Origin of the sequence: Bacillus sp. FSL K6-0268 (genome assembly GCF_038005425.1) — a bacterium.
Taxonomy (GTDB): Bacteria; Bacillota; Bacilli; order Bacillales; family Bacillaceae_G; genus Bacillus_A; species Bacillus_A thuringiensis_S.
Map to the genome: position 1 here is coordinate 2,306,862 of NZ_JBBOTF010000001.1, position 57,671 is coordinate 2,364,532.

Below are 57,671 nucleotides of genomic sequence, written 5' to 3' on the forward strand. Positions count from 1 at the left end.
CTCTTTATTTAAATAGCTTTCCTTCTTTACAAAAACACCGTGCTTTACATGTAACATATTATTCTCAATCCAGTACACTTTAAAATACCATTTAATTGCTGAAAAAATAGCCATGATGAATAAAACAACCAGAAGGAAAAGATAAAATAAATACCAAGGTTCCACTTGTTCATCAGGTTTAAATAAAACAAGAATAATAAGTGGCAACAAACTCGCAACCCTAATACCTAACAATATCGTGATCGGATGTTGCCTCTTATACATCCTCATCACTCACTTTCGCAAGTTCTCCAATTTGTCTTTTCAGCTGTTCTGCTTCTTCTTTCGTTAAACCTGGGATACTATGAGAAGTTGCGGCTGTTGAAATGTGTAATTCTGCTAAATTATACTTTCTCATAATCGGCCCTTGCTCAATCGTTACGTGCTGCACACGGATCATCGGAATAAGTACGCGTTCTACAACAAACATTCCCTTTTGAATCTCAATCTCTTCTTCATTTAATCTGTAACTATAATAGCGCTGACGTAAATTTGGAAATACAAAATAATCAAGTGGAATAAATATAATGGCTCCTGTTACTAATAGTCCAAACAACCAGCCCCACCAGTTAAAGTTAATCATAAAAAAGAAATACGCAATTACGACTGTTAGTATAACTGCCGCCCCAATTAAAGCGTGAATCCTCCACACTTTCAGCATATTAGAATGAATCTCCCTTTCTAACGGCTGCATCTCATCACTCCAATTCTATGAATTTATTACTTATATATTATCAAAAAATAAGGTTTTATATACATTTTTGTAAATTTATAGTCAAATAAATATAAGTGAATCAAAAGCATGTTAAAAAACATATATTATAAATATGAATTATATTAGACCAAATAAACCCTGCATGATTCATGCAAGGTTTATCGTTTTATACACAATATATTTCATTATTGTTGAGATATACTAGCATCGCTTTCAATTCGCTTTTCTTTTTGGCTCAGTTTTTTATCTTTAGATTTTTTTAATGTTAAAGTCATGCCAATAAAAATAAATAGAATTCCTGTTATTTGCATTAAAGTTGGACGGAATCCAGTAAGTACAGTATCTAATAATATTGCCACTGCCGGATCTAAAAAAACTAATATTGAGATTGTTTTTGTAGACAAATGGCGTAAACTATCAAAAAACAGATAATACACTATCCCTGTGTGAATAAAACCAGTAGCTATAATATATGTCCAATTACTTTGAGTGAGGCCACTAAAAGCATCTAAATCTATAAATGGTATTAAAAGAAATATCCCCAAGAATGTTTGTAAAAATGTCATTGCATACGCACTCATTTTGTTAATCCCTTTACCAAATAAAGTTGTAAATGCATAAAAGAGAGCTGCAAGAAATCCCCATATCATACCTGAAGACATTAATGAGCCTACAGAGAAGCTTCCATCGATACCAGCAATTAATAAAGCTCCCACAAAACACACAACTATTGAAATGATAGATATTAATGTTAATTTTTCTTTAAAGACGATACTTCCAATTAACAATACAATTACTGGTGCAAGATGATAAACTGAGATAGCAATTGTAACTGACATATTTTCAAAGGCTTTAAATAAGAAAACCCAATTAAATACTAAGAAAAACCCACATATTAAAACTTGAATAACTTCTTTTCGTTCCCATTTATCTTGTTTATATTGCCCTGTAAGCAACCAGCATACACTTAAAAATATTGTCGCAAAAATACACCTTACAAACACTAATTCAAACGAAGGTAAGTTTGTTTGAACAGAAAAAAATCCAACTGATCCAAAGATAACCATTGATGCTATCATCTTTAAGGCCGGTACCGTTTTCTCTTGCTTAAAACTTTTTTGAAGCAAATTAATCCCCCTCCAATAAAAAAATCTGTTTATAGTGAGAAAAACACCAGCCTAAAAAAGGACAGGTGCTTTTCCTCAAAAACACTCAACTACAAGTTTTTCCCAGCAGTCCAACCACCATCAATTACAAAATTAGAACCAGTAATAAAGCGGGCCTGATCAGAAACCAAGTACTCAATACATGAAACAATATCCTGGGGCAACCCCCAAGTATCTAAAGATTGATTACTTTTTATCATAGACATCAAGGCTTTATTACTAAAGTATTCTTCTGTAAGTTCAGTTCTAATAACACCAGGAGAAATGCTATTTACCCTTATATTTTGCTTCCCAAATTCCATAGCCATCTGTTTAGTCAATCCGATTAAGGCATGCTTTGATGCCACATAAGCAGCTCGCTCTGGTTCAGCCATTAATCCAGAAACCGATGCTATATTCACAATACAACCTTTTATTTTCGATTCACACCATCGCTTCGCTACTTCCCTAGAAAGTATAAATGGGGCTACTAAATTTACATCAATTACTTTTTTAAACATATCATCGGATAAATTTAAAACAGGTGTTATCTCTCGAATACCAGCAGCATTTATTAATATATCAGGAGAAAGCTTTTCTAAATCTAATTGAGTAAAAAGATTATGAATCGCTTCACTATTACTTAAATCAATTTGCACTACTTTCAAAGGCATATCTGTTTTCATATAATCTATTAAGTTATTATTATTAATATCAAGAGCTATTACATGAAAGGATTTTTCTAAAAAGTATTTTATACAAGCATGACCTATACCACTATTGGCTCCAGAAATCATAATTATTTTATTCTCTCTCATTTTGTCTCCTTATAAGAAAATGTTACTAATAAAATATCACGAAAAGCTTCAGTACTACATTCTGTTCCAAGTGGCGTTACGGCATGGAAAACCTTTTGTCCAAATACTAAAGTTTCTAAAGGCTCCTTCAAACTTATAAACTGATTAATTTCCCTTGGAGAATTAGCTATTAAATTATCTCCGCCAATAGCTGTATTACTTAAATTCATAAGGTGTAAAAACACTACTGGTTCATCATCTTTATGTAACCAAATAGGTGAACTAAAAGATGGTCTTTCTTTAGTAGCTTTATATCTTACTTGATGTAAACCTATAATTAAATCTTTACTTGTATCTATTATATTTGTTTTAAATGCAAATTCAGTATCGAAACGCACGATATTTTGAATTAAAGGATTATATAAAAAACTATCATTTATGCTATGGAACTGTCTAACTTTACCGCCATCATCATAGTTATATTCTTTAGATTGGAAGTAATCATTACTATTATCTAAAATATAATCTGGTGAATCAACATACTTTATATACCTTGAATAAGATCTAGCACGGCATTCACCGTACGCATCATCTTCCAAATTATAATAATCTAACTGTGCTTGTGTTAATAAACGATGATTCTCTTCCTCTTGTAAAAAGATTTCATTTGAGATTTCAAGGAATCCCTTAGATTCAAATTCATGTACCTTTTCTTCTATGCTAAAGCCACTCATTTTACTAAGAACAAACGTCATTATAAAAACCTCCACACTATTGTATTTTTCTTTCTCACCCTATGTTAGAAATGCAATAAGTAACCGAGATTCTTGCTTAATAAAATTAAAAATTATGATATTCAATTAATACACCAAATGAAATATATGTAATCCATTAAAACTATTTCTTAAGCAATATTATATATCCTTTTGGTTATTTTTTCTAATTATCTGAAGATTTTTCAACATTAGTCTTAATATTCAAAATTAAAGAAATGTATTTTTCAGAAAGAGAAAACTGCGAGTATTGCAATTATTTATGTATATAACTTTTTTTAAAATTATATTTTAAATATAACTAGTTTTTTATAATTTTTTTGATATAATTACATACGGGAAACGGGAAGAATTTTGTCTTCCCAAGTGTTTTTATTTGCATCTAGTTCTTTTGCTAGATGCCTTTTTTTATGTTAAAAAAGGTATCCTCAAATACTTTGAGGATACCTTTTCACTTTTATTATCTCTGCTGTTTTCTACCTAATACGAGTAATCCAAAACTCATCATTACAAGAAGTGCTCCCATATATGGTTCCACAGGCATTTTCTGCCCTGTCTTTGGTAATTCTTTTTCCGGTTTTTCTGGACCCGGTGTTCCAGGCTTTTCTGGATCTGGTGTTCCAGGTTTTTCTGGATTCGGTGTTCCAGGTTTCTCTGGATCTGGTGTGCCAGGTTTTTCTGGATTCGGTGTTCCAGGTTTCTCTGGATCTGGTGTTCCAGGTTTCTCTGGATCTGGTGTTCCAGGCTTTTCTGGATCTGGTGTTTCTGGAACTGGTGTTTCTGGAACTGGTGGTGCTAAATGATTCAATTTGTTTAATACTTCTAATTGAACTGCATTTATCATTCCATTTGTAATTTCAAATGGAATTGGATTAGTTAATTTTTCATATCCTTTTGGTGCTTCTACTTCTACTAGTGTGTAGTTACCTACAGATAAATCTGCGATTTTTGCCTTTCCATCTTTATCTGTTGTTACTTTCACTACTACTTTTCCCGCTTCATCATGAACTTCAAACACAGCTCCTGATAAGACTTCCTTGCTTTCAGCAGCCATTTTTGTAATCTCCACTGAACCTTTGTCTAACTGTTCATTCTCTACTTTCAATGATAAGACTTTCGTCATACCTTTTTTAATTTCGAATGATACTGGTTCCGTTAACTTCTTATAACCTGGTAAGCTCTTCGGCTCTACTAATTTATATTTTCCTACTGATAGATCTGAAACGTTTGCTTTTCCTTCTTCATCTGTCGTTATTTCAGTTACTATTTTGCCTTGCTCATCTTGTACTTCGAAGACTACGGCTTCTAATGCTTTTTGGCTATCTTTATCTACTTTTGTTACTTCTACATTTCCCTTGTCTAACATTTCATTTTCTACTGTTAAAGCAAGAGATTTTGTCATACCCTTTTCAATTTGGAAAGTAATTGGATCTACTAATTGTTTATATCCTTTTGGTGCTTTTACTTCTACTAACTTGTATGTGCCAACTGATAAATTAGTGACTTGTGCTTGTCCTTTTTTATCTGTCGTTATTTTAGCGACTACTTGTCCTGCTGCATCTTGAATCTCAAATACTGCATCAGCTAAAGCATCTTTATTTTCTTTATCTACTTTTGTAATTTCTACATTTCCTACATCCACTAATTCATTTTCTACAGTCAATTGTAATGCTGTAACTCTACCTTTTTCAATTTCGAATGAAACTGGCTTTTCTAGTGGTTTGTATCCTACCGGTGTTTCTACTTCTACTAACTCATACTTTCCAATAGATAAATCTGAAACTGTTGCTGTTCCTTCTTTATCTGTCGTTACTTTCGCAACTACTTTTCCTTTTGAGTCACGTACTTCAAATACAACATTTTCTAATGGTGCTTTACTGTCTTTATCTATTTTTGTGATTTCTACATTCCCCGTATCTACCATTTCATTTTCTACAGTGAACGTTAAAGATTTTGTCATACCTTTTGTAATTTCAAATGGTACAGGCTTTTCTAATTTTTTGTAGCCTGGTAAACTATCTACTTCTACTAGCTTGTACTTTCCTACTGATAAATCTGAAACTGTTGCTTTTCCAGCTTTATCTGTCGTTACTTTCGTTACTACCTTGCCTTTGTCGTCTTGAACTTCAAAGACTACCCCTGCTAACGGTGCCTTATTATCTTTATCTATTTTTGTAATTTCTACATTTCCCGTATCTACCATTTCATTTTCTATTTTTAATGATAGAACTTCTGTCATTCCTTTTTTGATTTCAAACGATACTGGTTCTGTTAATTGTTTGTAACCTGGTAAGCTTTCTTTCTCTACTAATTTGTACTTTCCTACAGATAAGTCTGAGATTTTTGCTTTACCATTTTTATCTGTTTTTACTTCCGTTACTACTTTGCCTTTTTCATCTTGCACTTCGAAGACTACATCTTCTAATACTTTTTTACTATCTTTATCTACTTTTGTAATTTCTACTGAACCTTTATCTACTAGTTCATTCTCTACTTTTAATGATAAGACTTCTGTCATACCCTTTTTAATTTCGAATGATACTGGCTCTGTTAGCTTTTTGTAGCCTGGTAAGCTTTCTACTTCTACTAGTTTGTAATTTCCTACAGATAGATTTGAAATTTTCGCTTTTCCTTCTTTATCTGTTTTTACTTTCGTTACTACTTTGCCTTTTTCATCTTGCACTTCGAATGTTACGCCTTCTAATAACGCGCCACTTTCTTTGTCCACTTTTGTAATTTCTACTGAGCCTTTATCTAACTGTTCATTCTCTACTTTTAATGATAAGACTTCTATCATACCTTTTTTGATTTCGAATGATACTGGCTTCGCTAGTTTTTTATATCCTGGTAAGCTTTCTACTTCTACTAGCTTATATTTTCCTACTGATAAATCTGAAATTGTTGCTTTTCCATCTTTATCTGTTTTTACTTTCGTTACTACTTTGCCTTTTTCATCTTGCACTTCGAATGTTACGCCTTCTAATAACGCGCCACTTTCTTTGTCTACTTTTGTAATCTCTACTGAACCTTTATCTAACAGTTCGTTCTCTACTTTCAATGATAAAACTTTCGTCATACCTTTTTTGATTTCGAATAATACTGGTTCTGTTAATTTTTTGTAACCTGGTAAGCTTTCTTTTTCTACTAATTTATACTTTCCTACTGATAAATCTGAAATTGTTGCTTTTCCTTCTTTATCTGTCGTTACTTCTGTTACTACTTTGCCTTTGTCGTCTTGAACTTCGAAGACTACGCCTTCTAATAATTTTTGACTATCTTTATCTACCTTTGTAATTTCTACATTTCCCTTGTCTAACATTTCGTTTTCTACTGTTAAAGCAAGAGATTTTGTCATGCCTTTTTCAATTTGGAAAATAATCGAATCTACTAATTGTTTATATCCTTTTGGTGCTTTTACTTCTACTAACTTGTATGTGCCGACTGATAAATTAGTAACTTGTGCTTGTCCTTTTTTATCTGTCGTTATTTTAGCGACTACTTGTCCTGCTTCATCTTGAATTTCAAAGACTGCATCAGCTAAAACATCTTTATTTTCTTTATCTACTTTTGTAATTTCTACATTTCCTGTATCTACTAATTCATTTTCTACTGTTAGCTTTAATGCTGTTACTCTACCCTTTTCAATGTCGAATGAAATTGGCTTTTCTAGTGGTTTGTATCCTGCCGGTGTTTCTACTTCCACCAACTCATACTTCCCAATAGGTAAATCTGAAACGTTTGCTTTTCCTTCTTTATCCGTCGTTACTTTCGTAACTACTTTTCCTTTTGAATCACGTACTTCAAATACAACATTTTCTAATGGAGCTTTACTATCTTTATCTATTTTTGTTATCTCTACATTCCCTGTATCCACCATTTCATTTTCTACTTTTAATGATAGAACCTCGGTCATGCCTTTTTTGATTTCAAATGATACTGGTTTTTCTAGCTTTTTATAACCAGGTAAACTTTCTACCTCTACTAATTCATACTTTCCTACAGGTAAATCTGAAACATTTGCTTTTCCATCTTTATCTGTCGTTACTTTTGTAACTTCATTCCCCTTTTCATCTTGGACGATGAATGTTACTCCCGCTAACGGTGCTTTATTAACTTTATCTATCTTTGTTATCTCTACATTTCCCGTATCTACCATTTCATTTTCTATTTTTAATGATAGAACTTCAGTCATGCCTTTTTTGATTTCAAATAATACTGGATCTGTTAGTTTCTTATAGCCTGGTAAACTTTCTTTCTCTACTAATTTGTACTTTCCTACTGATAGATCTGAGATTTTTGCTTTACCATCTTTATCTGTTTTTACTTCCTTTACTACTGTTCCAGCTTCATCTTGCACTTCAAAGACTACGCCTTTTAATGCTTTTTTGTTGTCTTTATCTACTTTTGTAATTTCTACTGAACCTTTATCTAACTGTTCATTTTCTACTTTCAATGATAGGACTGTTGTCATACCTTTTGTAATTTCGAATGATACTGGTTCTGTTAGCTTTTTGTAGCCAGGTAAACTTTTCGTCTCTACTAATTTGTACTTTCCTACTGATAAATCTGAGATTTTTGCTTTACCATCTTTATCTGTTTTTACTTCTGTTACTACTTTTCCTTGCTCATCTTGCACTTCGAAGACTACGCCTTCTAATACTTTTTGACTATCTTTATCTATTTTTGTAATTTCTACTGAGCCTTTGTCTAACTGCTCATTTTCTACTTTTATTGATAAAGCTTTTGTCATACCTTTTGTAATTTCAAATAGTACTGGTTCTGCTAGATTTTTGTAACCTGGTAAGCTTTTCGTCTCTACTAATTTGTACTTTCCTACTGATAGATCTGAAACGTTTGCTTTTCCATCTTTATCTGTTACTACTTTTCTTACTACGCCATCTTTCTCATCTTGGACTTCAAATTCGACACCGGCTAATACTGCCCCGTTTTCTTTGTCCACTTTTGTAATTTCTATATTCCCTTTGTCTACCATTGCATTTTCCACTTGTATTGGGAATATGCCGTCCCCTGTTACATTTACTTCCAACTCTGTTTCTTTTAATTGGTAGCCTTCAGGTGCTTTTGTTTCTTTTAAAATATATTTTCCTGGTGCTAACGGTTTAGAGATTGCCTTACCATCTTTATCTGTAACAATATGTTCGACTACTACACCGTCTTTTACTATATCAAACTCTGCATTTTCCAATGGTTTTTCACCATTTTCCGAATCAATTTTCTTTACTTCAATTTGACCCTTTTGCATAGTATTTTTAATTTCAATTGTTTTTGTTTCTCCAGCTTGAAGTGTAACCTCTACTGGGCTTGTTAATTTTTGATATCCTTCTGGTGCTACTGTTTCATAAACTTTATACGTCCCAGGAGCTAAAGTTTGAGGTACTGAAAAACCTTTTTCGTCCGTTTTTAGTTTTGCAACAACTTCATTTGCACTATTTCGAACTTCAAATTCGGCACCTTTTAACCCTTTATTCGGATTCTCAGAATCTGTTTTATGAATCAGTACTGTACCATCTTTTGGAGCTTCAGGCGGCGTAATAGTTACTTCTTTTGATGTTAATGTTTTATCATCAAAATGCAATTCCGCTTTATTAGGAATCTTCTTATCTACGTAAGAAGATAAGTCTGCATTATTTTTTATTTTCGCCTTGATACTGAGATTGATTATCTGGTCTTCATATGACTTATAGTCAAAACTCTCACCAAACGTAAATGTTACTTCACTTCTTTGTTTATCTATATTTAACGTTCCTTTAGAAGTAATATCTTGGCCATTTTGATCATACACTTTTGCCTCTAATACTTCTAAAACATCTTCTAAATCATCACTAATTACCATAGATGTGTATTTAGGAGGATCGTTCGGTATATGTGTACCAACTTGGTATTGAATAACTTGATCCATTTGTGTTAACTGCTCATTCTCTACAAGCTTGCCATTCTCATCAACTATATTTTTTTCAATGCTAGGTGGATTATTGTCACCTGAACCGGATCCTCCTCCACCACTTACAAATACTTGTCCTACTTTTTCTTCAGTTTTAATATTTTTACCTTCTAATTTCACAGTATTTTTATGAGGCTTTGCAGCAGGATTTGTAACCTTTGTTTTATATCTTAAAATATAACCTTTTGAACTGTCTGGAAACTCAATTGTAAATCCAGTCTTCGTTGCATTTATTTTAATGTTAGATAAATCTGCTGGCTTAATATTTGTTGGTGCATAACCATCTTCAAATACAGCCTCTTCTAATACTACGCTGTCTGTAATTAACTCATGCCCAGGTCCTAATGTATCTGTTAATTTAAGATCTTGCATTTCTGTTCCAGTTGCATTTACGTATACAAGCCAATCAGCAATTGAAGGATCTTCTTGATTATAAGAACCCCATTTCAATAAATTTTCCGTATTGGGCTGTGGCTTCGGTCTCTCTGTCGTATTATTTACACTTACTTCTTTATTGACGATTTGACCATCAACGTTAAATTCTAATGGAATTTCTTTAACACCATCATATGCTTCTAGACCAAAGTAGAATTCTACGAATAAAGAGCCTTTAATGTTATTCTTTCCTTCTACGTAATCACCCATAGTACACGTTAATAGACCCTTTTTCATCTCACATGTACCAACTGTTTTTCCTTCAGCATCTTTTAAAGGAAAACTCATATTCATAAGGTCTTTTCGAAACTCTTTTGGCATATCAATTGTGAATTGATCTCCACTTTTTATTTTTTCTTTAGCTGACCACTTCACTTCTACTTTCATACCATCTGAGGCTTGATACGGTTCAGATGTCGTGCCATCAGTACGGGAAATATTAATTTCGTCCACTGGACTTTTCATCACAGCAGCTTGAATAACTGGAGCCCACACATTCAGCACTGAAAATAATACTAGAAAAACTAATGAAACCATTGAAATATGCCTTTTAGTACTTTTCATTTGCATAGTTCCCTCCTATTTTTTTATATTTATATAACAAAAAAAGACCGTCCGGTTGCATCAAAAATGTGCAACCAGACGATCTTAGTAACCAATATGTATTACCGTAGACTCTAAGCTTTGCGGCCTATCCTTTCGAATAGTGTGCTAAAAATATCTTTTATTCTTTTTTTGTTTCATTTTCCTCTTAAACCAAATATTACTATACCGTCTGGACGGTTATAATTCAATACTCTATAAAATTGTTCTATTTTTCTAATAAAAAAAACAATTCACCACTACATTAAATAAGTAATGGTGAATTGTTTTCGTATTATATAGTTCGTATATTCTATTTATATGAATTATCAATAAGAGCTTGAATCACTTTTTCTCTTAACTCGGGGCTTAGTCTGCCAACCCCTAAATATTCCGAATACCATAATCCATCTGCTGCTAATCTAATAATTGTTGCACAAACTGAATCTATCTCATCGTTTTCTATATTCTTTTGCAGTTGCTGAAATGATTGTTGTAATGGCTCAAGTAATTCAGGTTTTAACATGAATGCTGCCATCATACTACTAGACAACTCTTCTGTTCTTCTCTCATTACTTAATCTTTCCTCTACAAAAGAGCGAACCCATCTCCCTTTCCTCTCTGAGTCTTCCGCTACTTTATTGTAAATAGCGCCCTCATAATCCTCTATCCCTCTGACTATCATACCTTCTATTAAAGCTTCTTTATTTGCAAAGTGATACAATAATCCACCTTTACTTACACCCGCCTCTTTTGCCACTGCTTCTAAGGTTAATTTAGCAACCCCTTTACATTGCACAATTTGAGAAGCGGCCGCCAAAATCTTTTGCCGCGTTATGCTGATACTCATTCCTTTTTAAAACCCCATTTCTACTAAATTTATATAAATACGAATCTTATTTTTAATATTGTTGATTACTACTAAGTATTTTCTTTATACAACAAAAGCTTCATTACCTTTGAATTTTTAGTTACTTATTCTATTAAAAATTTCCATATCATTCAATATGATAACATTAAATACACAAAGTCGACTATACATCTATACTTTTGTATTCATTCCTAATATATCCATCAATAAAATTTACCGATTAGTCCTTCTTATTACTTTATAAGACGGCAGTAATTCTTTCAGCATTAAATAAAAAATGTTATTACTCCCATCGAATCGAGTAATAACATTTTACTTAACAAATTCGCGGCCAACTAGCATCCTTCACATCTTCACTAGTCGGTTTTCTAACTGATCCAATAAAGTGAAACTTTATATCCGCAACATGGACAGGTGTATTTCATTTTGTCACTCCATTATTAACTTGTTTTCCCATATATTCCGACTCACAAAGAATGTAACAGCACAAATCATAGTTATCCCTATGAAAAATGTATTAGAATCTTCATATGTAGTTGGAATGCCTACCGTTACGAAAACAATACTAAAAGCTAAAAATAGATATAATAATAAAGATATAATATAGCTTAGTTTAAATCGTAAAATGATACCTCTAAACAATAGCTCACCAAGTAGACAGCCACCTAAAATAATAGGTACTCCGAAATACAATGTAAGGACTCCCATTTGCGCAGTAGATTGAATTATCTTTCCAATTATGTTCGGCGAAACCAGCTCACTATCGTTTCCCATCCTATCATATAAATCAAGTGCTGTTGCTGAAATAAAGAAACTTAATATAGAAAATGAATACGGTATTAAAAATTTGCTCACTCTCATTCACCTCGCTTTTTTCTTTACATATATTATTCATTATTTCCTATCATTTTTACATAAAAAAATAACCCTCTATGATAAAACATAGAGGGAAGCATTTCTATATAAAAATCTATACCTTATCCTGAAGTGAATCCCGAAAATAGGACAAATATCAAAACACCTAAACCATCTGCTATCTGCTCCCTACATTCTTTAGGGTAGATAGTTTATATGTTTTATTAGAAAGTAGTGCTCTCTTTTTTATAATATTCTTTTGAAATCTCTTCATAAAATGCTGCCGATGTCGAGTAGAAATAAGGTACTAACCATAAGAAACCGATTCCTATAGTAAGAATACTTAATATGAACCAGCCTAAGAAACTTAAGCATAGTAAAAAGTAATCCATTTTATGTCCATTCATCATATGACGACTCTCAGTAATCGCTTGATTCGCTGTATATTCTGGATGATCATTCAAAATAAAATATGTCATAGAATAAGAAAATGATTTAATGTAACTACTCAGCTTAGTTAAACAAAAAAGCATGCCAAATACATGTTTCCTGTTCGAAAACATGAAAAAGAACACACTCCGATAAGAGAAAGAATCTATATGAAATAGAAACATTCTCTTACGAAAGAGTGGTATTCCAAGGAACCGTTCCGGTTTTTAACACCTGACTTATCGCTTGTAATACTGATTGATTTTGTTTTTTCATGGTGCTCATAAAACTACGTATGTGGCAAAATGATTCTGCACCTTCCTTACTTCGAAACGTCCCAGACACTTTTTGTTTGACTTTCGTCATCCGAATATCTCGCTCCGCTTGATTGTTATCAAATGGAATATCTGGACTTTCTAAGAACGCTAGAATTCTGTCCGCATACTTAGCAAAGCGATTCCATAAATTTTGAGAAGGCGTCTGTTTTCTTTTCTTTTTTTGTTCTGCAGAAGGCACCTGTTTGCCTTTCAATATGGCCTGGTATGCGGCAAACAGATTCTTTTTCTCTATTTCTGGAATATTTCCCTTGTATTGCTTTTTTATTGTCAAAGCTTGTGTAAGGAATTCTTTCATTTGTTGTGCCCATGTTTCTCCGGTACTATCTATAATCCCTTGCAAATCTCGCAAGAGATGGGCATTACATAAAACATGACGACAATCTGTATACACATCATACGGTTTCCACCCATCATGCATAGCAATTCCAGAAAAAGAAGGCAAGATTTCACCTGCATCCATCGCTTCTTTTCCGCGTTTTTCATGAATATGTTGAAATGTCACCTCCGGTGTACTCGCAGTATGTAACCATTGTGTTTTATTTTCTACTCGCATACCGGTTTCATCAAAATGGACAACAGAAGACTGCAGAATCTGTTCTTTTACTTCTTCGAGAAACGGCCGCAATTGAGCAGAAAAAGCATGGGTATGATTGACTAACGTCCCTTCGCTTATCGAATGTCCAAAACAATCTTGAAAGAATTCTTTTGTTCGTTTCAAAGAAAGGCATTGATAATGTGTTAAATAAGGAATCAGTGTTTTTATATTTGGACCATATTGAACAGGACGAGAGACAGTAGAGGGAAACTGGGATTCTTGGATAGAATGGCAATGTGGGCACTCTTTTTGTTCCACTTTATGTTCTGTGACTTCTATCAGGATAGGTGGTAAATCATACACTTGGCGAATGCGGTATCCTTTTACAGGTTCATGTTTTAAGGACGTGTGACAACAAATACAATGCGTAGGAGAATAGGTAATCATATTGTCAGGAGTCGTTGTCAAATGAAGTGTATGTCCTTTGTGGCCCAACTGGCCACCGGTTTGACGCTGGGATGATTTTCGCAAACTTTTTGTAATAGGCTTACGAAAACCATCTGTAGAGGGTGGTTTATGACTATTTGTAGAGTTTTTTTTTGAACGATTTTCTAATTCTTCTATACGCTCTTTTAAATTCTGTATTTGACTTTCTAATTGATGAACAAAATCGTAAATAGCTTGAGGTCCCTTTTGATAGACAGCTAGAATTTCTTGTTTTTTCAACATAAATACCACCTCCTTGTCTGATATATCTAGTATTCACACAAAAAGTACATATCAGACTAGTAAATGAAAAAAGCCTCCGTGAGGAAGCTGAGTAGTTACGATTTAATAATACCTGGAATAATAAGAAGTAATGTCCATAGAGTCAAGTATACATACATTAGTAAATATGTTAAAAACGACTTCATCAACTTACTTCCATCGCTAAACCATCTAAATATATGACCAATGCGAGCATCAGTCCTACGAATTGCATTTAAAACAAGATAATAGGCACCTATTGTTAATGGACCAATAACAAGCATTACAATAATACTTACTGTGAGTGAATCACTTGCTTCTTCCCAACCCCAAAATATCGAAAAAATACCTGTGGTTAGCATTTCAACAGCTCCAATAAGGATTCCAATTAATAAAGTTGCCCCTACCGCTAATCCCCATCTTCCTTTTAATGCATCAAGTGCTTCTCTTTTCAACTGACTTATCATATATAACCTCCTAATACTATTTATATTTTAGTATACCATTTATATCAAAAATTCCACAGATTCCTCTAAAATAGAAGAATATTACCTTTTTTCATACATATTAATACATGTGTGCTGTAGTTGTACTGCTCTATCACTTAAACCACTCATTTCCTTATAACAAAAAAAGCCTGCCCTTCATAATAGGCAAGCTTTCTCAAATTATTCCTCCCTCATTCTCTTCTTATACCAATCCTGCATTCTCTCCGCGTCTTCTACTCTCGTATGCTCTATTTTATAACTAGATGATGCACTAGAAAACTTATACGTACATAAATCCGCGCGGCGCTGGAAATATGATTGTGTCTTCTCCATTGATTGGACGTGTCTTCTTCTAATAAGTCCTGTGTATTTTCCGACGCTACGATAGACAAGTGTAATTTGTTCTCCGTTAACACTGTAACCATTTGTTTTAAATGTTGCGTATCCAAGTGTAAAGATGAGGATCGCGAGCGGAATTAATGCCCACATGATGAAGTGCTTTTCAGAGTATATACTTATTCCAATAAACGGGATTGCTAGCATTGCGAAGAAAATGAAACTATCAATGAGATAGCGGCGTAATGCTGCTTTTGGTAATGCAATAATGTTTGCATTCAGTTCGTATGGTAATTGTAAATGGGCGAGTAACTGTTGCACTCGATTTTTTCGAATGATAGGATGCAGTGTAACTTTTTCTTCTTTTCCCTCACTTTGAATGACTTCTACTTGCACAGCACAATAACCGAATGGTTGGCGTAAAATACTTTCTTTTATCGTAATACCTTGAATACGATGCAATTTTAGTACGAGCTCTTTTTTCTCAAGTAATCCTTGTGAAATGCGAACTTCGTCATTTCTTCGATTCACTGTGAAATCGCCATGTTTTAACGCGTAACCGATTGTAGATATAATCCAAGAAAGAACGAGTAAAATGGCTACCATGAAAATCCAGCCATATATATCATGTTCCATTACATACGACTTTACGCCATTCTCTATCCATTTCGGAATGTACTCATCTACTTGGTGATAAACGAAAAAGATTAAAGAGAATAATAGTCCAAATTGACCAGATGTAACAGATGCTAATAAAATCTCTTTCCAAGTTAATTTATATTCTGTCGTTTGTTTTTCCTCTGTAACAATTGCTTTTTCTACTACATTTTCTGTTGCTTCGTCTAACGTTCCTTCTGCTTTCACTTCTGGAGTTGGCTCATTTAGCAAAGCAATAAGCTCCGCCGCTTCTTCTGCCGTAATACCAGCTAAGCTAACTTCTGCTTCATCGCCCCCACCAGCTGTTTCAATCTGAATTTTTTTCAAACCGAGCATTTGATATAGTACGTTAGAACTTGTATTAATCGTTTGAACACGTTCTTTATTTAAGTAGCTCTCCTTTTTCACGAAGAGACCTTTTTTCACATGTAATACGTTATTTTCAACCCAATATGTTGTGTAATACCATTTTTCAAATGCTGAAAAAACGGTGAGTAAACCAAATGCTGCGGGAATTAAATACCAAAACGGGAATTTTCCGTTTAAGCTAAACATGAAAATAATGAGTGGTATAAAATCTGTTATTTTCAATTCTAATAACATCGTGATTGGATGCTGCCTCTTATACATCCTCATCACTCACTTTCGCTAATTCTGCGATTTTCGTTTTCAACATTTCTGCTTCATACATCGTTAAGCCTGGAATGCTGTGAGAAGTTGCTGCTGTTGAAATGTGTAATTCTGCTAATCCGTATTTTCTCATAATTGGTCCTTGTTCAATCGTAACGTGCTGCACACGAATCATCGGTACTAATACGCGCTTTACGACGAAAAGACCATGCTGAATTTCAAGTTCTTCTTCATTTAGTTGGTAGCTGTAATAACGTTGACGTAGTTTCGGGAATAAGAAGTACGAAAATGGCGCGAACACAACTGTTAGCCCAATCATCACATACAAAATCCACGCCCACCAATCAAACTTTATCATGAGGAAAAGGTAAGCTAAAATGACGAGTATACCGATCCCTTCTTCAATTACAGCACGAATTTTCCACACTTTGACCATGTCAGGGTTAATTTCATTTTTCAATGGATCCATGTAACCACTCCAAATCTAGTAATCTAATATACGAATACTCTTAATCTATATTTTACATAACTTTACAGAAAATTAAAATTTAATCTTCTTTCCTCTCTGGAATAAAATATCCGAACCAAAGTAGCCAAATAAAACCGATTAACTTCATCCAACTTCCATCTGCTTGAAAAGCCTCTATCATGCCTGGAATTTTATAAACTCCAATGAATCCAAGAAAACCGAGCCACCAGTTTTTTTGCATTTTCATTTTTACTCCTCCTTCATGACGCTTTTCACATTTCGAATCCAAATTTCTTTATATTTTAACTGAAATCCCATGAGCATATAATTGCTCATATTATCGATCACAAGCGCTAGCGTATGAGCGTTTTCTTCCGTTGCATGTTGTGACACAACGCCCAGTCTCGCGCCTTGCTTCAATAAATCGTGGAAACCATGTAAGAAATCCTCTTGTATTTCAAATAATCGTTTCTGATACTTTTCATTTCGCGATGCAGTTACGATAAATTCATTGATAACGCGTAGTATTCCTTCTTGCCCTTCATACTCAGAGAGCATATGTAAACCATCTGCGATTAGCTTTTCTGCAAAATTTTCTTTCGTATACTGCTCTTTATCGAAGTAATTTGCAAAATGATAACCAGAAAAAATCTCTTCAAATAAAAAATCGACTAACGCTTCTTTAGAAGAAAAATGATAATAAATAGCCGGTTTTGAAATACCTACCTCTTTCGCAATCATGGAAAGGCTCATCTTCTCAATGCCGTGCTCTGCCATGAGTTTAAATGATGCCTCTACAATGTTTTGCGATGTTTGTAAATTCTTTGTCATACTGTACCTCACTTATTTTTACTTACCGGTCGGTAAATAAATTATAAAATGAAACTGAATAATTGGCAAGTTAATAAGAGTTTACACAGGAAGTTCTTGATAAAGTGAAACTTTAATCAGCCTTCATAAACAGCGGGATAAAGGCGGCGATGAGGCTGGTCACGATAATAAAAGCGGATTTCCATCCATTATTGTGCTCTTTATCATATTGATTGTAGTCGGAGTTGGCTATAGCGAAATTAACTTCTAAAAAAAGCATCCTAAATCACACATTTAGGATGCTTTTTTTTTACTTTCTATTTAGCAATCGCATACGATAACAATTCATTGTCACTTCTCCAAGTCTTTGCAGCAATTGATAGTTCGCATATGCGCCTACCGGGGCACCGATTACTGGTACGAGCTGAAGCATTTTCGCTAAATCGATATAGTCTCGGTATTCTGTTTGGAACTTTTCCCAGTCCATATGATTTTCTTTTTCTGTATCCCACGTTTCAATTGCTTTCCATATTTCTTTTCTGTGATTGTCACTTGAAAAGGCGAGTTGGAAAACGTGAAGAATAAAAAGACGCTCTTCTTGTTTACTTGTATCAAATCCATACAACGTTGCTGCATCGAATAAAAATTTAATTTTAATCGTAAGTAAAAGCGGAAAGTCAGCAAGACCGAGTAAAATACCACCAGCCCCCGTCCCTGCTCCTTCTGCCGCAGCTATTTTTTTGTACTCATCCATTTTTTTACGCACTTCGTCATCACGTCTTTGCAGTGACCATGTCGTCTCTTTTAGCTTCGGCTTTATAAAGTTTGATCCGGCGCTGATCGTTTGCACCATCATCCGAATCGTTTCTGTTAAGACTTTTTGCACTTTCGCCGGAATAAGCTGTTGTACTTTCGTCTGCACTTTCTTTGAGAACCGTGTCATCATAGAAGAATCTTTCATGAATGTAGCTTTCCACTGCTCCAGTTCTTTTATAACCTTTTCTTCATATGTAATCATAGGTTCATTCCCTTCAATTTAAACGTTCAATGCGCTTCGCACCGTATTGGTAAACGAAACCGATACTAAATAATATGCTTACGACAAGTAAAATTCCTGTCATCATGAAATCTTTCGTTGCTAGTGCAAATATAACTGTAAAGATTACGCTCCCGATGATTAGAATCACATTTAATAAAGTAAGAAAATCTTTCTTCTTTTCATCTACCTTTACTGGATACAAATCAAGCCAAATTTTCATGCGGTGATGTTTCCATAAAGTTAATAGCTGATAGCCAATTAAGTATAGGAAAATAAAACTTACGATAAATCGCCCGTATAAAAATGGAATGAAGTAAAGAATAACTCCTCCAAGAGCGAGCAGACGCACATATAATCCAAAATAGTTACCTGATCTTAAAAACGTTCTCGTATATAAGTATAAATATGTGCGCTTTTCGCCGATTATCGACAGAATGAAATCCAGCCATTTTCGGCGAGATACTCTTTCTTTTAATGCTGGTACATCAACGAACATATTCGCAATTCGGTACAGCAGCATCATTTTCTTACCTTCTTCAGAAATTAAATACTCCCAGTTTAGCGGCTTTCCTTTTACCATTTGATGCATGATAGCAAGATATAACACCATGAGCAGAACGATTCCGCCAATAACAAGAACTGAAGTACGTTCTACAAGGAAATATACAAATAAACCGTTTAAGATAAAACGAATAAACCAATCAACTCTTTGTATATTTTGATCTGTTAAAAATGATTTTTCCCACGCGACGAATAAATTCCACGCTTTTACAATGACAAATGCGAGGACAATCCATATGTAGCCAGCACCGGTTTGCTTCATTTGTTGGAAGTATAACGGAGCAAGCGCAGCTGCTACGATTGCGATTATGTATAACTGAATCATAAATGTAAAAAGAAATGCCTTGGTGAAGTAAGGTTTTAACTTTTCTTCAACTGGCAGTAAGTAAACGAGATCCGCTTCTTTTAATAACGTTTGAATGGATCCAGCTGTTAACACGAGTCCAATTAATACTGCCATTACGAGCGCAGTTGGAAAGGAAGATGTTAACGTTTGTAACCATTGCTGGTAATAATACGCTCCCGCACCGATGATGAACACGAAAATAAATTTCAAATGATCATTAAATACGTATTTACTATATGTACGAACTTCTTTTAGAAAGTGACGAAATCGTTCTTTCCATAACGCTGTGCTATTCATAATCTTCTTCCTTTGTTAGCGCGATGTAAATATCATCTAACGTTGCACCTGGCATATTAAACTGCGATTGCAGTTCAGCTAATGTTCCCTTCGCTCTTACTTCACCTTGATGCAGAATAATGAACGAATCACAATAACGCTCTGCCGTCGCTAAAATATGTGTGCTCATTAAAATACCGGCTCCACTCTTTTTCATTTGATCCATCATTTGAAGAAGAGATTGAATTGCTAACGGATCTAATCCAACGAAAGGTTCGTCTACTATGTAAAGAGATGGCTCAACTAAAAACGCGCTCATAATCATTACTTTTTGTTTCATCCCTTTTGAGAAATGAGATGGAAACCATTTTAAACGATTTTTCATTCGAAATTCATGTAATAGTTGTCCTACACGTTCTTCATATTGTTTTTCATCGACGCCGTACGCCATCGCTGTTAATTTCAAATGCTCTTCTAACGTTAATTCATCATATAATACCGGCGTTTCTGGAATGAATGAAAAGCTAGAACGGTACGCTGTCATATCATCACGAATTGTTTTCCCATTAATTGTGACAGTTCCTTTTTTCGGTTCCATTAAACCGATAATATGTTTAATCGTCGTACTTTTACCAGCTCCATTTAAACCGATTAAGCCGACAAGTTCGCCTTTATTAACAGAGAACGAAACGTCTTTTAATACAGGTCGTTTCGTATATCCTCCTGTAACATTTTCTACACGCAATAACTCGCTCATACGACACCACTTTCTTCATTAGTATTCATTCTATATTCATCTTACCAAAAATTATGCTGTACTACATAGTATCCATGTACTCAAAAAAAAAATTTAAATTTATTAGCATATATTTTCCCGAAAGCGGACATCATAATTATTGAAGAAGGAACACATTGAAAAAGCAACCACCAATTGATGAGTACAACAACATAGTGAAGTCATCATGAAATGGGGTGTCCATGTTGGACAATGAAATTTACACATAACCAGATTATTTGTTTCATTTTCGAAACGGGGTGTCTCCGAAAGAGCATATACTGTTTTAAAAAATAAACAATTTCCTTTTATGAAAGATTGCAATTCATTTCACTTGAAAATGGGGTGTCTACGGCAGAAACTTTAGCCGATTTACCGTGCATTTCTTAAATAAATGAGGTGTCTGCGAAACGTAAATTACGATAATGCTTTTTCAATCCCTCTTCAGAAAACAGGAAGCTGAGTCAGCTTCCTGTTTTTCGTGTTTGTTCTCTTATGTAATTATGGTAAAATACGGCTAAGGATATTTGAAAGGATGAGATCAATGAATCATACAGCAGACAATTGTATTTTTTGTAAAATCATTGACGGGCAAATCCCTTGCTCAAAAGTATACGAAGATGAACATGTGCTTGCATTTTTAGATATTAGTCAAGTAACAAAAGGACATACTCTTGTTATTCCGAAAGTTCACAAACAAGACATTTTTGCGTTAACGCCAGAAATCGCATCACACATTTTTTCTGTCGTTCCAAAAATCGCAAATGCGATTAAAGCAGAGTTTAATCCAGTTGGCTTTAACCTACTTAACAATAACGGTGAAAAAGCTGGACAAACTGTGTTCCACTTCCACCTTCATTTAATTCCACGCTACGGTGAAAAAGATGGTTTCGGTGCTGTTTGGAAATCACACCAAAATGAATACACTATGGAAAATTTACAAAACATCGCAAGTACAATTGCAAATAGTGTGAAATAATGACACTATAAGAAGGCGTAATACATAACAAGCCACTTCCCTGAAGTCATCAAATTCCGCATGGCTTGTTTCTTCACTTAAAATGCTCAGGGATGATTGTTTGTGCATAGCACATATAAGAAAGATATGCATATTGTTTTACATCATGAATACGAACAAAAAATAAGGAGGTCTCCTTTTATGTCAAAAGCTAAATCCTTTATTACAGGTGTTATTTGCGGGGGAGCAGTTGCTGGACTAGCCGTTCTTTTCTCAACTCCTTCTTCTGGTAAAGACATGCGCGGCAAGTTAAAAGAAAAAGGAAATGATATTAAAAAGACTTTAGCTGATATTACAGCTGATACGAAATTATTAAAGCGTCAAATTGTTGAAACTGCTTCAGAAGGTAAAGAAGTGTTTCAAGAACTAAAAGATGACATGCAAGACACGCTTTCTAACTGGAAACAAGATATTTCTCAAAACAAGCGCCATATTGAGAAAGAAATTTTGGACATCCAAAAGTCAATTGAGAAACTACAAGAAGCTGTTCCAGAAAAAGCGTAAACAAATTCCTGCTTAGTTTTTTGCATATAACAAATATTTTTTATATAAATTGACCTTGACACGGCATATCGTATAGATATGCCGTGTTTTTATGCATTTACAATATATGTTATCAATTAACATGTAAGGACAACGCATGTATTCACGACTCATAAAACGCTTCCATAGTTATGCATGATTTGTATAGAATGTCATTTTGTTAAAAAATTTTCACAATTCTCACAAAAAGACTTTATTAATTTTTATTTTACTGGCATAATAGATAGTAATGAAAAAAGAATGTTAAAGTGGGTGAGTACATGAAAAGTGGAGAAAAAGATTACTCGGTAAAAGAAGCGATGATTTTCAGCCAACGCATTGCTCAATTATCGAAAGCGTTATGGAAATGTGTAGAGAAAGATTGGCAGCAGTGGATTAAACCTTACGATTTAAATATTAATGAACATCATATTTTAACAATCGCTTATCATTTAAAAGGGGCTTCTATTTCTGAGATTGCTAAGTTTGGAGTTATGCACGTATCAACGGCGTTTAACTTCTCTAAAAAGCTTGAAGAACGCGGCTATCTTGTATTCTCAAAAAAGGAAGATGATAAACGAAATACGTACATTGAAATTACAGACAAAGGGGAAGAATTACTACTTCGCTTAATGGAGGAGTATGATCCTGAAAATAATTCAGTGTTTAATGGGGCTCTTGCACTTCGTAATTTTTATGGGAAGTTCCCAGAAAATATCGAACTGATTGCAATCCTGCGTAATATTTACGGACAAGACTTCATCGATATTTTTGAGAAATCATTAGAAGATATTGAAGAGAACTTTACAGAATCCGATCAAAAGTTAGTTAAGAAATAATCTATTTATTTTTTCGCAATCATGCTTAAGAATTCATTCATAAGCGGCTTAAATAAACCTTGTTTTGCTAGCGCTTCCGCAGTTTCGTTTACTTCGAGCTGATGTGGAAGCGCTTTTTCAAATTGATCTAACAGCGCATCGAACAAAAGAAGCCCTTCTGCTTTCTCCACTACATATTGCTCGTTCAGTTTTTCACAAAGATTTAGTATACGTTCAATATCTTTTTTACGAGCTTTTTTCTTTATGATCAAAGAATAAAATGGACACTTCTCTTCATCAATCATTTTAAATAGTAGGTCTACGTAGTATTCAGCTTGTTCTAATCTTCTAACAACGTCCATTTTCTCCCTCACTTTCTAACACAAAGTCTTCTATTTCTGAATTTTGTAACACGAACAAAATATCGTGTGATACAATATATGTATATGTATTTTAGCCAAAAGGAGGTCTCGCCTCATGACACTTATAACAGTTGTTTTTGTCGCATTCGCACTTCTTGTTATATTTTACACGAATTTCATGACACATACACTGTGTGAACGAAAACAAATAGCTGCGAGCCGCCAGCCCGGTGTCTTTCGGGTTATTAATGTATGTATAACAATTTTATTAATTTCTAGTTATATAGAAATTATATTTCATGGAAAGTGAGGAAGGAAAGCCCCTTCCTCACTTTTTTCCTCTATAAGCAAATTATACCTACAATAACCAATAAAATAAACAGTACAAGTAATAAAATAAGTTGAGAATTCATCCCCATCCCCTCCTCTATTCTGTATATGCGGCATACGCCCAATATGGCACACTTTCAAAATCTGACACGTACTGGTTAATTTTTCTTTATCAATATGAAAACGCGTCGAAATATGATATATTAAATTTTGTACATATTGCTTATACTATAGAACAAAACATTCATCAAAACTTTATCCTCAGCCACGGTAAGCCCTGTTAAGCGCGCTTTACCAATACAAAAAAGCAAAAGTATCAGTGAGACTTAATCGGGCTCTTATGAATTTAAAATTCATCGGTGTAGGATAAATTAAAAATACATAATAGTAGGAGTGTTTATCGAATGAAGAAAGCTATGCTTGCCTTAGCCGCAACAAGTGTAATCGCATTATCAGCATGTGGAACATCATCATCAGACAAAATCGTTACATCTAAAGCTGGTGACATTACAAAAGAAGAATTCTACGATCAAATGAAGACACAAGCTGGTAAACAAGTACTAAACAACATGGTTATGGAAAAAGTTCTTATTAAAAACTACAAAGTTGAAGACAAAGATGTAGACAAAAAGTTCGATGAAATGAAAAAACAATACGGTGATCAATTCGATACACTAATGAAACAACAAGGTATTAAAGAAGAAACTATCAAAAATAGTGTGCGTGCTCAATTAGCTCAAGAAAAAGCGGTTGAACAATCGATTACTGATAAAGATGTAAAAGCAAAATTCGAGGATTATAAAAAAGAAATTAAAGCAAGTCATATCCTTGTAAAAGATGAAGAAACTGCTAAAAAAGTGAAAGATGAACTTGCTCAAGGTAAATCTTTCGAAGAATTAGCAAAGCAATACTCTGAAGATACAGGTTCAAAAGAAAAAGGTGGCGACTTAGGATTCTTCGGACCAGGGAAAATGGTAAAAGAATTTGAAGAAGCAGCTCAAAAGTTGAAAAAAGATGAAGTAAGCGAACCTGTAAAAACACAATTCGGTTACCATATTATTAAAGTAACTGATAATCACGCAGATGCAACTTTCGATAAATCAAAAGCTGATATTAAAAAATCACTAGCTCAAGAAAAAACGCAAGATGCTCAATTTATGAATGACTTAATGATGAAAGAAATCAAAAAAGCTGACGTAAAAGTTGACGATAAAGATTTAAAAGATCTTTTCAAAGAGCAAAAAGCTGACGATAAAAAAGAAGAAAAGAAATAATGAAGTAAAAAGCTTGGGCTTCGGCCCGAGCTTTTTTTATATCCTCTTCTCCCGATAGTTATATCCAGATTCGGTAAATGAAATTATATCGGCGATTTTTCAAATATATCGACTTACCGACAAAAAACGACAACAAGTGTGATTCCCTCTTAAAAACACAAAAAAACCTTGATCCACGCTACACGGAACCAAGGTTTATCTTATTATCATTGATTAAATTCAAAAACTATGTTAAATTAGTACAGAAACACGTTTTAAAAAATATAAAGAACGTATTTATCCGTATCTTAATTGTACAACAAAATTTTTCTTCAGTCAACCTCTATTTTTCACTTTTAAAGGAGTGCTTACGTATGAACAAAAAACTTGATCTAGAGCAAAAACGATTGGATACCGTAATCGAAACTATTACGCAGCAAATTGATAAGCTGGAAAACGAAACTGGCAGACGCCGGGCAGAAGTAATCAACATCCGTAAACACTTCTGGGATGACGTTAAAGTGAATACAGATACTTTTGATGATTACCTTGAAACAGTTATCAACTTAAGACAACAAGCTCAATCACTAGCTGTTACACAAATCACCCATAAACACACCTTTAATCGACTTGCCGCGCTGCGACGTATGCAAAAAGCACCTTACTTCGGACGCATCGATTTCACTGAAGAAGGCGAACCTTCCACAGAACAAATCTATATCGGTGTTTCTACCCTTACTGATGCAAGCGGAGAAAACTTTCTTATTTATGACTGGCGCGCCCCAATTTCAAGTGTTTATTACGACTACCCACCAGGACCAGCTGAGTACAACACACCAGGCGGCGTAATTCGCGGTAATGTGGAGAAAAAATTACAATACATTATTCAAAATGGCGAGATTGATTCCATGTTCGATACGAGCCTTACAATTGGCGATGAAATTCTGCAACAAGCACTCGGAAAAGGTACGAACAAACATATGCAAAGTATCGTCGCTACGATTCAGCGTGAGCAAAATGAAATTATCCGTCACGATGAAGGCCGACTCCTTATCGTTCAAGGAGCTGCTGGTAGTGGCAAAACATCTGCTGCCCTTCAGCGAATCGCCTACTTACTATATAAATATCGCGAATGGCTAAAAGCGGATCAAATTATTCTCTTCTCCCCTAACTCTATGTTCAATAGCTACGTATCTAACGTACTACCTGAACTCGGTGAAGAAAATATGCAGCAAGTAACATTCCAAGAATATTTAAACCATAGACTAAGTAAGTCATTTGATGTTGAAGACCCTTATGAGCAATTGGAATATATGTTAACTGAAACGAATAGCCCTACCTATAAAACGAGAAATGCGAGCATCCGATTTAAAGCATCCACTCAATTTTTCGAGATGATTAGAGCGTACAGACAATCTCTTGAATCTTCAGGCATGCTATTTAGAGGAATGAAATTTAGAGGAAAACTGATCGTCTCTGCAAAAGAGATTACAGAGCAATTTTATAATACTGACTCCTCCCTCCGCTTCCATAGTCGAATTGAAAAGTTAACGGATTGGCTAAATAAACAAATAGATGCACTCGAAAAAGCAGAACTGAAAAAGCCTTGGGTAGAAGAAGAAATTGAATTACTTAGTAAAGATGAATACCAAAAGGCTTATAAATATTTACAGAAAAAAGGCGAGTTTGACGACAACTCTTTTAATGACTATGAGAAAGAAACGAAAGTCCTGGGACGTATGATTGTCCGTAAAAAATTGAAGCCACTTCGTAAAGGCGTTCAAACACTGCGCTTCATCAATTTCACAGGAATCTATAAACAACTCTTCACAGACGCATCGTGGGTTACTGGAGAAAAACCGAAAGAATGGGATGACATTTGCTCATTAACAGTGAACATGCTTGATGAAGGAAAGCTATATTACGAGGATGCGACTCCATTTTTACTTTTAAAAGAATTAATTGAAGGCTTCCAAACGAACAGATCGATTAAACACGCACTCGTAGATGAAGCGCAAGATTATTCTCCGTTTCAGTTCGAGTTTTTAAAACGTCTCTTCCCTGCCGCAAAAATGACGGTACTCGGAGACTTTAATCAAGCGATATTTGCCCATGCAAGTGAAGCAGTGAATTTCAATACACTTACTAACTTATACGGACCGGATGAAACGAACGGTATTAACTTAACTCGTAGCTATCGCTCAACAAAACCGATTATTGAATTTACACGTGCTCTCGTACCGGAAGGCAAGAACATTCACGCCTTTGAACGTGACGGCGAGAAACCTACAGTGACGAAAGTAGCGAATGAGAGCGAACTGCACGAACATATTACTGCCAAAGTTGCTGAACTACAAAAAGAGCAACACAATACAATCGCAATTATATGTAAATCCGCAGCTGAAAGCGCCGCTGCATACGAAGCACTTAATCATATCGATAATATTAAACTCGTGAAGAGTAACTCAGCCGAGTATGAGCAAGGCATTGTCGTAATCCCTGCTTACTTAGCGAAAGGTATCGAATTTGACGCTGTTATTATTTACAATGCTTCTAAAGATGTGTACAGCGATGAGAGCGTTCGTAGATTGTTCTACACTGCTTGTACACGCGCGATGCATGAGTTGCAACTTTATAGCGTTGGCGAGGTTAGTCCTTTTGTGCTTGGGGCTGATTCGGAGAGTTTTGAGCTAATAACTAAAACACCTTGATGATTATCAAGGTGTTTTTCTCATTCTAAAAGGAATATCTTTACGTCGATATACACTTAACACAATTCCCATTATAAATGCATGAAACAGAGTTGGTATCAATCCGTAGCTAATAAATGGTAATGATATAGAAACACGTGGTAATATCCCGAGGGTCATGCCAACATTACAAATAAAATGGATTACAAAAAGAGTCACTCCGCCAACGAGAAGCAATTTACCATAACCATCATTTATTTTATAAGCTATGTTCATTATTCTTACTGCAAAAAGAGAAAGAATCACGACAAGAACTAGCGCAAGTACATATCCATAATAGTAAGTCAAACTTGCAAATACAAAATCAGTATGGGCAGCACGGATAGACTTTATATTTTCATATGTACCAAACCAACCTGCTGAAGACATCGCCTCTTTTAAACGTAAATACCATAGATCATGCTCTGGATTTAACATTCCTAAAATTCTGGCCATACGGTATTCTTTTACAGCAGACCAGGAAAGTAGATCCCTAATAATCAATGGTACAATAGGTAAAATCGTAATGAGCCATGCCGTTTTCTTTCCTAACTTACTCCACCAAAGCATAACAAATACCATCGTGATATAGATGAACAGTGGTAAAAGAGTTGATGTAGTTAGAAATAAATATAAAGAAAATAAATACAACATGAGAAGATGTATAAACTTTAATCTACTGTTATTGAAAAAAGAAGCCCAGCCTAGAAAAAAGAATGGTATTGTCATTAAACAATCAATTATGACGGAACCAATTTTTAGTAATGGTTCTCCATTCAAAGAAGCAGTCGGAAAACATTTTATCATTAACAAGATAAGTACACCAATTGTATAAAACAGCCACCCAAGCCTCTCTAACTTCCGATAATCAAATAGCATCATCCCAATCGCTGTTGTAACACCGAGAATTACAAATATCACCTTATTCATTAATAAGTCAGCATGTCCAAGCGCTATAACTGGCAAAAAACCTAGCCCCATCGCAGCCACTAATAAACCAATTAAGAACCAATCAACCTTTGGCTTATGTAGTTTATTAAGTTCCTGGCCAAGCTTAATTGGACTTCCCATTTGTTCAACAGCCTTATCTTCAGCAACTTCCTCACTTAAGCCTTTCTCTATCCACATATTCTTCGTCTGTTTCAAGTGAAAATCTAGTTCCGTTGCTACTAAGTCCTTCGCTTCTTTTGATTTAATATGATTCGTAACTTCTTTTAAAAAACGCTCCCCTTTTTGATTCAATTTTTTCTCACTCCTGTACTAATCCTTTTAATATAAATCGTGCCTTCGTAGCATTCTTCTCTGCCTTTCGCAGCATCTTGTTTCCTTTATCATTTAATTGATAATATTTAGCTCCTGCTTGATCCCAGCTAGATTGGATAAAGCGATTCTGTTCTAAACGATGTAATAAAGTGTATAGAGACCCTTCATCACCTTCGAATTTTTGAATCCCTCTCCCTCTTAGCAACTGCATCAATTCATAACCTGTTTTTTCATTCATAAGAAGTTGTAACACTGCTAAAAGGATATCTTCTTCCTTTTCGGACGATTGCTTAATTTTTTCGCGCACCTGCTTCTGGTGTTGATCAGAAAAACTCAAATGTTTAAACGTTGTGTTCTCCATTGATTTTCGCAAGCCTTTTAATCGATCTTCCATTTGATTATTCCTCCAATCCTTCCTTCAAAAGTTCCTTCGCTTTTTTCAGTCTCGTTTTTATCGTGTTTTCCTTTACTTCTATTACTGTAGCAATCTCTTTAATTGATAATTCCTCATAATAAAATAGATAAATCACTTCTCGATATTTTATCGGTAAACTCATTACTGCAGAAGCCAGTTCACGATCCTCCGCATTTTGAATGACAGTTTGTTCCACACTTTCTTTTTGACTCTCCATATACGTAAAGTCATCCTCTGTCACGATAACTTTTTTGTTATACCAACTTTTTAAATAGTCCTTACATTGATTGATTGCAATTCTCCATAACCATGTTTTCAAATTCGAATTCCCTTTATATGTATGAAGAGATTTATAGCATTTCACGAATATATCTTGCGTTAAATCCTCCGCAACCTCTTTATTATTCACATACGAATACACAAGCTGCAGGACTTCTTGTCCATACTTGTTCATTATTTCGTCGATAAGGTCCTCCTTATCTTCTATTTCAAACGCTTCTATCGTTAATTCATCCACATCATTTCCTCCTTCCCATATATTAGACGACGCACTGTATGGAAAAGTTTTATAAATACATAAAAAAATACGGATGGTAATGTCCATACCGTTTTTTTATGTATATTTATTTGCTTCTTGTCCCTTGATACTTATGCTCTGCTTAAAGATAGGGATTTTTATCCATATGTCTTGTTCCCTATTTTAAAACATAATACAATGGAAATGTAACTTAATAAGCTATAACTAGTAGGTGTGGTAATCATCTCTTCCATTTTGAAAAAAGGGGGGAGGTGATAAAATGATCGCGATGTTTGTAATTAAATTAGTGTATGGTATCCTAACCGGAGCTGGCGTTGTCATCGGTAGAAGATACGTCGGTCCGTGGCTAATTTCTGTATACAAAAAAGCGAGAACCACCCTGCTTCGTGGAAAAGGTAAGGGCGGTTCTCGGCTAAAACGTTAATGTAATTGTCTTATAACCGCACCTACTACCACCACAATAGCAAGTTAGGTTACAAAGGCAGAAGTTTCTCAGGCTTCTGTCTTTTTTATTTTATGCAAAATTCACACTAAATACTCTATCATCATTGTAACACATTTTATTTATTTTTAGTCAAGAGAAAAAATCACCTAAAGGGCTCCCCTTCAGGTAGTTCTCTATTTTACGCTAACGCAGCTGCCTGTTCTTGTTGTTCTAGACTTTTTCTAGTTCAGCTGTGCCGCTCTCATCATTTATAGCACCAATAAAAGACGGATTATGTACCCGTTTCATAACAGGATGAATAAACAAGGAACAACACCTATTACGAATATAAAAAATCCTCTCACTATATAGCACCTATGTTTTCAGCAATACTCTATTACCATCAAACTAAATTTGTATAATTTAAACTACAGAATAGCAAGCTAATTTTCAAATATCTTCTTGCGCATTATCCTGAATTTATTATCTATTTGTATCATGCTTATAAATAAAAGATATCCTACCGACGCACCGAGCATATTTATAGCAATCCGCCACACATCAAAAACATCAGACAAAGTTAGTAAATGTAATATCTCCCAAACAAGAAAGGTCATAACATACCACTTACGAGCTTTCTTATAGTTAGTCACTTTATTAATCAGCACTGGAACGAAAAATCCGAATGGAACTACTAATATTATATGTTGTAAAACGCTTAACCAATAAGTTGAGTTTCCCCAAGGACCTGGATGTGCAATAAAATCTTTAACTTGCCAAAGTGTTATTCCAAAAAGTTGTAATAACGTTTCTAAATCAGATATATGTAAAAATTGCTGCCAAAATTCAATGGGATGATAGACAGTCCCACCACCTGTCAAACTGCGAACAGAGTCAAATGTAGAAGTTGAAATAAACGTTCCTAAAAAGACAATAAAACAAATGATTATATAAGGAATACATAAAATTTTTGATAATACCTTTAATGGCCTAGGAACTTCGTATACCGATTTATTAATCTCTACGCCAATAAATTTTGATTCTCCAAAACTTTGAATTGCTTTATAAATCGCTTCTTTTTCATTCATACCTTGTTCCATATATTCTTCTTTCAAGCTGTTCAAGTGATCATACATTTCTAGAAATAACTCATCCTGTTCAATATCACTAAGTTCTGAATAGGCTAAAATAGACTTAATATACCCATCAAATTCACTCATAAATAACTCCTTTCTGACAAGCTTGAATTAATGCTGTTACACTCTCCCAAGAGTTCACTTTCTTCTGCAATTCTTTTTTCCCTTTATCTGTAATAGTATAGAATTTCCTTTTCATCCCATTCTCAGATTCATTCCAATAAGATTCAAGAAACTCCTTTTTCTCTAATCGCTTTAAAGCAGGATACAAAGTTCCCTGTCCCATACTATACAAATCTTCACTTGCATCCTTTAAACTTTGAGCTATTTCGTAGCCGTATGTATCACGTTTTGCAATGATAGAAAGTAATAAAATATCTATACTTCCCTTCAAGATTTCTTTGTCCAACAATACCACCACCTTATATACATAGTATAACAACATATGTCGTTATACAACATAGTTAGAAAAATAACCCATAAAAAAACCACCTAAAGGCTCCCCTTCAGGTGGTTCTCTATTTTACGCTAACGCAGCTGCCTGTTCTTGTTGATCTACAGGAATTACAGCGTCTGTTAATGCTTTTTCTAGTTCAGCTGTATATTTCATTTGTTCTTCTTTGCTCCAGCCTAGTTTCGCAGCCATGTAGTTGATTACTGCTTCTTTCCACTCATATACCCAGTGGATGTTGAAGAATACAGCGCCTCTGCGGCGTACGAAGAAGTCAACTGGTTTTGCTGTCATTTCGTAATCCATTGCGTATACAAGTGGGATTAGAACGTCAAGCGGCATGTTGTATTCTTTCGCTTCGTCTTTATGTTTTTTCGCTAAGCCAAATAGTACATCAACGTTAGAACCATAGAATTTTGCGAATTCTTCTGCTTGTGCTTTCGTTAAACCAGATTTCGTACCTTCGTCTGCTTTTTTCGCAACGAATGCCGGGAATCCGTGTGAACCATCTACATGTCCACCAGAGATCGGCATATGTTTCGTATCACTCTTCGGATATGCACTATGACCTTCTTTTTGTAGTAAGTTCGTTACGTAATCTACTACCATTTCAGCCATTTTGCGGTATCCTGTTAATTTACCACCTGCGATTGTAATTAAACCAGATTCAGAAGTCCAAATTTCATCTTTACGAGAAATTTCAGATGCATTCTTACCTTCTTCATAAATTAACGGACGTACACCAGCCCAGCTTGATTCAATGTCTTTCTCTGTAATTTTCACGCTTGGGAACATGTAGTTAATTGCATTAATGATGTATGTGCGATCTTCTGTTGTCATTTGTGGTACAGCTGCGTCTTTATCATAGAACGTATCTGTTGTACCTACGTATGTTTTTCCTCCGCGAGGAATCGCGAACACCATACGTTTATCTGGTGTATCGAAGTAAATTGCTTGCCCGAGTGGGAAACGTTTTTGATCAATTACTAAGTGAACACCTTTTGATAACTGAAGTACTTTTCCTTTTTTCGAGTTATCTTTTTCACGAAGTGTATCTACCCAAGGACCAGCTGCGTTTACAATTTTCTTACCGTAAACTTCATATACTTCACCGTCTAGTAAATCGATTACACGTACACCGCATACTTTTCCATCTTTATATAAGAAACTGTCTACTTTTGCGTAGTTAACAGCTTTCGCACCATGCTCAATTGCTTCTTTCATTACTTCAATTGTAAGACGCGCATCGTCTGTACGATATTCTACGTAGTAACCGCCGCCTTTTAATCCTTCTTTTTTTACAAGAGGCTCTTTGTTTAGCGTTTCTTCACGGTTAAACATCTTTCTGCGCTCGCTTCGTTTTACACCTGCTAAGAAGTCGTATACACGAAGACCAATTGATGTACTAAATGATCCGAACGTACCGCCTGTATGGAACGGAAGTAACATCCACTCTGGTGTTGTTACATGGGGACCGTTCTCATATACGATCGCACGCTCTTTACCCACCTCTGCTACCATTTTCACTTCAAGTTGTTTTAAATAACGTAGACCACCGTGTACAAGCTTCGTTGAACGACTTGATGTACCTGCTGCAAAGTCCTGCATTTCAAACACAATTGTTGATAACCCGCGTGTTGCTCCATCTAATGCAATACCAGAACCAGTAATACCTCCACCAATTACGATCACATCTAACTCTTGTTTATTTACTCCGTTTAATACGTCTTTACGTTGTTTACTTGAAAATTTCATGGTAATTCCTCCCTTTGATAACGAAAAAAGAGACCACAAACTCCGCTATAGATTTCGCCTCTATAGCGCGTTGTGGTCTCTCCAAATCTCCTACCGAATTATTAACTTGTCACCATTATAACACTGTTTATGATTATTTGAAAGCTTTTGTTGCTTCAATTGCTTTTTTCCATCCAGCATATAGCTCTTCGCTTGTTTCCGCTTCCATCGTTGGTTCAAAGCGTTTGTCCATATGCCACTGTGATTTAATTTCATCTTGGTTTTTCCAATATCCAACCGCAAGACCAGCTAAGTATGCTGCACCTAGAGCCGTTGTTTCGTTAATCACTGGACGCTCTACAGGAACATCTAAAATATCACTTTGGAACTTCATTAAGAAGTTATTTTTAACTGCTCCGCCATCAACGCGTAATGTTTTCAGTTCAATACCTGAATCTGCTTCCATTGCGCATAATACATCTTTCGTTTGGTAAGCTAAAGATTCTAGCGTTGCACGAATGAAGTGCTCTTTCGTCGTACCGCGTGTTACACCAAACATAGCGCCGCGTACTTCACTATCCCAATAAGGTGTTCCTAGTCCAACGAATGCTGGTACAACGTATACACCATCAGTTGATTCAACGCGACTCGCATACACTTCACTCTCACTTGCATCTTTAAACATGCGCATTCCGTCACGTAACCACTGAATTGCAGAACCTGCTACGAAAATACTTCCTTCTAATGCGTAGTTTACTTTACCATCTATTCCCCATGCAATTGTTGTTAATAGACCGTGCTCAGAAGCTACTGCTTTTTCACCTGTGTTCATTAACATGAAGCAACCAGTTCCGTAAGTATTTTTCGCCATACCTTCACCGAAACAAGCTTGTCCAAATAACGCTGCTTGTTGGTCACCAGCTACACCTGCAATCGGTACATTTTGGCCGAAGAAGTGGTAATCAATTGTTTCTCCGTAAATTTCAGATGATGGACGTACTTCTGGAAGCATGCTCTTTGGTACTGTTAACATTTCTAGAAGCTCATCATCCCACTGTAAGTCGTGAATATTAAACATTAACGTACGTGATGCGTTTGAATAATCTGTTACGTGTGCTTTACCACCAGATAGTTTCCATACAAGCCACGAATCAATTGTTCCGAATAATAGATCACCGTTTTCTGCTTTCTCTCTTGCACCTTCAACGTTATCTAAAATCCATTTTACTTTCGTACCAGAGAAGTATGCATCAATTAAAAGACCTGTTTTTTCGCGAACCATTTCGCTATAACCTTTTTCTTTTAACTCATCACAAATTTCAGCTGTTTGGCGAGATTGCCATACAATTGCGTTGTAAATTGGTTTACTAGTTGTTTTATCCCAGACAACCGTTGTTTCACGTTGGTTCGTAATACCGATACCTGCGATTTGTTCTGGTTTTACATCTGCTTCGCTTAAGCAAGTTGCGATAACTGCTAAAATAGATCCCCAAATTTCTTGTGCATTATGCTCTACCCAGCCCGGCTTTGGAAAATGTTGTGTAAACTCTTTTTGAGCTGAATGAACAATTTCACCTTTTTTATTGAAAAGAATTGCGCGTGAGCTTGTTGTTCCTTGGTCTAATGAAAGAATATATTTTTTCATATCGGTTTCCCCCTTATGCTACTTTTCTACTATTTGTATTGCTTCCGCTTTTTTTACTTGTCATATAAGAGATTGCTAGTACAATCACAGTTGCGATAATCACATAAATAAGTGCTGAATTTTGCTTTCCTTCAAATACAACTTGATGGAATAAACCTGCAAGTGATCCACCTAAAATTGGACCTACTACTGGAATCCATGCATACTTCCAGTTTGAACCGCCTTTTCCTGCAATCGGAAGGAAGAAGTGTGCGATACGCGGACCTAAATCACGTGCTGGGTTAATTGCGTATCCTGTTGTCCCACCTAATGATAAACCAATACTTACAATTAAGAAACCTACGATAAATGGATTTAATCCATCTGCAAATTTATTTGCACCAATTGCTAATATACCAAATACTAAAACGAATGTTCCAATCATTTCACTTAAAAGGTTTGCAAATGTGTTCGGAATTGCTGGACCTGTTGCAAATACACCTAACTTTGTTCCTGGATCTTCTGTTTCTTTCCAGTGTGGTAAGTAATGTAAATATACGATAACTGCCCCGATAATTGCCCCAATCATTTGTGCTACGATATAACCTGGTACGTCACTCCATGGGAACGCTCCCTTAAATGCTAGTCCTATCGTTAAAGCTGGATTCAAATGTGCCCCACTAATTGATCCAACCGCATACGCTGCAACCGCTACTGCTAAGCCCCAGCCCATTGTAATAACAATCCAACCTGAATCTTTCGCAAACGATTTCTTTAAACTTACACCAGCACAAACGCCGCCACCAAGTACAATTAACAACGCAGTCCCTATTAACTCTCCTAAAAATGCTGACATAGTATCCCTCCACAATCAATTTAAACGCTTCCAAATGTGATAGAGGTAAAATGAATGGCCATTCGTTTTTGTCAAAAGAAAAAGACCCACAGCTTTGCACGCTTCTATATAAATTTATATAGAAACAATGAAATGTGGATCTCTTCTTTTCTCCGTCACGTTTATTAACTTGTCTATAATGTTAACCTCTTATGAAAGCGGTGTCAACAGAATTTTTTCACATTTTCGTCACTTTTTTTGGTAATGTTTCCATAGTTCGCGTTTTGACGTCGTAATCGCTGTCGCACCAGCGTTTAAAGCTCTTTCCACATCTTCTACAGTACGAATAAAACCACCTGCTAAAATCGGTACACCAGTACGCTCTTTCACTTCAGCGATAATATCCGTCATTGCTCCTGGAAGCACCTCAATATAATCCGGTTTCGTCTTATCTAAAAGATTGCAGCTCTTCTCCATCGCACTCGAATCGATTAAAAAGATGCGTTGTATTGCCACAACACCTTTTTGCTTCGCCTTCATAATAACGCTCGCCTTTGTCGAAAGTAACCCGTACGGTCTAAACTCCTGACATAAATATTCCGTCGCATGCCCATCACTCTGCAAGCCATGAATTAAATCCACATGTAAAAACACCTTTTTACAATATTGCTTCGCAAGTGATATAACACTCTTCAATTGGCCGACATGAATATCTAAAATAACGATATATTCATACGAACTATGTAATAGCTTTTCCAAATCTTTAATTTGCCTCACTGCCGGCAAAATCTTCTGTTCATGAAATTCCATTCTCTATATCCCCTTCTTTATGTCATCCTATCCTTTATAGTACACAATTTAAGTGAAAAGAACAGCTAGTGTAGGGGATTTCTTTCAAATCTTTCCTCTATTTATATATTTTCTTCAACTTATCAGAACCTATACCACCTATAATCATGAATACAAGGGGCAAAAGATTCATTACATATGGCGCATCTGCTACAATTGCAATACTTGCTCCAGCAAATTTATTTAGCATCCATACAACGATTTTTGCAATAAGTAAAAATACCCCTATCATAAATAAACTATCAAAAAACACCTTCCATTTTGGATATGCCAATTTCTTACTATCTTCAATTACTTTCTGCGTCAATTCTTCATCACTCCTTAGCAGTTCATCAATCGTAATATCGAACAAATCACTTAAATGAATAATAATTTCAATGCTCGGATAGTTCTTTCCCGTCTCCCATTTCGAAACAGATTGCCTACTTACATGAATTTTTTCAGCCAAATCATTTTGCGACCAATTTCTTTTTTCCCTTTCTTCTTTTAAACGCTCACTAAAAATCATACTGTGTTTATCACCTCTCTATGCCCATTATGTTCAAATAAATGATGAAGAGTAAAGCTAGTTATCGTTGCATCGCCTGTGCAACTTATGCGTTACAGCTTATAATAGTGCTATTTTATATGTATCTTCCCTATACTATGCTCCAATAATAATTTCCCGAACAATAATACAAAGAGCGGATACTAATAAAGTGAAACTTTAATCAGCCCTCACCAATCGGGCTTTTACAGACAGCCCGGCAAATAGCGGGATAAAGACTAGATTAGGCATAAAAAATACGCCATCCCTTCTTATCAGTCTCCAGAAAGAATAACGCAAATTTTCATTTTTACTCATCATTTTTCGGACTATATGAAAACCCCGGATATTTCACAACAGGCCACTTCTCCTTACGCAGGGAATCCATTACTTGCGGGCCAACATGTATATTACTCTCCACTATTTCTTTAGGAGTCAGTGCCATCCATTGATTTAACGATACATCTTCAAAACGATTGCTTCTGAACATCTCTAAAAACCATAATGTTTCGGTACCTGTATTTTGAATATAATGCCCCGTCGCAAACGGTACATATCCGACATCACCAGCTCTATAATCAAATGTACGAGCGGTACCATTTCCAAGAAACACAGTCATTCTCGCTTCTCCTGTCAAATAATATTGCCATTCATCATTATTCGGGTGCCAATGAAGTTCTCTCATTCCACCAGGCTCAACCTCAACGAGCGCTGCTGCGATCGTTTTTGAAATAGGGAAATTTGTAGAATCTACAATTCGAACGCTACCACCAGGAGTCTTAATTGGCTTTTGTTTTAACAGTTCATGTTTAAATGTTAAAGGAACTTCCCCTTTCGGTGATTGAACTTCCTGACTTTCAAGCGAACCTGGCACCTCTCCTTGATAAATATAAACTTGACCTGAAGGGATAGAATGAAAAGCACTCTCAGGTACTCCAAAATTAGCCGACAACACTTCTTTTGGCGTATGCGCAAACCAATCAGAAATAGCTAAAGTAGATAAATCAGAAAAATGTCCATCATCGAAAACAAGTAGAAATTCACAATGTTCCAATCCTTGAATGGAATGCGGAATACCAGGCGGAAAATACCAAAGATCACCTGGTCCAACATCAGCAATAAAATTCCGTCCATTTTGATCAACAGCCGTTATGCGTGCCCGTCCTAAAAGCATATACGCCCATTCCGCTTCTTTATGCCAATGAAGTTCTCGTATTCCACCGGCCGTTAAGCTCATATTTACCCCAGCAATCGTCGTCGAAACTGGTAGTTCCCGAGCAGTAATCTCCCGAGACCACCCGCCGTGTTTCAAAATCATAGAAGTGTCCGAGAATGAAAACTTCAAGTTAGGAACTAATCCTGCATCCGTTATAGGTGGAACAAGCATATTCGGATTTTGAATATCTCGCATAACATTACGAGGTCCAGAATCAATTGCACCTGCTCCGTCGCTGCGGATTGGTTGCGGCACTTTCCCTCCCGCTTCATTAACAGTACGTTTCTTCATGATTACACCCCTTTTTCATCCGGTTATTAGGTGAAAATCCTCCACCATAGTGTATGAATTGGGCTTTAGATGGTTACAGTTACTATGGAGTTACATCAACTGCCTATCATTATCGTTTTGTTCATTTCTCAACTTATACTAGTATGGACAGCGTCTGGAAAGATAATGAAGAAATTAAATTAAAACTAATAAAAAACCCTGTAAAATTTATTACAGAGTTTTTCACCAATTATTTATTGTTTTACATATCGAATACGAACATTATCGTCCATATGATAAATTTGTAATGTGTTTCCATCATAGTTTTGCAATTTATACATGATACTATCATTTGTTAACTTTACTTCTTGACCGTCTTTAACTGCTTTTGTTACTTTTAAAGATAACTGGAATGATGGGACATCCACCGTATATGTTCCTGTTAAATAGTTATCTTTATTCGGATAAGAACCATTCGCATAAGACTCAAATGTTTTATCACCTTTTAGTACTAGCGTAGTTTTTACGCCACTGCCGTAATCAATACCCCAATTACCAATAATCTCAGTACCATCTTTAATGTTCTTCTGCATGTTGCTATAACTAATTCCTAACTCTTCACTTGTACCAACTGTATCTACAAATACCCCAGTTTTTGCTTGACTTTTATCTGTTTGAGCCTGACTGCCAGTAGTTGGGTTTGCCTGTGTAGAACTACTTGTTGTACTAGTAGATTTTTCCGTGGTTGTATCACCTTTTACTTCAGCCCTTAACTTATCAAATGTAGGTTTCCAAATACGTTTTGCTTCCTCTAATTTTATATTTGCTTTATTTAAGATTTCCTTATCAGTCTCTAAGCTAAAACCTTTATCGTTGAATAACTTCTCTATTTCACCGAATGTTTCTCTTAGTTTACCTGCAGCTCTTTCAATCTCTTTTTGGTCTTCTTTATGTTTTGGCGGTGCAGAAATCTTCTCTATCTTATCAAATACTTTATAGATGTCTTTAACACTATCTAATACCTCAGCTTTTGATTTACTTCCGTTTCTCAAATCCTTTACAGATGCATCATAGTAATCAAATCGTCTTAACATATCCTGTTCAATGTCTAATAAATATTGTGCATAATCTTCATCTAAAACTCGAACCTTTTGAACATCTTTACTTTCTTCTTTCGAATTAGTTGATTTTTCTTTTGTTCCAGAAGACTTAGCTTTACTTGTTTCTTCTGTCTTTGCTTCTTTACTTGCCGAATCTTTTACTGTAACACAACCACTTAATAATAATGTAACTGGAACTACAGCAGCCATTAGTTTCTTCACTTTCATACCTCATACTCCTTAAAGTAATTTACTCTTAGTTTGTTTTGCTACCGACACTCTTCGCTGCTTCTTCAAACAGTTTTGAACCTTCTTGTGCTTTACTTAATGATTGATGCATTTTACTCTCGTCTTCTTGGTCTAATGCATCAAAGAGAAGTTGGAAACAATCCGCATACAGTTCCATCGATTGCTTTATCTTCACTTGTTCTCCCTGTAATTCAGGAGGTGCTTGTAGATTCTTCAGTTTCGTTGCAGTTGCCTTTGCTCCACCTAAACTCAGTTGTACTTCACTTTTCTTTTGTTTGTATGATTTTACGTCTGAATCTGCTATTCCTTCAATTAATTTCATTGTATCTTCAATTTGAGTAGCACTATTTATGATATCTGCCTTGTACCTTTCAACATCTGAACCAGTTACCTTACCAGTTGAAGAACTAGAAGAAGTTGAATTATTTGAAGAAGAACTTGGTTGACTACTTGATGAACTACTGTTTGTACCTTCACCTTTCGCTACAGATAAGCTATCCTCTTTCTTGCTATCAGTTGACTTACTCTCTTTTTCAGAAGTCTTATTCTCTTTCTCTACCTTTTGCGTTTCTTCTTTCTTTGGCTCAGCTTTCTTACCATCAGTTTCAATTGTAATACAACCACTCAATAACATAACTGGTAACGCTAAACTTACTAATTTCTTTGCTTTCATGATTACTAATACCCCTTTATTTGTAAAATGTAGTGCAAACAAGTTAATATACTTAACTAATAAATTTCCCCCGAATAATTTATTAAAATCTACTATCCATAGATTTCCTGTATATTCATAATCTTTCCATATATATCATTTTACAAAGAATTACATATTTGGTCAAAGGGATTTATGTAGTCCTTAAAAGAAAATTTTAATCACAAAGAAAAGAAGCTAACAATAAATTGTTAACTTCTCGGCTTAAGGAAAAAATAGTATCTTTCCTTATCTTCTAATATCTAGGTTGTGATTGAATATTTGTAAGATGAACATCATACATATCAATGATTTCAAGAAATCTATCAGCTTCACGGAAAACATGGTCTGCTAATAATGGATGAATGATACTCTTTATTTTACATTGCTCAATTAAATCACGTGCTGTTTTCTTAAAATCCCGAAGAGATGTAACCGACACACGATTTTGATCTAAAAATTGATCTAAAAGTGGGACTGTTTGGGATTGTGGTTTCATAGATTCTAAGTCAATTGCTTGATACATCAATTCATCAAAATCAATGCTAAAATTCCGTGCTGTATCTACAAGCTTTCTTTCCGATGGATCAAGAAGATGGCCAATAAATTTAGCATGGTCTGCCATAATCCGTAAAAAGAAAACATTTTCTTTAATAATAGCATCAGGAAGGGCATCTAATTTCCCTTCATTTAATTGTATTAAACGTTTTCTAAAATAGTCAGCTTCCCTACTTGTATGGTCAACTAACAGTGGAAAGTTATTTTGTCCTGGCAATTTACATGTGAGAATTAATCCTAAAATTTTTCTTTTAAATCCCCAAATATTAGTTGCGGCTTGTTGTACTTCTGCATTAAATCTTTTTATTTGCTCAGGATCTGTTTCATTTGTATAGGAATGCGCTATTTGTTCGATATGTTCAAACAATCGATAAAATTGATTAGCCTCTTCAATTAGTTGAGTATCCTCGCATCTAAACCCTAAGCGAAGAAAAAAAGAATGCTCCTTCATGATTCTAGACCAAAAACGAATTTCATTTAATGAACGCTCAACAAACATTACAGATGTAACACCTGTATCAGGATGTAATGAAGTTTCATCCCTATGCATTGTTAATCCCCCCCCAGTAAAATCCCCGCTAGTTCCATTCTTATGAGTAAAAATATATATAAATACCATCAATAAAAGTTTATGATGACTCTCTTATACATGTAAAATTAAACTAATATAACCTTAGCTTGATGAACATATACTGCTCCCCCAGAAGAAAAAAAGCTACCACCTAGTTGTAAAATTCTACCAGGTGGTAGTCTTTCAAAATTTTTATTAAAGCAATACCGAATCTTTATCACTATCCTGATTACGTTTCTCACGCTCTTCTTCTAAGCGCTTCATATATACTTCGCCTTCTTTTTCAATAAACTCATTATCCATATCTTGCTCTTTTTTCGAAGTATATAAAACCATGTAGCCACTTAGTACAATCCCGACAATTACAAGATACACCCACCATGGTAAAGTTTCCAAATCACTTCATTCCTTTCCTTAGACAAGCCTTATTAGTTTCACTCTATGAGGAAAGAAGTGGATTTATGCTTAAAATTTTTATTGTGGATGCTTCGCGAAAAATGCTTGTACATATTCCATAAACTCAATTGGTTCTTGACGAAACGGTGCGTGGTATCCTTTTTCAATAATATGAAACGTACTATTCGCAAATAGCCCATGATACAGTTCACCATTTTTCCAAGAAACACTTTTATCATGTCGTCCCCATATAATTAAAGTCGGCACCTTAATTTTATCAGCTTCCATCGCAATGCGGCGCTCTCTCATTTTCGTAAGCTGATCATAATGCTCTTTATCATCCCGACTATTTTTCACTTCATTTTTATTATACTTCGTAATCTCAGTTACAGTTTGTAAGTCCGTCGATAGCGGTGGTACTTCATAACTTTCTTTTTGCTGGAAAGACTCTATCCCTGTGGAATCCGCCAAGATGAGATGCGTCACTGCATCCGGATATAAATACGCTAAATTAAGGGACATCTCTCCGCCCATTGAATGGCCGAGCACCGCAAACTGATCGTATCCGAGCTTCTTCATTAACTTATAATATAAATTCACTTGCGCAGGAAACGAATACTGAAAATCAATAGGTTTAGAAGAACGCCCAAACCCTAAAATATCAACCGCAATAATCGTATGGTCTCGCGCTAGTTCCGGATAAATATCACTAAACCCATCAGAAGAACCACCAAACCCGTGAAGCATAAGTAACGGAGGTTTCCCCTCACCAATTTGTTTAAAATAAATCGTCTGCCCATCAATTTGCGCCATACTCTCTTTCGTATTCAACTTCATCATAACAGTATCTTTCACTTCTCCAACCTTCGCAATCGGCTTCTCAACGAAGTTACAAACAATTAACAAAACGAGCACAATACCGCTAATCATATAAAACTTAAACCGTTTCAAAGTTCCCGTCTCCTTTCTCTTGTTTCTATTTAAAGTTTTTACATTTTTTGGTTATTTTATGTTATCCTTTTAATTGTAACTAAAACAGTTACAATTATACTAAAAAAATATAACTCACTTCTATTACTAATGGTTATTCTGTAACTATTATAGTTACATATTTAAAGTAAGTCAATTCTTTTCTCTACATGGCCTGAAAATAGAAAAAGGGACTCCATGTTGAAGTCCCTTTCTTTGTTATTATAGTTGGCTTACTCCGCCGTCGCCCCTATTATCTGCTGGTGCTCCTCCTGTGTCGCCAATGTTAACGTAGTCTGGTCTTGCTGGTGCTCCTCCGTCACCAATATTAACTGCTTGCTGTGTAGTAGAAGAAAAATTAAGTCCCAATGAAAGAATCCCTACAAAAATTAATCCTTTTGCTATTACGCCTACTTTTTTCATTATTTCAACGCCCCTTTTTCTAAATGTTTTTTCTGTGCTTGATTATTTATATAAAAATATTTACTTGCCTTTACATGGTTTTCTTCTTTATAAAATTGCATAGCTAAAATCTCAGTATATTCTTGAATACAATCCAACAAACCTTCTTTCTCAAAATATAAAATCCCATTTAAAATAGTGGATTCTAATAATACACTAGACGTCTTTTGATTCATTTCCTTTAAAATTACAAAACGGTGCTGAAATTCTTTATTTTGTATCTTATTACATATATCTAATCCTTTTTCAATTAATTCAGCGGCAGTATCGATTTTTCCAATTTTGTAATATTCACGTGCTAATACAAACATTGCTTTGAAATGTTTGGAATTACTTTTTATTACTTCTACTAAATGTCAAATTGCTAAACTCGAAAGGTTTTGACTTGCATATAACCATGCTAAATTATGACGAACCATTGTAATAAATCTTTCATTATCTATCTTTTGAAATACATCTAATGCCAAATTCAACTTCTCTTCGGCTTGTTCATATTGCTTTAAATCAATACAAGCCATTGCAAAAATATTCTCACACAAAGCAATACAAACTTCATAGCCAGGATGTTTTTCATATTCATCTTTTGCTAAACGTATTTGATCAATCGCCATCAATGGTTTATACGTTTGATAAGACAAATATGCAAATCTATAATTGAATTCAGCATGTTCCAACGAAGATGTTATATATTTAATTAATTTCCCAGCCTCTTCAAAGTGATTTTGTGACTCAATGTAATTTGATATATACATTGCATGAATACCTTTAAATAAGTGATAATAATGTGTTAAAAGTGCGTCATCAGGAATTATAAAGGTATTAATTTCATCAAAACTATTCTCTGTAATACTCAAACTATCAATTAGCACATGATAACGGAATTTTAATAATGCGTGATAAAATGCCGCATACTGATCTTCTTTAATATAAATAACCTTGATATAAATAACCTTGGACTCTATTTCCTCATTTAGTACTTTCGCTTTAACCACATCTTGTTTTAACATTGAATGATACCAATCATCCAATAAGTGTTTCATTTGCTCCCGCGTTACTACATCTGCTCCCATACACTCGCATCCCCTTTTCTCCAAAATTACAAAATTAGGATTTTTATACAATTATCAAAATTGTATATTACCACTCCTTTTCTATGTATTGAAAAATAATTATCAGAAAATTAAATATTTTAATTGATTATACCAAACTTTTCCTTTTTAATAACTTGAGAAACAATTGTCAGAAAATTTAACAGGACAAATAAAAAGCAAGCAGTTCCAGCACTCCGCTAAAACTACTTGCTCTCCTACTTATTATCTCTATTTTTACTCTTTAATAAATTCCTTCGTACTTCTCACTGTATCAATTGGACGAACTAATTTTTCAATTTCTTCACGTTTCGGCTCTAGGAATGGAGGTAAAGATAATTTTTCGCCAAGCGTTTCGTATGGCTCATCTCCCATAAACCCTGGGCCATCTGTTGCAAATTCAAATAAGATTTGTGGTGCAACTCTTGCATATAATGATTCGAAGAAGTGACGGTTTACATATCCAGATGAAGGAAGTCCTACGCTACTGATTCTCTCAATCCATTCTTCTAATACAGCGCGATCTTCTACGCGGAATGCCGCATGGTGCACTGTACCAAAACCTTGTTGTGCTTCAGGAAGAACTGTATTATGTTCTACAATAACAGATGCACCGTTTCCGCCTTTGTTCACTTCAAATAAATAGAATTCCCCTTCTTGCGCAACCTCTTTAAATAATAGAACTTTTTCTAACACTTCTTTGAAGAAGCTAAAGTTTGCAATACGGATGAATACAGGGCCTAAACCAGTAATTGCATATTCTAATGGTACTGGCCCGTTTTGCCACGGTGTACCTGATTCGATTCCTTTATCAAGTTCATCTGAGATTAATTGATATTGTTGGTCATCAAAGTCAACGAAAGAAAGAGTTTTCTTACCAAATTGCTCTTTAATTCCTGTATGTTCTACTTCAAGACGGTCAAAGCGTTTCACCCAATACTCTAATGCTGCATCAGTCGGAACACGGAATGAAGTTTTTGAAATTTCATTTGTACCGTGTACGCCTTTCGGAACACCTGGGAAATCAAAGAATGTCATATCTGTTCCTGCACTCCCTTTATCATCTGCAAAGAATAAATGATACGTTTGAATGTCATCTTGGTTTACTGTTTTTTTAACTAAACGCATTCCTAAAACGTGAGTGAAAAACTCATAGTTTTTTTCTGCACTACTTGTAATCGCTGTAACGTGGTGAATTCCTTTTAATTGGTTCATTTTATATTCCTCCAATGGTTTTAAATTTTATATTTTCTCTTCAATAGGTGCTAAATTCGCTTCAATTTCTGCTCGCTGATCTTCTAAGAACGGTGGTAAATCAAGTTTTTCTCCTAAATGTTCCACATCTCCATCAACTGTAAACCCTGGTCCATCTGTCGCAATTTCAAAAAGGATTCCGTTTGATTCACGGAAATATAAGCTTTTAAAGTAGAAACGGTCGATGATTCCTGAAGACTGGAAGCCTCTTTGTTTCACCTGTTCTTCCCAATAGGCAAGCTCTGCATCGTTTTTCACACGAATTGCTAAATGGTGGATGCTACCGCGGCCCGGCTTTTCAGTAGGACCATCTAAATATTTCACAACGATTTCTCCAAAAGCCTCTCCTTTAATGGACTGAAAAATTGCTTCCTCTTCGCTGCGGCTAACCTCTGTATAACCAAACATCTCTGTAAGTGTACTCGCCATTTTATCAAATCTACGAACTGTCATTTCTACAGAACCCATTCCTTGAATTTGATGCTTTGCAGGAACTTCTGATTTCTCCCAAGTTTCCCAGTGCTCTACTTTTTCCCCGTTTGAAACGAGTAGTACTAAGCGAAGACCTTCAGCATCCTCAAATTGTAAAGCAGGACGATTTGCATATGTTGTCATTTCACTATGTTTCACATCAAATTTCTCAAATCGTTCTTTCCAGTAATGTAAGCTTTCCTCTGAAGGAACGAGTAATCCAATTCGAGTAATCGCATTTGTACCGCGATATGTTCTTCCTACTAATGGAATTTCAAAAAATGATAACTCTGTACCCGGACTTCCCGTTTTATCTCCGTAAAATAAATGGTACATTGACGGATCATCTTGGTTTACTGTCATTTTCACACGACGTAATCCAAGCACATTTTTATAAAAGTGATTATTTTCATTTGCATTTTTCGTAACCATTGAAATGTGATGATGCCCTTTAATTTTATACATTGGTTATTCCTCCGTTTCGTTTTACTAGTCAAGTGATAACTAAAAAAATAATATTTCCCACAACTAATATGGTTTTTAGCTTTTCAATTTATTCTTAATTATGTTTTTGTAAATTCATCTTAGTTTTTACTGTATAAGTTACTTTGTTTTTTAATCGAAAACAACTGAGTGTATGTTTTTCATATGACTCAATCGCTTTCGTTACTATCACTTTACACCTCAAGTGATTGAAAAGCAAGAGAAAAATCTCGAATTCGAGATTTTTTTGTTAAATAACATTTAGGGTGTAAAATCTGATTATTTACGTAATTGACATTCTATTAAAACGCTCATTTACAGAAGAACATTATTCAAGTGAAGCCCTCTATAATTCAATTACAACTCCTTGAAAGTTTATGATACTATCCTGATCACACTTTTTATATTTAATGTTTTAAGGAAAAAAGCTATACTATAAGCGAAACTAAAAATCAGAAAGGAAATACCAGAACATGGAAAATTATATGCTATTTATCCTTACAGCACTCCTTATTATAATGATGCCTGGTCCCGGTTTTGCTTTAGTTACAAAAAACACTATCTCTCATGGTAGAAATGGTGGGATAAAGACCGTCTTAGGAACGGTATCTGGAATGATGATTCATACAATAATGGCTACACTAGGACTCTCTGCTATCTTAATGAAATTTGCTATGCTATTTACATTAATAAAATATGCTGGGGCATTTTATTTAATTTATTTAGCTGTAAAGTCAATTAAAAGTGCCTTTTCTAAAAAAGAAGATATGTCAAGTTCAGTGGAAATAAACTCTAAGGATATTGGAACGGTTAAAAGTTTTAGACAAGGATTTACCACGGCAATCTTAAACCCAAAAACGGCTGTATTTTTCCTTAGTTTTCTACCCCAATTTATTGTGAGTAATCAAAGTCATTTCTTCCAATTTCTTTTGTTGGGATTCACATTTACGACTTTGACAGCAATATGGTATTTACTTTATATCTCTCTAATACGTCAATTAAGAACTTTTTTAAGAAAAGAAAAGGTGAACCGTACAATAGAGGGTATTACTGGCACAGTATTATTAGTATTTGGAGTCAGGCTATTTTTCCAAAAATAAATATGTAATAGAGAGAGTTTAAAACTTTCGGTTTTTCCAATAAATGAATCAATATAAAAAGTATGGCTTTCAAACAGTAAAAAATGAACAAACGGGTGTGTTTGTGGAATAAGCTTCAATAAAATAACCAAACTTTTTATAAAGAAGTGAATCGATTATATTAAAATTGATATAAAGGCGTTATCCTTTCCTATGATTTCTCAGAAAGAATAACGCCTTTTTCTTTTTAGAGGGTATTTTGTCTAGTTAGCTTGATAGCGATGTGGTTCTATCCCTTATAAAGTAAAACTTTAATCAGTGGGGGTTTTGTTCATCCCCCACTGATTATTAGTTGAACCAATCGGGCTTTTACGGACAGTTGATCCCCCACCTAACTTCTTTGCTTCCGCTGAATTTTGAGGTGGGGGTCTTACTGCCCGTTAATGCGGGATAAATGTTACAAAAACATTTATAATAGCTCTAACTTGCACAATGCTTCCCGTTAATATAATACGCTGATTCTGTGAAAACCGTAAATACAACCTCTACTTCTGGAAGTCCAAAATCCATTACATATGTAGTAATGGCCTTGGCAAATCGATCACGAATTTCCTGTCCACGCTCGAACCATTTCACTTCAATAAGAGGAAACGCTTCTATTTCTTCTCCATTGAATACAAACGTAGAACTTGGTAGTTCCAACGTAAAATTATCCGTACCACACTCACAAATCTCTGCGAGCTCTTCTACTAATGGCTTGCTTATGTGTTTTAATTGTTCAGTAGTAATTCCACGAAACACAACATGCGGCATGTGAATCCCTCCTTTAGATAGTTTTATATTTGCTCACATCATAGCACAATTCTCCCACCTTTTAACAAAAATAGATGCTAAACAAGTTTCAACTCTTATTTTTAGGCCTGTTATACAGGCTGAAGCGATTCTAAGTATCTGCCATATTAAAGTTGATATGCTCCCATTCTAGTGGTGAGATATGTTTTAATCGTTCTTCGTTAACCCCATGCGTACTTCTTAACTATTTCATTTAATTTTTAATAAAGAAAACAGCCTCACTAAGCTTTTAGAACTTAATGAGGCCACTTTATTCACACTTTTAATTATGGAACGTCGGTTTATAGAACGAACGATTTTAATCTAGCGCTAGATAATAAACGATAAAAAGATTAAAACGTTTATACAACAAGCCCTACATTTCACTTGCATTTTTTCTTTATCGATAAAAAACGTAACAAAAAGAAAGATATGTGGGCGAAATGTGGGCACAAACAACAAAAGAGCACAACGTGTGTATATCGTGCGCCAACACTTTATATACCATTCACCTGATACACCCAGGTAAACACTTGCCATACTCTCATGGGTTATTGTACATCATGTAGGGTTTCTTAAGCAACGTTTACCAAATTGGTGACGTTGCTTTTTTGTTCCAACAAAGGAGCCGACTAATGAAAACTCGTATTGATGTTATTGCAAGTAAAAAAACTTATTGTAATCTTTCTACATTTAAAAAAGTTGAAGAATTAAACAAAACTATACGTACATACAGAGATAATATCCGTATGTCTATTAAGCGTACGGATGTACAATCTAAACTAATTGCACTACTTGAAATTTTAAAACGCCACAGCTGTAAATACGTAGGTGTTAGTTTCCTATGCAAAAATAGAATTGCTGAAAAAATGAAAGTATCCTATAAAACTGTACAACGTTTAATGAAGAAGCTTGTGGATTTAAAGATAATCAAACAAGTCGCAATGAAGCGCACAAAAGATATGCTTCAAACTTCAAATGCTATTATTATCCAACCTATTGTAGAGGAAGTGTCCGACAAGATAGATACAAAAAGTCCTGCAAAGTGTCCTACCATTAAAACAAAACCTGTTTCCTTAAAACAAAATATAAAAGATATAAACAAACGTAATAGTAATGAGAACGACACAACACTTGTAGAAAACATTAAGCAAGCTAATTTCGTCGCACACTGGGTACCCGAACGTTTTGTTTCTTTCACTCGCTCTTTTTATCATGAATCCAAAACCATTCAAGAACTGTGGAAGGTCGTAAGACAGTGCAATCGATTTGTGAACTATACAACAGGGCAACGCGCATTTACGAAAGAACAGGAGCTTACGATTGGCTTAGTAGCTATCAAAGAGCTTGTGATGAAAATGAAATCCCGCGTAAACATGAAGAAAGGAACATTCGCGTATTTCAACGGGATTGTAAATAACATCATGGACAAGTTCTACTTCGATACAGCATGTATGAGCAAATAAAAATACCTAGCTGCAGTGAACTAGGTATTTCGATGTTGAAACTATCCATGAATTGTATTGTGCTTCTTGTCAAACAACTCACACTGTGCGTATTCACTCTACATAGGATCGTCCATTTGATGACGGATGCTGTTTCTTTTTCTGACATTTAGGGTTGCTGTGAACTTTCGTTCCCCTTCTCGTATCTTGTATCAGGCGACTGAATACCCATCTCATTAATCCTAGCGCTGAAAGTGCGCTTGTTTTCACATATGGCGTAATTAGAATGGGTATTTCTACTGTGCATCTTTGTTTTTACGTGATGGGTAGATTGGCAATGAGAATGGTCGTTCCAGCTGTTCCAAAATAGCGAACATTTCCTGTTGTTCCCTTGATCGTTTTTTCTTATGGTTTTATCTGAATAAAAACCGTTCTACTCCCTCCTCCTAAAAGCTTTACTCATGATTGTGAAAATAGTTGTTTTGGTGTTAGATGGGTTACTTTACACGAACATTTAAAAACATGGTCTATAACTATATCGACAGCTTCAGGGATATTCATAACTTTGCACAGCGTAAGGCCCATATGCATGCTAGTAATCTGGCTATTCTCCAGCAATTCCTCGAAAGATAACTGTGCCGATGGCCCTGATTTGGGTAGGGATTCACGTGAAACTGAGGTGCGTCAGTTTTCATTGTACATCTACAAAAGAAGGAGGCATACACCTCCTGATTCCCTTATAAACTTGGTGGGTTAATCGCCACACCGTTAGGATTCGTGCCCATCGCGATGGTTGTCACCTTGGCGTACGAAGATGCGTCCATCACCGACACGTTGTTACTGCCGTAGTTCGTCACCCAGACCTGGTTGTTGACCACGTCCACCGCCACATAGCGAGGACTCGTGCCCACCGCGATGGTTGTCACCTTAGCGTACGAAGATGCGTCCATCACCGACACACTGTTACTGTTAGCGTTCGTCACCCAGACTCGGTTGTTCGCCGCGTCCACCGCCACACCGTGAGGATTCGTGCCCACCGCGATGGTTATCACCTTGGCGTACGAAGATGCGTCCATCACCGACACGTTGGCACTGCCGCGGTTCGCCACCCAGACCCGGTTGTTCGCCGCGTCCACCGCCACACCGTGAGGATTCGAACCCACCGCGATGGTTATCACCTTAGCATACGAGGATGCGTTAATTACCGACACATTGGCACTGCCGCGGTTCGTCACCCACACCCGGTTATTCGCCGCGTCCACCGCCACACCGTAAGGACTCGAGCCCACGGTGATGGTTATCATCTTAGCGTACGAAGATGCGTTAATTACCGACACCCTGCTACTGTCACTGTTAGCGTACGTCACCCACACCTGGTTATTCGCCGCGTCCACCGCCACACCGAAAGGACTCGAGCCCATCGCGATGGTTGTCACCTTGGCGTACGAAGATGCGTTAATTACCGACACGCTGTTACTGTTACTGTTAGCGTTCGCCACCCACACCTGGTTGTTGACCACGTCCACCGCCACGCCGTAAGGATTCGTGCCCACCGCGATGGTCGTTACCTTGGTATATAACGTTCCATCGACGACGGAGACACTCGCACTACCATAGTTCGTCACAAACACATTCCCTGCCGGCAACGTAGGCGTAGGCCCAGTCGGTCCCGTCACTCCAGTCGGCCCAGTTGGCCCCTGTGGCCCGGTAACCCCATTATCACCCTCTGGCCCAGGAATCCCAGTTGGTCCCGCTGGTCCCTGTAATCCCTGCATTCCTTGCGTTCCTTGGTCGCCTTTCACACCTGGAATCCCTGCAGGCCCTTGCACCCCTTGTGGTCCTGTAAATCCAGCCGCACCTTGTGCACCTTGTGCGCCCGGTGCACCTTGCAACCCTTGTGACCCTGCTGGACCCGTTGGTCCTGGAGATCCAGACGGCACATCAGACGTAATCGTCACCGTAAAGGTAAGTGTGTTCAACAGTTGATTTTTTACTGCGGGACTCGACGTCAACAGCTCGGCTACAAAAATCGAAAGCGCGTTATACAACGACTGCATCATATTCGAAATTTTTCCGATTTGCGCCACACCATTTAATTGATTACTCGTACCAAGTAAGAGAAACAAACTATACCGCGTCGCATTCCGTCCAGCTGGTGTCGGGAATTCATTCAATAAGAAGTTGTATAGGAGATTTAGTTCGTTTTTGAGCTGTAACTGCGTAGCGGGCGTGGGATTGTTGAAGTAAGCTGTTACGGCTAACTGTAGATTGGCAAATAAGTTTAACAGAGCTGCTTCTTGCGCAGGGGTAATCGGAACCGTTGGCGTGATCATCGGTCCGATATCTGGTAGACCGAGGTTTTGATTGTTTGAATTGCTGTGATCATTCGTCATCGCTGTTTCCTCCTTGCGTATTGTTTTTGTGTATCCCCTCTACCAGAAATGAGGTGCCCTTGTTTTTCTTTGCTAATAATGTATTACTGACGCCAATCGCCCCCGTCGGTCCTGTTGGTCCCGGAGGTCCTTGTGGTCCGGTCGGTCCCGTTGGTCCGGTCACACCATTGTCTCCTTCAGGTCCTTGCACGCCTTGTGGACCCGCTGGTCCTTGTGATCCCTGTGCGCCTTGTGGTCCCTGATCTCCTTCTTGCCCTTGAAGTCCTGTCACACCTGGAAAACCTTGCGTTCCTTGCGGTCCCTGTAAGCCAGGTGGACCCGCTGGTCCTTGTGACCCTTGTGGTCCTTGTGATCCCGCTGGTCCAGTTTCTCCTTGCACCGTATTCAGCTTTGTGGATGTTGCTGCAAATAAATTGATGAGAATGACGAACAATTGATTTTGAACGGATGGCGAAGACGTGATCAGAGACGCGACAAATACAGAAAGCGCGTTATACAGCGCATTTAACATCTCTGCGATTTGCCCAACCGGTGCAGTCAAGCTGGCTAACGAATTTGTCGTACCAAGTAAAAGAAACATATTATACCGCGTCGCATTTCGCCCATCTGGCGTCGGAAACGTATTGAGTAAAAACGTGTATAACTGGTCACAGGCTTGCTGCAGCGCTTGATTTGGTAGTATCGTCGGATTGGCAAAATAATTCACCACCGCGGTTTGTAACTGCTGAAACAGCGTAATCAGCTGTGCTTCTTCCGCTGGTGTAATGGGAATCGTGGGTACCAACATGGGTACCACATTGTGATCTTCTTGCTTCATGTTATCATTCCTCCTTTTTTTAATAGATGCACACACCGTAGCCACGGCTTATGCCCGCCCAGTGCTTCTTCGAGCCAGGCTAGGCGCTGACGGTCAGGTGTAAAATAGTAAACCTGCGGTACAGACTTGCCGCTTTTTTCTGCATGTTTCACAAGTCCTTCATACCGACGCATGTTACAAAGTGTGTGATGTAGATTTTCTCCATTATCGATCTCCACAAGATGCAATCGCTTCCGGTCATACCAATACGCTGCCGGCACAAGCGGGTCCCGCTTTACAGAAGACAATACCTCTTCTTGCCACCGCCACTCAGGATACCCGCACCATTCCCAAATTTCATTATGATAGAGGACATCGTAGATGTCTTGTAACTCTGTCAAAATGGTCACATGAGACGTTCCCAGTAACGCACCGCCTTTGCTATTGAGTCCGTAAATATGACGAGACGGTTCTGTAATGATGTGAAGATAGGGACTCAGTTTCTCCAGTTTACGCAGAATGCGTCGCCTGTTATAAAAACCAATATAAGAAACAAGCTGACTGGTTGTGGTCCACTGAAACTGTTGAATGATTCCTAGCAGCTCCAAATCAGTCACGGTTTGTGCCACCGTCACTTTTTTCGTCATGATACCACCTCCTTTTTTCCAAAATCAAAACAAACGAAAAAAAATAAGCACAAGAAAAAGAATGCCATACACACAAGGATTTCCACACAAAAAGTTCCCAATAAGGTGTACCCTATTGAAAAAATAGAAATAGTAAGGATTGCTATATGTATATGCCTCTCATCAAACGAAAAAAGAATATGTTTATCACGTAATGTGCGCGATGTTACAGTGACTAGGAAAAGAACGATTGGTTTTATTTACCATATGAATAGGTTGTTTTTTTATTTTTTCTGTGTGTTAGCACATTTTTTTGGTGAAATGAGCAAAAAATGTGCACGAAGAGCTTGGGCGTTGTATAGAATACAGTAAGCAACGAAAGAGAGATTTTCTTATTCCTGGTAGAGGATGGGCATTTCTTTATATGATGCGTTGCATCGCAACGAACAAGAAAGATTCCTCAATATGCTGATTCTGGTTGTTTTCACTTTTTTCTTTCGGGTACACCCTATCGGGAACTTTATCTCTTATTGCGCCAAAGAAACAAAAGAAAATCGTACATACATCCAGCAAACGCATAATAGATTCCTACTTTCCTAGCTTTCAAACCATACAAACTCCCCTTCTGCTACTCTCCCATTTTTCAGTTCCTTCACCCACCAAAACAGACACACCCTGCCCCTTACCCCCGTACATAGTCACTCCCCCTCTCACGCATTCCTCTACATCGGCCAATGCTTGCCCCACCTACGTTTTCCTCCCGCCCTATTTCTTGTCATACAATAAAAATTGCCGCATGTTCTCTCCACTGCGCCATGGTTTTCACATCATTTCCTACAAAAGGAATCTCTTCTTTTCTGGTCCATCTATCGCCCCTAGTTTCCTATGTTGCAAGATTTCCTAACAGTGATAACGGCCACTGTGGAAATTTTTTTATGTGATAGCATATATTGCTTGTATCTTACATAACATAAAGTACTCCTGGTTTATGATATGCCTGACAAAAAACACGCCCATCAAAAAAAAGCAAGCCAGACCACTACCCTGGCTTGCTTCTTCCTTGCGCATACCTATTTCATTTATTATTTACATGATATGTTTTACCTTTCAAATTTCACATATTCACCTAAAACCCACTGATTTCCCCCAACGTTATACCAACCATCTTTATATCCCCACGACTGATACTGTTCTCCTTGGCACACATTTTTTACCATGTCATAATGCGTTCCTGGACCTTTACGAACGCGTAATATATCCGCTATAATCGTAACAACACCTACCCCATTTAATGATTGTGTGGATGCACCTGCACCGTTATAGGCGTTTTGCACCCTTTCTATAAAGAAATTCCAACGTCCTTCATCTAACATACGATGTGGGCAGTACTTTCCGCTCCACGATTGGTGTGTGCGTACTTTGCTAATGGGAATACTGTACTGTTTCATGAGCTGTGCTACAACGCTAGCGGCATGATCTTCCGCTTGATAGTATCTCTCTCCACCGTTTAAAGAATAACAGATTTCTACACTAATAGACTTGCGATTACCGGAACCGTTTCCGTCACCACAGGACCATGCGTTACGCTCTAACGGAATTCCTTGTACAGCTTCCTTATCATCTACCGCGATATGAAACGATACTTGGTTGTCATTCCGAATCATATATGCTACTTCATTTTTTGCTGATGCATCATTGTACGTATTGTGCACGGTGATCCACTCTGGATGCATGGTATACGGACACTTTGTACCATATTTACTTGGGTCAACGAATTGTTTTCTGATTTCCATTATTGAACCTCTCCCTTGTTCTCTTCTTGTTTTTGTTTCCCACCTAATATCTCAACTGCATTTGTTAAAGCTTGTGGCAACGGAATCCCCATTCGACCAGCATTTTCTAAAAGTGAAAGTAACTCATTGCCCATGAAGAAGAAAATAGTCGCTTCACGAATTGCGCTGTTACTTCCCAGTGCTGTATCTAGTTGAGCGGCCGCTCCGACCAAAAGAAAAAGCACCACCTTTTTGGCGATGCCTTTGAAACCCACTTTACTTTTTAATTCTCCGTTATATCCAGCTGCGACTACTCCTGTGGTATAGTCGCTAGCTGCCATGATGACTAGAACTTTCAATGTTGCATCCCATCCTCCCAAGAAATACCCACAGAAGCCACCAAACGTGGCAATAAAAGTTTTTAATACTATATCGATACGATCCATCTTTTTCTCTCCTTTATGCAGCCTGCTTATGCACGCTTAACTTGTACGATTTAAATTAAAAAGTTCATTGCAATATGAATTGTATTTCCGCTTTGAACACCATTTACGAAAATTCCGCCATCACTTTTAACTGTAACTTCACAAACTGTTGGTCCATTACCATAAGCGAGTGCCGGAAAAGCGATATTTTGTACAGGTCTAAACCCAGTTGGAAGCGTTGCAAAAACCGTGGTGTTTACTCATGCCCATCAACTTAAGGCTTTTTACTACCCCAAAGTACAAAAAAACGTTATTCTTTCTTAATAATCTATGAGAAAGGGTGACGTTTTTTATGAATCTCTTGCTTCAAGAGGAGTTACAACCATTTGCAGAAGAATTACAGCGCTATATCACACCTGATTTTTTGGAAGAACTAGCAAGAGAGATGAAATTTGTAAAAAGAAAACGCAAATTTTCAGGGGCAGATTTAGCTACCATTTGTATTTGGATTAGCCAAAGGGTGGCCAGTGATTCTTTAGTCCGATTATGTAGTAGGCTTCATGCAGTTACAGGTACTGTACTTAGCCCGGAGGGCTTAAATAAACGATTTAATGAAAAATCAGTGTTATTTTTAAAACATATCTTTTCTTTGTTATTACAACAAAAAATCTGTGAACAGACTCACATTTCTAATCAACTTCTTGCTCATTTTCAACGCATTCGCATCATGGATGCCACCATGTTTCAGGTACCTAATACGTTGGAGCATATATACCCTGGTTCAGGTGGATGTGCGCAAACAGCTGGAATCAAAATTCAATTAGAATATGATTTACATAGTGGACAATTTCTTAATTTTCAAGTGGGGCCTGGAAAAAATAATGATAAAACATTCGGAACAGAATGTTTAGATACGTTACGACCAGGCGATTTATGTATTCGTGATTTAGGGTATTTTTCATTAGAGGATTTAGATCAAATGGATCAACGGGGAACATATTTTATTTCACGCTTAAAGTTAAATTCAAATGTATATATCAAAAATCCTAATCCTACATTTTTTCATAATGGTGCACTCAAAAAACAGAC

The 57,671-nt window shown here is 36.2% G+C and carries 52 protein-coding genes, 6 pseudogenes and 1 riboswitch (2 of these 59 cut by a window edge); of the genes and pseudogenes, 12 read left to right on the forward strand and 46 right to left on the reverse strand.

Going from position 1 to position 57,671, the window contains the following annotated elements; translation table 11 throughout:
* The 15 genes and pseudogenes from MHI28_RS11835 to MHI28_RS11905 all read right to left on the reverse strand — a co-directional run.
* Positions 1–264: pseudogene (locus MHI28_RS11835) on the reverse strand (PH domain-containing protein) (it extends 1,153 nt beyond the left edge of the window).
* Positions 257–733, reverse strand: coding sequence for a PH domain-containing protein (locus MHI28_RS11840; protein ID WP_086413065.1), 477 nt, complete (start codon positions 731–733; stop codon positions 257–259). The pseudogene MHI28_RS11835 and the gene MHI28_RS11840 overlap by 8 nt, the downstream one beginning before the upstream one ends.
* A gap of 206 nt (positions 734–939) precedes the next feature.
* Positions 940–1,881 carry a DMT family transporter gene (locus MHI28_RS11845; RefSeq protein WP_086413064.1) on the reverse strand — a complete coding sequence of 314 codons (942 nt, stop codon included), beginning with the start codon at positions 1,879–1,881 and terminating at the stop codon, positions 940–942.
* Between the two features lie 89 nt (positions 1,882–1,970).
* A complete protein-coding gene (locus MHI28_RS11850; protein ID WP_142287150.1) occupies positions 1,971–2,717 on the reverse strand; it encodes an SDR family NAD(P)-dependent oxidoreductase in 747 nt (248 codons plus the stop codon).
* The gene (locus MHI28_RS11855; protein WP_000144818.1) at positions 2,714–3,451 is read right to left on the reverse strand and encodes a 2OG-Fe dioxygenase family protein; all 738 of its coding nucleotides are present in this window, start codon (positions 3,449–3,451) and stop codon (positions 2,714–2,716) included. The genes MHI28_RS11850 and MHI28_RS11855 overlap by 4 nt, the downstream gene beginning before the upstream one ends.
* Before the next feature lie 478 nt (positions 3,452–3,929).
* Positions 3,930–10,436 carry a SpaA isopeptide-forming pilin-related protein gene (locus MHI28_RS11860; protein ID WP_340827980.1) on the reverse strand — a complete coding sequence of 2,169 codons (6,507 nt, stop codon included), beginning with the start codon at positions 10,434–10,436 and terminating at the stop codon, positions 3,930–3,932.
* Positions 10,437–10,496: 60 nt separating this feature from the next.
* A riboswitch (cyclic di-GMP riboswitch) is annotated at positions 10,497–10,589 on the reverse strand.
* A gap of 172 nt (positions 10,590–10,761) precedes the next feature.
* Entirely contained in the window at positions 10,762–11,298 is a 537-nt protein-coding gene (locus MHI28_RS11865) for a TetR/AcrR family transcriptional regulator (protein ID WP_000028014.1), read from the reverse strand.
* Between the two features lie 450 nt (positions 11,299–11,748).
* Positions 11,749–12,174: a hypothetical protein gene (locus MHI28_RS11870; protein WP_002083032.1), complete on the reverse strand. Its 426-nt coding sequence runs from the start codon at positions 12,172–12,174 to the stop codon at positions 11,749–11,751.
* A gap of 224 nt (positions 12,175–12,398) precedes the next feature.
* Positions 12,399–12,719: pseudogene (locus MHI28_RS11875) on the reverse strand (DUF975 family protein); the annotation flags it as partial.
* A gap of 73 nt (positions 12,720–12,792) precedes the next feature.
* Positions 12,793–14,205 carry an IS66 family transposase gene (tnpC, locus tag MHI28_RS11880; protein ID WP_197233369.1) on the reverse strand — a complete coding sequence of 471 codons (1,413 nt, stop codon included), beginning with the start codon at positions 14,203–14,205 and terminating at the stop codon, positions 12,793–12,795.
* A gap of 98 nt (positions 14,206–14,303) precedes the next feature.
* Positions 14,304–14,690, reverse strand: a pseudogene (locus MHI28_RS11885) (DUF975 family protein); the annotation flags it as partial.
* Positions 14,691–14,891: 201 nt separating this feature from the next.
* A complete protein-coding gene (locus tag MHI28_RS11890; RefSeq protein ID WP_079245155.1) occupies positions 14,892–16,334 on the reverse strand; it encodes a PH domain-containing protein in 1,443 nt (480 codons plus the stop codon).
* Positions 16,327–16,803 (reverse strand): PH domain-containing protein, encoded by a 477-nt coding sequence (locus MHI28_RS11895; RefSeq protein WP_000371368.1) that lies wholly within the window; start codon positions 16,801–16,803, stop codon positions 16,327–16,329. The genes MHI28_RS11890 and MHI28_RS11895 overlap by 8 nt, the downstream gene beginning before the upstream one ends.
* Positions 16,804–16,882: 79 nt before the next feature.
* On the reverse strand, positions 16,883–17,050 hold the full coding sequence (locus tag MHI28_RS11900; RefSeq protein WP_000783816.1) for a hypothetical protein: 168 nt from the start codon (positions 17,048–17,050) through the stop codon (positions 16,883–16,885).
* A gap of 2 nt (positions 17,051–17,052) precedes the next feature.
* Positions 17,053–17,634: a TetR/AcrR family transcriptional regulator gene (locus MHI28_RS11905; protein ID WP_086413061.1), complete on the reverse strand. Its 582-nt coding sequence runs from the start codon at positions 17,632–17,634 to the stop codon at positions 17,053–17,055.
* A gap of 115 nt (positions 17,635–17,749) precedes the next feature.
* On the opposite strand from MHI28_RS11905, the gene MHI28_RS11910 reads away from it, so the two are divergent.
* A complete protein-coding gene (locus tag MHI28_RS11910; RefSeq protein ID WP_102981857.1) occupies positions 17,750–17,884 on the forward strand; it encodes a YjcZ family sporulation protein in 135 nt (44 codons plus the stop codon).
* Between the two features lie 39 nt (positions 17,885–17,923).
* Here the strand turns inward: MHI28_RS11910 and ecsC are convergent, their stop codons facing one another.
* The 3 genes from ecsC to ecsA are packed head-to-tail and all read right to left on the reverse strand — an operon-like array spanning position 17,924 to position 20,592.
* Positions 17,924–18,631: an ecs operon protein EcsC gene (gene ecsC, locus MHI28_RS11915; protein WP_000634144.1), complete on the reverse strand. Its 708-nt coding sequence runs from the start codon at positions 18,629–18,631 to the stop codon at positions 17,924–17,926.
* A 13-nt stretch (positions 18,632–18,644) separates the two neighbouring features.
* The gene (ecsB, locus tag MHI28_RS11920; protein ID WP_001089123.1) at positions 18,645–19,856 is read right to left on the reverse strand and encodes an ABC transporter permease EcsB; all 1,212 of its coding nucleotides are present in this window, start codon (positions 19,854–19,856) and stop codon (positions 18,645–18,647) included.
* Complete coding sequence (ecsA, locus tag MHI28_RS11925) at positions 19,849–20,592, reverse strand: ABC transporter ATP-binding protein EcsA (RefSeq protein WP_001292597.1); 744 nt, start codon at positions 20,590–20,592, stop codon at positions 19,849–19,851. The genes ecsB and ecsA overlap by 8 nt, the downstream gene beginning before the upstream one ends.
* A 562-nt stretch (positions 20,593–21,154) precedes the next feature.
* Here ecsA and MHI28_RS11930 point away from each other — a divergent pair.
* The 3 genes from MHI28_RS11930 to MHI28_RS11940 all read left to right on the forward strand — a co-directional run bounded on the left by MHI28_RS11930 (position 21,155) and on the right by MHI28_RS11940 (position 22,989).
* Entirely contained in the window at positions 21,155–21,589 is a 435-nt protein-coding gene (locus MHI28_RS11930; protein WP_001016835.1) for an HIT family protein, read from the forward strand.
* Between the two features lie 180 nt (positions 21,590–21,769).
* Positions 21,770–22,132 carry a YtxH domain-containing protein gene (locus tag MHI28_RS11935; RefSeq protein ID WP_000030302.1) on the forward strand — a complete coding sequence of 121 codons (363 nt, stop codon included), beginning with the start codon at positions 21,770–21,772 and terminating at the stop codon, positions 22,130–22,132.
* A 299-nt stretch (positions 22,133–22,431) separates the two neighbouring features.
* Positions 22,432–22,989, forward strand: a complete 558-nt coding sequence (locus MHI28_RS11940; protein WP_000834924.1) for an HTH-type transcriptional regulator Hpr — start codon at positions 22,432–22,434, stop codon at positions 22,987–22,989.
* Between the two features lie 5 nt (positions 22,990–22,994).
* On the opposite strand, the gene MHI28_RS11945 is transcribed toward MHI28_RS11940, so the two are convergent.
* The gene (locus MHI28_RS11945; RefSeq protein WP_000383656.1) at positions 22,995–23,330 is read right to left on the reverse strand and encodes a DUF1878 family protein; all 336 of its coding nucleotides are present in this window, start codon (positions 23,328–23,330) and stop codon (positions 22,995–22,997) included.
* A 115-nt stretch (positions 23,331–23,445) separates the two neighbouring features.
* On the opposite strand from MHI28_RS11945, the gene MHI28_RS11950 reads away from it, so the two are divergent.
* From MHI28_RS11950 to helD, 3 genes are all read left to right on the forward strand, one after another.
* Entirely contained in the window at positions 23,446–23,640 is a 195-nt protein-coding gene (locus MHI28_RS11950; protein WP_000172690.1) for a hypothetical protein, read from the forward strand.
* Positions 23,641–24,064: 424 nt separating this feature from the next.
* On the forward strand, positions 24,065–24,934 hold the full coding sequence (gene prsA, locus MHI28_RS11960; RefSeq protein ID WP_000710062.1) for a peptidylprolyl isomerase PrsA: 870 nt from the start codon (positions 24,065–24,067) through the stop codon (positions 24,932–24,934).
* A 353-nt stretch (positions 24,935–25,287) separates the two neighbouring features.
* On the forward strand, positions 25,288–27,624 hold the full coding sequence (gene helD, locus MHI28_RS11965; protein ID WP_086413060.1) for an RNA polymerase recycling motor HelD: 2,337 nt from the start codon (positions 25,288–25,290) through the stop codon (positions 27,622–27,624).
* A gap of 6 nt (positions 27,625–27,630) precedes the next feature.
* Here the strand turns inward: helD and MHI28_RS11970 are convergent, their stop codons facing one another.
* The 3 genes from MHI28_RS11970 to MHI28_RS11980 are packed head-to-tail and all read right to left on the reverse strand — an operon-like array spanning position 27,631 to position 29,837.
* Entirely contained in the window at positions 27,631–28,884 is a 1,254-nt protein-coding gene (locus MHI28_RS11970; protein ID WP_001072130.1) for an FtsW/RodA/SpoVE family cell cycle protein, read from the reverse strand.
* 7 nt (positions 28,885–28,891) lie between these two features.
* A complete protein-coding gene (locus MHI28_RS11975) occupies positions 28,892–29,299 on the reverse strand; it encodes a PadR family transcriptional regulator (protein ID WP_340827981.1) in 408 nt (135 codons plus the stop codon).
* A 4-nt stretch (positions 29,300–29,303) separates the two neighbouring features.
* Positions 29,304–29,837: a sigma-70 family RNA polymerase sigma factor gene (locus MHI28_RS11980; RefSeq protein ID WP_044783527.1), complete on the reverse strand. Its 534-nt coding sequence runs from the start codon at positions 29,835–29,837 to the stop codon at positions 29,304–29,306.
* Positions 29,838–30,117: 280 nt separating this feature from the next.
* On the opposite strand from MHI28_RS11980, the gene MHI28_RS11985 reads away from it, so the two are divergent.
* Positions 30,118–30,282: a hypothetical protein gene (locus MHI28_RS11985; protein WP_000561154.1), complete on the forward strand. Its 165-nt coding sequence runs from the start codon at positions 30,118–30,120 to the stop codon at positions 30,280–30,282.
* 443 nt (positions 30,283–30,725) lie between these two features.
* Here MHI28_RS11985 and MHI28_RS11990 read toward each other — a convergent pair whose 3' ends face one another.
* The 17 genes and pseudogenes from MHI28_RS11990 to MHI28_RS12070 form a co-directional block, all read right to left on the reverse strand.
* Positions 30,726–31,502: a VanZ family protein gene (locus tag MHI28_RS11990; protein WP_063675073.1), complete on the reverse strand. Its 777-nt coding sequence runs from the start codon at positions 31,500–31,502 to the stop codon at positions 30,726–30,728.
* Positions 31,495–31,827 (reverse strand): PadR family transcriptional regulator, encoded by a 333-nt coding sequence (locus tag MHI28_RS11995; protein WP_000356630.1) that lies wholly within the window; start codon positions 31,825–31,827, stop codon positions 31,495–31,497. Before MHI28_RS11995 ends, MHI28_RS11990 begins: the two co-directional genes overlap by 8 nt.
* Positions 31,828–31,941: 114 nt before the next feature.
* Positions 31,942–33,624, reverse strand: coding sequence for an aerobic glycerol-3-phosphate dehydrogenase (gene glpD, locus MHI28_RS12000; protein ID WP_000672828.1), 1,683 nt, complete (start codon positions 33,622–33,624; stop codon positions 31,942–31,944).
* Between the two features lie 133 nt (positions 33,625–33,757).
* Positions 33,758–35,248 carry a glycerol kinase GlpK gene (gene glpK, locus MHI28_RS12005; protein ID WP_000760013.1) on the reverse strand — a complete coding sequence of 497 codons (1,491 nt, stop codon included), beginning with the start codon at positions 35,246–35,248 and terminating at the stop codon, positions 33,758–33,760.
* 13 nt (positions 35,249–35,261) lie between these two features.
* Positions 35,262–36,083: a glycerol uptake facilitator protein GlpF gene (glpF, locus tag MHI28_RS12010; RefSeq protein ID WP_001272200.1), complete on the reverse strand. Its 822-nt coding sequence runs from the start codon at positions 36,081–36,083 to the stop codon at positions 35,262–35,264.
* A 228-nt stretch (positions 36,084–36,311) separates the two neighbouring features.
* Complete coding sequence (gene glpP / locus MHI28_RS12015) at positions 36,312–36,872, reverse strand: glycerol uptake operon antiterminator GlpP (protein WP_000394286.1); 561 nt, start codon at positions 36,870–36,872, stop codon at positions 36,312–36,314.
* Between the two features lie 97 nt (positions 36,873–36,969).
* Positions 36,970–37,419: a helix-turn-helix domain-containing protein gene (locus tag MHI28_RS12020; protein ID WP_000577641.1), complete on the reverse strand. Its 450-nt coding sequence runs from the start codon at positions 37,417–37,419 to the stop codon at positions 36,970–36,972.
* A gap of 328 nt (positions 37,420–37,747) precedes the next feature.
* Positions 37,748–38,944, reverse strand: coding sequence for an oxalate decarboxylase family bicupin (locus MHI28_RS12025; RefSeq protein ID WP_000747506.1), 1,197 nt, complete (start codon positions 38,942–38,944; stop codon positions 37,748–37,750).
* A 233-nt stretch (positions 38,945–39,177) separates the two neighbouring features.
* The gene (locus MHI28_RS12030) at positions 39,178–40,251 is read right to left on the reverse strand and encodes a DUF3994 domain-containing protein (protein ID WP_000865195.1); all 1,074 of its coding nucleotides are present in this window, start codon (positions 40,249–40,251) and stop codon (positions 39,178–39,180) included.
* Between the two features lie 28 nt (positions 40,252–40,279).
* Complete coding sequence (locus MHI28_RS12035) at positions 40,280–40,945, reverse strand: DUF7018 domain-containing (lipo)protein (RefSeq protein WP_086413059.1); 666 nt, start codon at positions 40,943–40,945, stop codon at positions 40,280–40,282.
* Between the two features lie 274 nt (positions 40,946–41,219).
* Positions 41,220–42,071, reverse strand: coding sequence for a DUF2935 domain-containing protein (locus MHI28_RS12040; RefSeq protein ID WP_340827982.1), 852 nt, complete (start codon positions 42,069–42,071; stop codon positions 41,220–41,222).
* Positions 42,072–42,287: 216 nt separating this feature from the next.
* The gene (locus MHI28_RS12045; RefSeq protein WP_000449223.1) at positions 42,288–42,488 is read right to left on the reverse strand and encodes a sporulation YhaL family protein; all 201 of its coding nucleotides are present in this window, start codon (positions 42,486–42,488) and stop codon (positions 42,288–42,290) included.
* Positions 42,489–42,566: 78 nt separating this feature from the next.
* Positions 42,567–43,439 (reverse strand): alpha/beta fold hydrolase, encoded by an 873-nt coding sequence (locus MHI28_RS12050; RefSeq protein ID WP_000819485.1) that lies wholly within the window; start codon positions 43,437–43,439, stop codon positions 42,567–42,569.
* Positions 43,440–43,679: 240 nt separating this feature from the next.
* Positions 43,680–43,880 (reverse strand): Phr family secreted Rap phosphatase inhibitor, encoded by a 201-nt coding sequence (locus tag MHI28_RS12055; protein WP_000755466.1) that lies wholly within the window; start codon positions 43,878–43,880, stop codon positions 43,680–43,682.
* Positions 43,880–44,989, reverse strand: a pseudogene (locus MHI28_RS12060) (response regulator aspartate phosphatase). The gene MHI28_RS12055 and the pseudogene MHI28_RS12060 overlap by 1 nt, the downstream one beginning before the upstream one ends.
* Positions 44,990–45,244: 255 nt before the next feature.
* Complete coding sequence (locus MHI28_RS12065; RefSeq protein WP_001072581.1) at positions 45,245–46,222, reverse strand: ring-cleaving dioxygenase; 978 nt, start codon at positions 46,220–46,222, stop codon at positions 45,245–45,247.
* Between the two features lie 27 nt (positions 46,223–46,249).
* The gene (locus MHI28_RS12070) at positions 46,250–47,197 is read right to left on the reverse strand and encodes a ring-cleaving dioxygenase (protein ID WP_340827983.1); all 948 of its coding nucleotides are present in this window, start codon (positions 47,195–47,197) and stop codon (positions 46,250–46,252) included.
* A 491-nt stretch (positions 47,198–47,688) separates the two neighbouring features.
* Between MHI28_RS12070 and MHI28_RS12075 the strand changes: the two genes are divergently transcribed.
* Positions 47,689–48,315: a LysE family translocator gene (locus MHI28_RS12075; protein WP_000433010.1), complete on the forward strand. Its 627-nt coding sequence runs from the start codon at positions 47,689–47,691 to the stop codon at positions 48,313–48,315.
* A 459-nt stretch (positions 48,316–48,774) separates the two neighbouring features.
* Here the strand turns inward: MHI28_RS12075 and MHI28_RS12080 are convergent, their stop codons facing one another.
* Positions 48,775–49,107, reverse strand: a complete 333-nt coding sequence (locus tag MHI28_RS12080) for a DUF1904 family protein (RefSeq protein WP_001120954.1) — start codon at positions 49,105–49,107, stop codon at positions 48,775–48,777.
* Positions 49,108–49,760: 653 nt separating this feature from the next.
* Between MHI28_RS12080 and MHI28_RS12085 the strand changes: the two genes are divergently transcribed.
* Positions 49,761–50,591, forward strand: a complete 831-nt coding sequence (locus tag MHI28_RS12085; RefSeq protein WP_340827984.1) for a helix-turn-helix domain-containing protein — start codon at positions 49,761–49,763, stop codon at positions 50,589–50,591.
* 471 nt (positions 50,592–51,062) lie between these two features.
* Positions 51,063–51,203 (forward strand): annotated as a pseudogene (locus tag MHI28_RS12090) (cytosolic protein); the annotation flags it as partial.
* Between the two features lie 104 nt (positions 51,204–51,307).
* Here the strand turns inward: MHI28_RS12090 and MHI28_RS12095 are convergent.
* The 6 genes and pseudogenes from MHI28_RS12095 to MHI28_RS12120 form a co-directional block, all read right to left on the reverse strand.
* Positions 51,308–52,963, reverse strand: a complete 1,656-nt coding sequence (locus tag MHI28_RS12095; protein ID WP_340827985.1) for a collagen-like repeat preface domain-containing protein — start codon at positions 52,961–52,963, stop codon at positions 51,308–51,310.
* Positions 52,953–53,750 carry a collagen-like repeat preface domain-containing protein gene (locus MHI28_RS12100; RefSeq protein WP_340828444.1) on the reverse strand — a complete coding sequence of 266 codons (798 nt, stop codon included), beginning with the start codon at positions 53,748–53,750 and terminating at the stop codon, positions 52,953–52,955. Before MHI28_RS12100 ends, MHI28_RS12095 begins: the two co-directional genes overlap by 11 nt.
* Before the next feature lie 26 nt (positions 53,751–53,776).
* Entirely contained in the window at positions 53,777–54,406 is a 630-nt protein-coding gene (locus MHI28_RS12105; RefSeq protein WP_340827986.1) for a hypothetical protein, read from the reverse strand.
* 1,079 nt (positions 54,407–55,485) lie between these two features.
* Complete coding sequence (locus MHI28_RS12110; protein WP_277547957.1) at positions 55,486–56,178, reverse strand: N-acetylmuramoyl-L-alanine amidase; 693 nt, start codon at positions 56,176–56,178, stop codon at positions 55,486–55,488.
* On the reverse strand, positions 56,178–56,603 hold the full coding sequence (locus MHI28_RS12115) for a phage holin family protein (RefSeq protein ID WP_277547959.1): 426 nt from the start codon (positions 56,601–56,603) through the stop codon (positions 56,178–56,180). The genes MHI28_RS12110 and MHI28_RS12115 overlap by 1 nt, the downstream gene beginning before the upstream one ends.
* Positions 56,604–56,653: 50 nt before the next feature.
* Positions 56,654–56,839 (reverse strand): annotated as a pseudogene (locus MHI28_RS12120) (hypothetical protein); the annotation flags it as partial.
* Between the two features lie 95 nt (positions 56,840–56,934).
* Between MHI28_RS12120 and MHI28_RS12125 the strand changes: the two are divergent.
* Positions 56,935–57,671, forward strand: the 5' portion of a protein-coding gene (locus MHI28_RS12125) for an IS4 family transposase (protein WP_233936233.1). The gene runs 697 nt beyond the window's last position; only the first 737 of its 1,434 coding nucleotides appear in the window; it begins with the start codon at positions 56,935–56,937; its stop codon lies off the right edge, out of view.

Coding starts and splice junctions, on each gene's coding strand:
- MHI28_RS12080 (WP_001120954.1), bottom strand. CDS start 49,107: ATGCCGCATGTTGTGTTTCGTGGAATTACTACTGAACAATTAAAACAC.
- MHI28_RS12085 (WP_340827984.1), top strand. CDS start 49,761: ATGAAAACTCGTATTGATGTTATTGCAAGTAAAAAAACTTATTGTAAT.
- MHI28_RS12055 (WP_000755466.1), bottom strand. CDS start 43,880: ATGAAAAAAGTAGGCGTAATAGCAAAAGGATTAATTTTTGTAGGGATT.
- prsA (WP_000710062.1), top strand. CDS start 24,065: ATGAAGAAAGCTATGCTTGCCTTAGCCGCAACAAGTGTAATCGCATTA.
- ecsA (WP_001292597.1), bottom strand. CDS start 20,592: ATGAGCGAGTTATTGCGTGTAGAAAATGTTACAGGAGGATATACGAAA.
- MHI28_RS11900 (WP_000783816.1), bottom strand. CDS start 17,050: ATGAAAATGCAAAAAAACTGGTGGCTCGGTTTTCTTGGATTCATTGGA.
- MHI28_RS11895 (WP_000371368.1), bottom strand. CDS start 16,803: ATGGATCCATTGAAAAATGAAATTAACCCTGACATGGTCAAAGTGTGG.
- MHI28_RS12075 (WP_000433010.1), top strand. CDS start 47,689: ATGGAAAATTATATGCTATTTATCCTTACAGCACTCCTTATTATAATG.
- MHI28_RS11850 (WP_142287150.1), bottom strand. CDS start 2,717: ATGAGAGAGAATAAAATAATTATGATTTCTGGAGCCAATAGTGGTATA.
- MHI28_RS11945 (WP_000383656.1), bottom strand. CDS start 23,330: ATGGACGTTGTTAGAAGATTAGAACAAGCTGAATACTACGTAGACCTA.
- MHI28_RS11865 (WP_000028014.1), bottom strand. CDS start 11,298: ATGAGTATCAGCATAACGCGGCAAAAGATTTTGGCGGCCGCTTCTCAA.
- MHI28_RS12035 (WP_086413059.1), bottom strand. CDS start 40,945: ATGAAAGCAAAGAAATTAGTAAGTTTAGCGTTACCAGTTATGTTATTG.
- MHI28_RS11840 (WP_086413065.1), bottom strand. CDS start 733: ATGCAGCCGTTAGAAAGGGAGATTCATTCTAATATGCTGAAAGTGTGG.
- MHI28_RS12070 (WP_340827983.1), bottom strand. CDS start 47,197: ATGTATAAAATTAAAGGGCATCATCACATTTCAATGGTTACGAAAAAT.
- MHI28_RS11855 (WP_000144818.1), bottom strand. CDS start 3,451: ATGACGTTTGTTCTTAGTAAAATGAGTGGCTTTAGCATAGAAGAAAAG.
- ecsC (WP_000634144.1), bottom strand. CDS start 18,631: ATGATTACATATGAAGAAAAGGTTATAAAAGAACTGGAGCAGTGGAAA.
- MHI28_RS11985 (WP_000561154.1), top strand. CDS start 30,118: ATGATCGCGATGTTTGTAATTAAATTAGTGTATGGTATCCTAACCGGA.
- MHI28_RS12030 (WP_000865195.1), bottom strand. CDS start 40,251: ATGAAAGTGAAGAAACTAATGGCTGCTGTAGTTCCAGTTACATTATTA.
- MHI28_RS12105 (WP_340827986.1), bottom strand. CDS start 54,406: ATGACGAAAAAAGTGACGGTGGCACAAACCGTGACTGATTTGGAGCTG.
- MHI28_RS12095 (WP_340827985.1), bottom strand. CDS start 52,963: ATGACGAATGATCACAGCAATTCAAACAATCAAAACCTCGGTCTACCA.
- MHI28_RS11950 (WP_000172690.1), top strand. CDS start 23,446: ATGACACTTATAACAGTTGTTTTTGTCGCATTCGCACTTCTTGTTATA.
- MHI28_RS11930 (WP_001016835.1), top strand. CDS start 21,155: ATGAATCATACAGCAGACAATTGTATTTTTTGTAAAATCATTGACGGG.
- MHI28_RS12115 (WP_277547959.1), bottom strand. CDS start 56,603: ATGGATCGTATCGATATAGTATTAAAAACTTTTATTGCCACGTTTGGT.
- MHI28_RS11935 (WP_000030302.1), top strand. CDS start 21,770: ATGTCAAAAGCTAAATCCTTTATTACAGGTGTTATTTGCGGGGGAGCA.
- MHI28_RS12100 (WP_340828444.1), bottom strand. CDS start 53,750: ATGTTGGTACCCACGATTCCCATTACACCAGCGGAAGAAGCACAGCTG.
- MHI28_RS11860 (WP_340827980.1), bottom strand. CDS start 10,436: ATGCAAATGAAAAGTACTAAAAGGCATATTTCAATGGTTTCATTAGTT.
- glpD (WP_000672828.1), bottom strand. CDS start 33,624: ATGAAATTTTCAAGTAAACAACGTAAAGACGTATTAAACGGAGTAAAT.
- MHI28_RS11975 (WP_340827981.1), bottom strand. CDS start 29,299: ATGGAAGATCGATTAAAAGGCTTGCGAAAATCAATGGAGAACACAACG.
- MHI28_RS11905 (WP_086413061.1), bottom strand. CDS start 17,634: ATGACAAAGAATTTACAAACATCGCAAAACATTGTAGAGGCATCATTT.
- tnpC (WP_197233369.1), bottom strand. CDS start 14,205: ATGTTGAAAAAACAAGAAATTCTAGCTGTCTATCAAAAGGGACCTCAA.
- helD (WP_086413060.1), top strand. CDS start 25,288: ATGAACAAAAAACTTGATCTAGAGCAAAAACGATTGGATACCGTAATC.
- glpK (WP_000760013.1), bottom strand. CDS start 35,248: ATGAAAAAATATATTCTTTCATTAGACCAAGGAACAACAAGCTCACGC.
- MHI28_RS11890 (WP_079245155.1), bottom strand. CDS start 16,334: ATGTATAAGAGGCAGCATCCAATCACGATGTTATTAGAATTGAAAATA.
- glpP (WP_000394286.1), bottom strand. CDS start 36,872: ATGGAATTTCATGAACAGAAGATTTTGCCGGCAGTGAGGCAAATTAAA.
- MHI28_RS12110 (WP_277547957.1), bottom strand. CDS start 56,178: ATGGAAATCAGAAAACAATTCGTTGACCCAAGTAAATATGGTACAAAG.
- MHI28_RS11990 (WP_063675073.1), bottom strand. CDS start 31,502: ATGAGTGAATTTGATGGGTATATTAAGTCTATTTTAGCCTATTCAGAA.
- MHI28_RS12040 (WP_340827982.1), bottom strand. CDS start 42,071: ATGCATAGGGATGAAACTTCATTACATCCTGATACAGGTGTTACATCT.
- ecsB (WP_001089123.1), bottom strand. CDS start 19,856: ATGAATAGCACAGCGTTATGGAAAGAACGATTTCGTCACTTTCTAAAA.
- MHI28_RS12025 (WP_000747506.1), bottom strand. CDS start 38,944: ATGAAGAAACGTACTGTTAATGAAGCGGGAGGGAAAGTGCCGCAACCA.
- MHI28_RS12065 (WP_001072581.1), bottom strand. CDS start 46,222: ATGAACCAATTAAAAGGAATTCACCACGTTACAGCGATTACAAGTAGT.
- MHI28_RS11940 (WP_000834924.1), top strand. CDS start 22,432: ATGAAAAGTGGAGAAAAAGATTACTCGGTAAAAGAAGCGATGATTTTC.
- MHI28_RS12020 (WP_000577641.1), bottom strand. CDS start 37,419: ATGATTTTTAGTGAGCGTTTAAAAGAAGAAAGGGAAAAAAGAAATTGG.
- glpF (WP_001272200.1), bottom strand. CDS start 36,083: ATGTCAGCATTTTTAGGAGAGTTAATAGGGACTGCGTTGTTAATTGTA.